Source organism: Streptomyces sp. NPDC001507 (genome assembly GCF_042894765.1).
GTDB lineage: Bacteria > Actinomycetota > Actinomycetes > Streptomycetales > Streptomycetaceae > Streptomyces.
On the sequence record NZ_JBIAVV010000007.1, the window covers coordinates 259,774 to 315,118 of the forward strand.

General features: G+C 71.6%; 51 protein-coding genes and 1 pseudogene (2 of these 52 running past the window's edge). 26 read left to right on the top strand and 26 right to left on the bottom strand.

The window, feature by feature from the left end:
* The 3 genes in view from ACFY0K_RS23750 to ACFY0K_RS23760 are tightly spaced (at most 11 nt apart) and all read left to right on the top strand, a layout consistent with a single transcriptional unit that may run on beyond the window.
* On the top strand, positions 1–1,019 hold the 3' portion of the coding sequence (locus tag ACFY0K_RS23750) for an ABC transporter substrate-binding protein (protein ID WP_390641543.1). 172 nt of this gene lie to the left of the window's left edge; only the last 1,019 of its 1,191 coding nucleotides appear in the window; its start codon lies beyond the left edge, outside the window; the stop codon is at positions 1,017–1,019.
* Positions 1,020–1,022: 3 nt separating this feature from the next.
* Complete coding sequence (locus ACFY0K_RS23755) at positions 1,023–1,886, top strand: ABC transporter permease (protein WP_390641544.1); 864 nt, start codon at positions 1,023–1,025, stop codon at positions 1,884–1,886.
* Between the two features lie 11 nt (positions 1,887–1,897).
* Entirely contained in the window at positions 1,898–2,713 is an 816-nt protein-coding gene (locus tag ACFY0K_RS23760; RefSeq protein WP_390641545.1) for an ABC transporter permease, read from the top strand.
* Positions 2,714–2,927: 214 nt separating this feature from the next.
* Here ACFY0K_RS23760 and ACFY0K_RS23765 read toward each other — a convergent pair whose 3' ends face one another.
* Positions 2,928–3,527: a TetR/AcrR family transcriptional regulator gene (locus tag ACFY0K_RS23765; protein WP_390641546.1), complete on the bottom strand. Its 600-nt coding sequence runs from the start codon at positions 3,525–3,527 to the stop codon at positions 2,928–2,930.
* A 102-nt stretch (positions 3,528–3,629) separates the two neighbouring features.
* Between ACFY0K_RS23765 and ACFY0K_RS23770 the strand changes: the two genes are divergently transcribed.
* Positions 3,630–4,793 carry an epoxide hydrolase family protein gene (locus ACFY0K_RS23770; RefSeq protein ID WP_390641547.1) on the top strand — a complete coding sequence of 388 codons (1,164 nt, stop codon included), beginning with the start codon at positions 3,630–3,632 and terminating at the stop codon, positions 4,791–4,793.
* Between the two features lie 158 nt (positions 4,794–4,951).
* On the opposite strand, the gene ACFY0K_RS23775 is transcribed toward ACFY0K_RS23770, so the two are convergent.
* Positions 4,952–5,695 (bottom strand): SDR family oxidoreductase, encoded by a 744-nt coding sequence (locus tag ACFY0K_RS23775; protein WP_390641548.1) that lies wholly within the window; start codon positions 5,693–5,695, stop codon positions 4,952–4,954.
* A 99-nt stretch (positions 5,696–5,794) separates the two neighbouring features.
* Here ACFY0K_RS23775 and ACFY0K_RS23780 point away from each other — a divergent pair, with 99 nt between their 5' ends.
* The 7 genes from ACFY0K_RS23780 to ACFY0K_RS23810 all read left to right on the top strand — a co-directional run bounded on the left by ACFY0K_RS23780 (position 5,795) and on the right by ACFY0K_RS23810 (position 15,004).
* Positions 5,795–6,691: a LysR family transcriptional regulator gene (locus tag ACFY0K_RS23780; RefSeq protein ID WP_390641549.1), complete on the top strand. Its 897-nt coding sequence runs from the start codon at positions 5,795–5,797 to the stop codon at positions 6,689–6,691.
* 111 nt (positions 6,692–6,802) lie between these two features.
* Complete coding sequence (locus ACFY0K_RS23785; RefSeq protein WP_351955825.1) at positions 6,803–7,798, top strand: LacI family DNA-binding transcriptional regulator; 996 nt, start codon at positions 6,803–6,805, stop codon at positions 7,796–7,798.
* 141 nt (positions 7,799–7,939) lie between these two features.
* Positions 7,940–9,292 carry an ABC transporter substrate-binding protein gene (locus ACFY0K_RS23790; protein WP_390641550.1) on the top strand — a complete coding sequence of 451 codons (1,353 nt, stop codon included), beginning with the start codon at positions 7,940–7,942 and terminating at the stop codon, positions 9,290–9,292.
* 5 nt (positions 9,293–9,297) lie between these two features.
* Entirely contained in the window at positions 9,298–10,254 is a 957-nt protein-coding gene (locus ACFY0K_RS23795) for a carbohydrate ABC transporter permease (RefSeq protein WP_390641551.1), read from the top strand.
* Positions 10,251–11,132, top strand: coding sequence for a carbohydrate ABC transporter permease (locus ACFY0K_RS23800; protein WP_351716674.1), 882 nt, complete (start codon positions 10,251–10,253; stop codon positions 11,130–11,132). The genes ACFY0K_RS23795 and ACFY0K_RS23800 overlap by 4 nt, the downstream gene beginning before the upstream one ends.
* A 31-nt stretch (positions 11,133–11,163) precedes the next feature.
* Positions 11,164–12,771: a glycoside hydrolase family 13 protein gene (locus ACFY0K_RS23805; protein ID WP_390641552.1), complete on the top strand. Its 1,608-nt coding sequence runs from the start codon at positions 11,164–11,166 to the stop codon at positions 12,769–12,771.
* An 88-nt stretch (positions 12,772–12,859) separates the two neighbouring features.
* Positions 12,860–15,004, top strand: coding sequence for a discoidin domain-containing protein (locus ACFY0K_RS23810; protein ID WP_390641553.1), 2,145 nt, complete (start codon positions 12,860–12,862; stop codon positions 15,002–15,004).
* Here the strand turns inward: ACFY0K_RS23810 and ACFY0K_RS23815 are convergent.
* Genes ACFY0K_RS23815 through ACFY0K_RS23830 form a run of 4 tightly spaced genes read right to left on the bottom strand, consistent with a single transcriptional unit; the run spans position 14,973 to position 18,324 of the window.
* Positions 14,973–15,791: an ABC transporter ATP-binding protein gene (locus ACFY0K_RS23815; protein WP_390641554.1), complete on the bottom strand. Its 819-nt coding sequence runs from the start codon at positions 15,789–15,791 to the stop codon at positions 14,973–14,975. The genes ACFY0K_RS23810 and ACFY0K_RS23815 overlap by 32 nt on opposite strands.
* Positions 15,792–15,815: 24 nt before the next feature.
* Entirely contained in the window at positions 15,816–16,592 is a 777-nt protein-coding gene (locus ACFY0K_RS23820; protein WP_390641555.1) for an ABC transporter permease, read from the bottom strand.
* Positions 16,589–17,362: an ABC transporter permease gene (locus ACFY0K_RS23825; RefSeq protein ID WP_390641556.1), complete on the bottom strand. Its 774-nt coding sequence runs from the start codon at positions 17,360–17,362 to the stop codon at positions 16,589–16,591. The genes ACFY0K_RS23820 and ACFY0K_RS23825 overlap by 4 nt, the downstream gene beginning before the upstream one ends.
* On the bottom strand, positions 17,359–18,324 hold the full coding sequence (locus ACFY0K_RS23830; protein ID WP_390641557.1) for an ABC transporter substrate-binding protein: 966 nt from the start codon (positions 18,322–18,324) through the stop codon (positions 17,359–17,361). Before ACFY0K_RS23830 ends, ACFY0K_RS23825 begins: the two co-directional genes overlap by 4 nt.
* Positions 18,325–18,526: 202 nt before the next feature.
* Here ACFY0K_RS23830 and ACFY0K_RS23835 point away from each other — a divergent pair, with 202 nt between their 5' ends.
* Positions 18,527–19,258 (top strand): helix-turn-helix domain-containing protein, encoded by a 732-nt coding sequence (locus ACFY0K_RS23835; protein ID WP_390641558.1) that lies wholly within the window; start codon positions 18,527–18,529, stop codon positions 19,256–19,258.
* Here ACFY0K_RS23835 and ACFY0K_RS23840 read toward each other — a convergent pair.
* The 3 genes from ACFY0K_RS23840 to ACFY0K_RS23850 are packed head-to-tail and all read right to left on the bottom strand — an operon-like array spanning position 19,209 to position 21,375.
* The gene (locus tag ACFY0K_RS23840; RefSeq protein ID WP_390641559.1) at positions 19,209–20,147 is read right to left on the bottom strand and encodes a PDR/VanB family oxidoreductase; all 939 of its coding nucleotides are present in this window, start codon (positions 20,145–20,147) and stop codon (positions 19,209–19,211) included. The two genes, ACFY0K_RS23835 and ACFY0K_RS23840, sit on opposite strands and share 50 nt — an antisense overlap.
* Complete coding sequence (locus tag ACFY0K_RS23845) at positions 20,144–20,314, bottom strand: hypothetical protein (RefSeq protein WP_390641560.1); 171 nt, start codon at positions 20,312–20,314, stop codon at positions 20,144–20,146. Before ACFY0K_RS23845 ends, ACFY0K_RS23840 begins: the two co-directional genes overlap by 4 nt.
* Positions 20,311–21,375, bottom strand: a complete 1,065-nt coding sequence (locus ACFY0K_RS23850; RefSeq protein WP_390641561.1) for a Rieske 2Fe-2S domain-containing protein — start codon at positions 21,373–21,375, stop codon at positions 20,311–20,313. The genes ACFY0K_RS23845 and ACFY0K_RS23850 overlap by 4 nt, the downstream gene beginning before the upstream one ends.
* A 250-nt stretch (positions 21,376–21,625) precedes the next feature.
* Between ACFY0K_RS23850 and ACFY0K_RS23855 the strand changes: the two genes are divergently transcribed.
* The gene (locus ACFY0K_RS23855; protein ID WP_390641562.1) at positions 21,626–22,858 is read left to right on the top strand and encodes an MFS transporter; all 1,233 of its coding nucleotides are present in this window, start codon (positions 21,626–21,628) and stop codon (positions 22,856–22,858) included.
* Here the strand turns inward: ACFY0K_RS23855 and ACFY0K_RS23860 are convergent.
* The 7 genes from ACFY0K_RS23860 to ACFY0K_RS23890 form a co-directional block, all read right to left on the bottom strand.
* Positions 22,818–23,672, bottom strand: coding sequence for a helix-turn-helix domain-containing protein (locus tag ACFY0K_RS23860; protein WP_352366841.1), 855 nt, complete (start codon positions 23,670–23,672; stop codon positions 22,818–22,820). The two genes, ACFY0K_RS23855 and ACFY0K_RS23860, sit on opposite strands and share 41 nt — an antisense overlap.
* Positions 23,673–23,708: 36 nt before the next feature.
* Positions 23,709–24,542, bottom strand: coding sequence for a class I SAM-dependent methyltransferase (locus ACFY0K_RS23865; RefSeq protein ID WP_390641563.1), 834 nt, complete (start codon positions 24,540–24,542; stop codon positions 23,709–23,711).
* Entirely contained in the window at positions 24,539–26,077 is a 1,539-nt protein-coding gene (locus tag ACFY0K_RS23870; RefSeq protein WP_390641564.1) for a 4-hydroxyphenylacetate 3-hydroxylase family protein, read from the bottom strand. Before ACFY0K_RS23870 ends, ACFY0K_RS23865 begins: the two co-directional genes overlap by 4 nt.
* A complete protein-coding gene (locus tag ACFY0K_RS23875) occupies positions 26,074–26,598 on the bottom strand; it encodes a flavin reductase family protein (RefSeq protein ID WP_351955852.1) in 525 nt (174 codons plus the stop codon). Before ACFY0K_RS23875 ends, ACFY0K_RS23870 begins: the two co-directional genes overlap by 4 nt.
* Positions 26,595–28,421, bottom strand: a complete 1,827-nt coding sequence (asnB, locus tag ACFY0K_RS23880; RefSeq protein WP_390641565.1) for an asparagine synthase (glutamine-hydrolyzing) — start codon at positions 28,419–28,421, stop codon at positions 26,595–26,597. The genes ACFY0K_RS23875 and asnB overlap by 4 nt, the downstream gene beginning before the upstream one ends.
* Positions 28,421–29,155: a hypothetical protein gene (locus ACFY0K_RS23885; protein ID WP_390641566.1), complete on the bottom strand. Its 735-nt coding sequence runs from the start codon at positions 29,153–29,155 to the stop codon at positions 28,421–28,423. Before ACFY0K_RS23885 ends, asnB begins: the two co-directional genes overlap by 1 nt.
* A gap of 233 nt (positions 29,156–29,388) precedes the next feature.
* Positions 29,389–30,309: a LuxR C-terminal-related transcriptional regulator gene (locus ACFY0K_RS23890; protein ID WP_390641567.1), complete on the bottom strand. Its 921-nt coding sequence runs from the start codon at positions 30,307–30,309 to the stop codon at positions 29,389–29,391.
* A gap of 395 nt (positions 30,310–30,704) precedes the next feature.
* Here ACFY0K_RS23890 and ACFY0K_RS23895 point away from each other — a divergent pair, with 395 nt between their 5' ends.
* From ACFY0K_RS23895 to ACFY0K_RS23925, 7 genes are read left to right on the top strand one after another with little or no spacing between them, the layout of a single operon-like run.
* On the top strand, positions 30,705–31,655 hold the full coding sequence (locus tag ACFY0K_RS23895) for an ABC transporter permease (protein WP_390641568.1): 951 nt from the start codon (positions 30,705–30,707) through the stop codon (positions 31,653–31,655).
* Positions 31,652–32,494, top strand: a complete 843-nt coding sequence (locus ACFY0K_RS23900) for an ABC transporter permease (RefSeq protein WP_390641569.1) — start codon at positions 31,652–31,654, stop codon at positions 32,492–32,494. Before ACFY0K_RS23895 ends, ACFY0K_RS23900 begins: the two co-directional genes overlap by 4 nt.
* Entirely contained in the window at positions 32,491–33,273 is a 783-nt protein-coding gene (locus ACFY0K_RS23905; RefSeq protein ID WP_390641570.1) for an ABC transporter ATP-binding protein, read from the top strand. The genes ACFY0K_RS23900 and ACFY0K_RS23905 overlap by 4 nt, the downstream gene beginning before the upstream one ends.
* Complete coding sequence (locus ACFY0K_RS23910; RefSeq protein WP_390641571.1) at positions 33,270–34,049, top strand: ABC transporter ATP-binding protein; 780 nt, start codon at positions 33,270–33,272, stop codon at positions 34,047–34,049. Before ACFY0K_RS23905 ends, ACFY0K_RS23910 begins: the two co-directional genes overlap by 4 nt.
* Positions 34,050–34,064: 15 nt before the next feature.
* Complete coding sequence (locus ACFY0K_RS23915) at positions 34,065–35,666, top strand: ABC transporter substrate-binding protein (RefSeq protein WP_390641572.1); 1,602 nt, start codon at positions 34,065–34,067, stop codon at positions 35,664–35,666.
* Between the two features lie 41 nt (positions 35,667–35,707).
* The gene (locus ACFY0K_RS23920; RefSeq protein ID WP_390641573.1) at positions 35,708–36,709 is read left to right on the top strand and encodes an LLM class F420-dependent oxidoreductase; all 1,002 of its coding nucleotides are present in this window, start codon (positions 35,708–35,710) and stop codon (positions 36,707–36,709) included.
* A 17-nt stretch (positions 36,710–36,726) separates the two neighbouring features.
* Complete coding sequence (locus ACFY0K_RS23925) at positions 36,727–37,815, top strand: LLM class flavin-dependent oxidoreductase (protein ID WP_390641574.1); 1,089 nt, start codon at positions 36,727–36,729, stop codon at positions 37,813–37,815.
* A 99-nt stretch (positions 37,816–37,914) separates the two neighbouring features.
* Here the strand turns inward: ACFY0K_RS23925 and ACFY0K_RS23930 are convergent, their stop codons facing one another.
* The 4 genes from ACFY0K_RS23930 to ppk2 form a co-directional block, all read right to left on the bottom strand.
* On the bottom strand, positions 37,915–39,669 hold the full coding sequence (locus ACFY0K_RS23930) for a xylosidase (protein ID WP_390641575.1): 1,755 nt from the start codon (positions 39,667–39,669) through the stop codon (positions 37,915–37,917).
* Between the two features lie 43 nt (positions 39,670–39,712).
* Positions 39,713–40,411 carry a response regulator gene (locus ACFY0K_RS23935; RefSeq protein ID WP_382719732.1) on the bottom strand — a complete coding sequence of 233 codons (699 nt, stop codon included), beginning with the start codon at positions 40,409–40,411 and terminating at the stop codon, positions 39,713–39,715.
* Between the two features lie 158 nt (positions 40,412–40,569).
* Positions 40,570–41,034 (bottom strand): cyclic nucleotide-binding domain-containing protein, encoded by a 465-nt coding sequence (locus ACFY0K_RS23940; RefSeq protein ID WP_351955865.1) that lies wholly within the window; start codon positions 41,032–41,034, stop codon positions 40,570–40,572.
* 305 nt (positions 41,035–41,339) lie between these two features.
* Entirely contained in the window at positions 41,340–42,143 is an 804-nt protein-coding gene (gene ppk2 / locus ACFY0K_RS23945; RefSeq protein WP_351955866.1) for a polyphosphate kinase 2, read from the bottom strand.
* A 42-nt stretch (positions 42,144–42,185) separates the two neighbouring features.
* Here ppk2 and ACFY0K_RS23950 point away from each other — a divergent pair, with 42 nt between their 5' ends.
* Entirely contained in the window at positions 42,186–44,570 is a 2,385-nt protein-coding gene (locus ACFY0K_RS23950; RefSeq protein ID WP_390641576.1) for a phosphoketolase, read from the top strand.
* Positions 44,571–44,592: 22 nt separating this feature from the next.
* Here the strand turns inward: ACFY0K_RS23950 and ACFY0K_RS23955 are convergent, their stop codons facing one another.
* The gene (locus tag ACFY0K_RS23955; RefSeq protein ID WP_390641577.1) at positions 44,593–44,973 is read right to left on the bottom strand and encodes an STAS domain-containing protein; all 381 of its coding nucleotides are present in this window, start codon (positions 44,971–44,973) and stop codon (positions 44,593–44,595) included.
* A gap of 266 nt (positions 44,974–45,239) precedes the next feature.
* Between ACFY0K_RS23955 and ACFY0K_RS23960 the strand changes: the two are divergent.
* Together ACFY0K_RS23960 and ACFY0K_RS23965 are read left to right on the top strand one after the other, a co-directional pair.
* Positions 45,240–45,518 (top strand): annotated as a pseudogene (locus tag ACFY0K_RS23960) (pyridoxamine 5'-phosphate oxidase family protein); the annotation flags it as partial.
* A gap of 323 nt (positions 45,519–45,841) precedes the next feature.
* Positions 45,842–47,581, top strand: a complete 1,740-nt coding sequence (locus ACFY0K_RS23965; RefSeq protein WP_390641578.1) for a GAF domain-containing protein — start codon at positions 45,842–45,844, stop codon at positions 47,579–47,581.
* A gap of 173 nt (positions 47,582–47,754) precedes the next feature.
* On the opposite strand, the gene ACFY0K_RS23970 is transcribed toward ACFY0K_RS23965, so the two are convergent.
* Entirely contained in the window at positions 47,755–48,150 is a 396-nt protein-coding gene (locus ACFY0K_RS23970; RefSeq protein ID WP_351956413.1) for a nuclear transport factor 2 family protein, read from the bottom strand.
* A 72-nt stretch (positions 48,151–48,222) separates the two neighbouring features.
* Between ACFY0K_RS23970 and ACFY0K_RS23975 the strand changes: the two genes are divergently transcribed.
* Together ACFY0K_RS23975 and ACFY0K_RS23980 are read left to right on the top strand one after the other, a co-directional pair.
* Positions 48,223–48,801, top strand: a complete 579-nt coding sequence (locus tag ACFY0K_RS23975) for a PadR family transcriptional regulator (RefSeq protein ID WP_390641579.1) — start codon at positions 48,223–48,225, stop codon at positions 48,799–48,801.
* Positions 48,802–49,089: 288 nt separating this feature from the next.
* Positions 49,090–51,138: a phosphocholine-specific phospholipase C gene (locus tag ACFY0K_RS23980; protein WP_390641580.1), complete on the top strand. Its 2,049-nt coding sequence runs from the start codon at positions 49,090–49,092 to the stop codon at positions 51,136–51,138.
* Positions 51,139–51,308: 170 nt separating this feature from the next.
* Here the strand turns inward: ACFY0K_RS23980 and ACFY0K_RS23985 are convergent, their stop codons facing one another.
* A complete protein-coding gene (locus tag ACFY0K_RS23985) occupies positions 51,309–52,241 on the bottom strand; it encodes a hypothetical protein (protein ID WP_390641581.1) in 933 nt (310 codons plus the stop codon).
* A complete protein-coding gene (locus ACFY0K_RS23990) occupies positions 52,238–53,071 on the bottom strand; it encodes a phosphatase PAP2 family protein (protein ID WP_390641582.1) in 834 nt (277 codons plus the stop codon). Before ACFY0K_RS23990 ends, ACFY0K_RS23985 begins: the two co-directional genes overlap by 4 nt.
* Before the next feature lie 225 nt (positions 53,072–53,296).
* Between ACFY0K_RS23990 and ACFY0K_RS23995 the strand changes: the two genes are divergently transcribed.
* Positions 53,297–53,911 carry a TetR/AcrR family transcriptional regulator C-terminal ligand-binding domain-containing protein gene (locus ACFY0K_RS23995; RefSeq protein WP_351955874.1) on the top strand — a complete coding sequence of 205 codons (615 nt, stop codon included), beginning with the start codon at positions 53,297–53,299 and terminating at the stop codon, positions 53,909–53,911.
* Positions 53,912–54,066: 155 nt separating this feature from the next.
* Here ACFY0K_RS23995 and ACFY0K_RS24000 read toward each other — a convergent pair whose 3' ends face one another.
* Complete coding sequence (locus ACFY0K_RS24000; protein WP_390641583.1) at positions 54,067–55,155, bottom strand: DUF2510 domain-containing protein; 1,089 nt, start codon at positions 55,153–55,155, stop codon at positions 54,067–54,069.
* 123 nt (positions 55,156–55,278) lie between these two features.
* A protein-coding gene (locus ACFY0K_RS24005) for an anhydro-N-acetylmuramic acid kinase (protein ID WP_390641584.1) crosses the window boundary here: on the bottom strand, positions 55,279–55,345 show its 3' portion. 1,076 nt of this gene lie beyond the right edge of the window; only the last 67 of its 1,143 coding nucleotides appear in the window; its start codon lies off the right edge, out of view; it ends in the stop codon at positions 55,279–55,281.

Sequence of the window (55,345 nt, forward strand, 5' to 3'; positions counted from 1 at the left end):
GCTACGTCGAGGACGGCTCCGACGACCCCAAGGTGGACTGGGTCACCGACTTCGAGAAGCAGACCGGCTGCAAGGTCAACTCCAAGGTCGCCGCCAGCTCCGACGAGATGGTCAAGCTGATGAAGACCGGCCAGTACGACGCCGTCTCCGCCTCCGGCGACGCCTCCCTGCGCCTGATCGCCTCCGGCGACGCGGCCCCCGTCAACACCAAGCTCGTACCGAACTACAAGGACGTCTTCAGCGGCCTGAAGAACGGCGCCTGGAACTCCGTCAAGGGCCAGATGTACGGCATCCCGCACGGCCGCGGCGCCAACCTGCTGATGTACAACACCCAGAAGGTCAGCCCCGCGCCCACCTCCTGGTCCGCCGTCTTCGACGACGCCGGCACGTACAAGGGCCACGTCACCGCCTACGACTCGCCGATCTACATCGCCGACGCGGCCCTGTACCTCAAGGCCACCAAGCCCGAGCTGAAGATCAAGGACCCCTACGCGCTCGACCAGAAGCAGTTCGACGCGGCCGTCGCCCTGCTCAAGCAGCAGAACGCGGACATCGGGGAGTACTGGAGCGACTACCTCAAGGAGATCTCCGCCTTCAAGAGCGGCGACTCCGTCATCGGCACCAGCTGGCAGGTCATCGCCAACCTGGCCGCCGGCGAGGGCGCCAAGGTCAAGGCCTTCGTGCCCAAGGAGGGCTCCACCGGCTGGTCCGACACCTGGATGGTCTCCGCCAAGGCCAAGCACCCCAACTGCGCCTACCAGTGGCTGAACTGGATCGTCTCCCCGAAGGTCAACGCCGAGGTCGCCGAGTACTTCGGCGAGGCGCCGGCCAACGCCAGGTCCTGCGACCTGACCGCCGACAAGAACTTCTGCACGACCTACCACGCGGCCGACGAGGGCTACTGGAAGAACATCGCCTTCTGGAACACGCCCATCGAGCAGTGCCTGGACGGCCGCACCGACGTCAAGTGCGTGCCGTACGCCAAGTGGGTGCAGGCCTGGACCGAGATCAAGGGCTGACCCATGGCCCTGCTCACCCGGACCGCGGGGGCGCTGCACCGGCGCCCCCGGCTCCGCCTCGCCCTGCTGCTGACCGCCCCGCTGCTGTGGCTGGCCGTGCTCTACCTCGGCTCACTGGCCGTGCTGTTCGTCTCCGCGTTCTGGACGACCGACTCCTTCACCTCCGAGGTGGTGAAGGTCTGGTCGACCGACAACTTCCACGAGCTGTTCACCACGCCGGTCTACCGGCAGGTGATCCTGCGCAGCGTCGGCGTCGCCCTCGCGGTGACCGCCCTGTGCGCGGTGCTCGCCTTCCCGGTCGCCTTCTACACCGCCCGGGTCGCCAGGCCCAGCCGGCGCCCGCTGCTCGTGGTCGCCATCCTCACACCGCTGTGGGCGAGTTACCTGGTCAAGGTGTACGCCTGGCGGCTGATCCTCTCCGAGGGAGGCCTCGCCGACTGGCTGCTCAAGCCCCTCGGACTGAGCGGGCCGGGCTTCGGACTGCCGGCCACCGTGCTGACCCTGACCTACCTGTGGCTGCCGTACATGATCCTGCCGATCCACACGGCGCTGGAGCACCTGCCCGACAACCTCCTCGACGCGTCGGCCGACCTGGGCGCCCGCGCCGGGCGGACCTTCCGGTCGGTGGTGCTGCCGATGGTGCTGCCGTCCGTCGCCGCCGGATCCGTCTTCACCTTCTCGCTCAGCCTCGGCGACTACATCACCGTGCAGATCGTCGGCGGCAAGACCCAGCTCATCGGCAACCTCGTCTACGCCAACATCGAACTCAACCTGCCCATGGCCGCCGCGCTCGCCACCGTACCCGTCGTCGTCATCGTGCTCTACCTGCTCGCGATGCGTCGTACGGGCGCGCTGAGCAGCCTGTAGAGGAGCCCGCCGTGCAACTCTCCCGTTCCGCGCGGATCGCGCTGCGCCTCGCCGCCGGGTTCGGCTTCGCCGTGATCTACGTCCCGCTGCTCCTCGTCCTCGTCAACTCCCTGAACCCCGACCGCAGCGCCAGCTGGCCCCCGCCCGGCCTGACCACGCGCTGGTGGTCGGCCGCCTGGCGCAGTTCGGGCGCCCGCGAGGCGTTGTGGACCTCGGTGAAGGCCGGGCTCGGCGCCACCGCGATCGCCCTGGTGCTCGGCACGCTGATCGCCTTCGCCGTCGCCCGGTACCGCTTCTTCGGCCGGGACGCGCTCTCCTTCGTGGTCGTGCTGCCGATCGCGCTGCCCGGCATCGTCACCGGCATCGCCCTCAACTCGGCGTTCAGCACGGTCCTGGAGCCGCTCGGCGTCGGACTCGGCCTGTTCACCGTGGTGGTCGGACACGCCACCTTCTGCGTGGTGATCGTCTTCAACAACGTCGTCGCCCGGCTGCGCCGTACCTCCGGCAGCTACGAGGAGGCGGCGGCCGACCTGGGCGCCGACACCTTCCGGGCCTTCGTGGACGTCACCTTCCCGCTGGTGCGTTCGGCGCTGCTCGCGGGCGGGCTGCTCGCCTTCGCGCTCTCCTTCGACGAGATCGTGGTCACCACCTTCACCGCCGGACCGGGCGTCCAGACCCTGCCCCTGTGGATCTTCGACAACATGACCCGCCCGCAGCAGGCTCCGGTGGTGAACGTGGTGGCGGCGGTCCTCGTCCTCCTGTCCGTCGTCCCGATCTACGTCGCGCAACGCCTTTCGGCGGACACGGCGACCGGCAGCCGCGTGTGAGGGGGCGACGAGCGACTCTCCTACCGTTCCGTCCCAGCCGGTCTCGGTGCGCGGATGAACGTCGTGCAACTGTCTGACCTCAGCGAGCGCGACCCTGGCCGAGCTGCAGACACCCTCGACCCACCCCAGCCATTGGAGATCTCCACAGGCCCGTTGACATCGTCGTGATCCGTCCGGAGCAGAGTGATCCGCGGCCCCGCTCGAGTGCTGCGGGTCAGGGCTGGGCGCCCACGAGAGCGATGGCGCGTGTCTCGGGAACTCCCAGCATCAGCAGACTCGTGATCGTCGCTGCTCGGGCGCCGAGGGTCCCGTTCGACAGGTCGCTGTCCGCGATGGCGAAGACGACGCCGTAGGCGACCTGGCTCAGAATGTCCGCCGGCAGGTGTTGTGCGAACACGTCGCCCTCCTGGCCCCGTTTCACCAGGTCGGCGAGGAGGTCGTCGACCGGCCCCAGCAGGCCGTGGATCGTCTCGCCGTACTCGCCACGGCGCAGCGCCAGCAGCACCCGGTACCGGTGCGCCACCGGCCAGAGACGGGCGATGAATTCGACCCACGTCGCGTCCGCTTCCGCGCCGGAGGCGTTGACTTCGGTGAGCACGGCTGTCATCTCGGTGACGGCCCGTTCCGTGAGCGTCCGGACCAGGTCGAGGCGCGAGGGGAAGTGGTCGTAGACCGTGCGACGCACGACGCCGGCAGCGGAGGCGATGTCGCCCATTCCGGCGTCGGGGTTCTCTCCCAGCACGTTGAGGGCGACGTCGAGGATGCGATCGCGTGTCTCCATCATCGAGCGCACGCGGGAGGACTCGGTGGGCACGGCTCCAGTATTGCACACCGGTGTACAGTGAGATTGACTGTACAGCAGTGTGCAGCGAAGAGTTGTGCTGCGCTTCGAAGCTCAGGAGAAGAGAAGAACGCGATGACCGCACCGACGCCACCGACCTCGGCCCTCGTTCGCCCGTTCACCGTCTCCATCCCGGAATCGGAGATCGACGACGTCAAGCAGCGCCTGGCCAGAACTCGGTGGCCGGATCCGGAAACGGTGGGCGACTGGTCGCAGGGGGTCCGCGTGGAGAACGCCAGGTCTCTGGTCGAATACTGGGAGCGCGGCTACGACTGGCGGCGCTTCGAGTCCGAGCTCAATCGCTTCCCGCAGTTCCTGACCGAGATCGATGGGCTGGACATCCACTTCATCCACGTCAGGTCCAGGAATCCCCACGCGATGCCGCTGATACTCACGCACGGATGGCCGGGCTCGATCGTCGAGTTCCTGAAGCTGATCGGCCCGCTGACCGATCCGGTCGCGTTCGGAGGGGATGCCGCCGATTCTTTCGACGTCGTCGTCCCGTCGCTCCCCGGGTTCGGGTTCTCGCAGAAGCCCACGGAGACCGGGTGGGCCGTCTCGCGCATCGCGAGCGCGTGGGCGGAGCTGATGCAGCGTCTCGGCTACACGAAATGGGCCGCACAGGGCGGCGACTGGGGTGCCGTCGTCACCACCGCCCTCGGCGCCATGCAGCCCGAGGGGCTTGTCGGAATTCATCTGAACACGCAGTACGCCTTTCCCGCACGGATACCCGACACCTTGTCGCCCGAGCAGCGCTACGCCGTGGAGACCCTCGCCCTCTACACCGGCGATCTCGGCGGGTCGAACCACCTTCAGGGCACGAAACCGGAGACCGTCGGATTCGCCCTGGCGGACTCTCCCGCCGGCCAGGCGGCCTGGATCTACGAGAAGTTCCAGTCCAAGACCGACAACCACGGGCTCGCAGAGGACGCGCTGAGCATGGACGACATGCTCGACGCCATCTCCCTCTACTGGTTCACCAACAGCGCAGCGTCGTCCGGCCGCATCTACTGGGAGAACAAATCGCTCACTTTCGCCGGCCCGAAGGTGACACTTCCGGTCGCGGTGACGGTCTTCCCGAGGGACATCCCGCGCGTGCCACGCAGCTGGATCGAAGACACCTACAGCAATCTGATCCACTACGGCGAGGCCGACAAGGGCGGGCACTTCGCGGCCCTGGAACAGCCCGAGATCCTGGTCAGCGAAATCCGCACCGGCCTGCGCACCCTTCGTTCCTGACACCGACGTGCGGGCTCAGCGGGTACCGGACGAGTCTTCCCGCGTGTCGCCCGTCGGGCTGGATCAGGGTTGCTGGTCGGCGGGGGCTGTCGGGGCCCGGGAACTGGGCTGTTGCCGCCGCGGCCCGAACGACCGGTGAACCTCTGCGGTCAGGGCACCTAGAGCTGCGAGGCCCCTCCGTCGACGGGGAACTCCGTTCCCGTCGAGAAGGTCGCACCGAACGCCAAGTAGGCCACCGCGGCGGCCACTTCCTCGGACATCCCGAGCCGCTGCATCGGGTTGGTGCTCCGGTAGGTGTCCTTCATCGTCTCGACGACGTCGGCGGGCAGGGAGCGGTCCAGGACGCCGGTGTCGATCGGGCCGGGGCTCACGGCGTTGACGCGCACCTTGCGCGGCAGCAGCTCGCGGGCCAGGGTGCGCGTCATCGACCGCAGGGCCGCCTTGCTCGCCGAGTAGACACTGAGCGCGTCGAGGCCCAGGACGTTCACCACCGACGTGGTGAGGACCACGCCGCTTCCCTCGTGCAAAAGCGGCGCCAACGCCTGCACCGTGAAGTACGGGCCCTTGGTGTTGATGGCGAACACCGTGTCGTACATCTCCTCCGTCGTCGAGTCGAACGGCGCGGACGCGGTGACACCGGCGTTGACGAACAGCGCGTCCACCTCGCCGAAGTGCTCTGCGACCGTGTCCGCCAGCGCCTCGATGTCCTTCAGGTTCGCGGCGTCGCTGCGGACGGCGACCGCCTTGTCCCCCAACTGCTCCAGCGCGGCGTCCAGGGCGGACGGGGTGCGGCCGGTGATCAGTACGCGCGCCCCACCGTCCGCGAACAACCGGGCAGTGGTCAGGCCGATACCGCTGCTTCCACCCGTGATCACGATCTTCTTGCCGTCATAAGTGCTCATGCCCTCAACCCAAATATCCACCCGCACTCCCTGTCCAAGACCTGTTCCGTATGCCGTCATGTCCCGGGCGTATGACGACGTGCGACGTACCCTGGGCGAATGGACCTCGATCTGCGGCTCGTGCGCTATTTCACGGTCGTGGCGGAGTACGGGAACTTCGGCCGGGCCGCCACGAAGCTGCACTTGGCGCAACCGTCGCTGAGCCGTCAGATCCAGCGACTTGAGGCTCAGCTCGGCGTCCGGCTTTTCGACCGTTCGCCGCAGGGCAGCAGCCTCTCCGACGCCGGCCGGGCATTCCTGCCCAGGGCACGGACACTGCTCCAGGAGGCCGAGCAGGCCGCTCGCACGGCCAGAGCGGCCGCCCAGCCCCGCACCGTCACCATCGGCTACGCCGAAGGGCTGGTCATCACCGCCTGTGTGCAGGAACTGCGCCGCCGGCACCCCGACGGCCAGGTCCGCACCCGGCATCTCGACTGGCGGGACACGCGTGCCCTCGCCGAGGGGCGGGTCGACGCACTCGTCGCCTACAGGCCGCTGTCCTTCCCCACGGACGGCTTCCGGGTGGCCAAGCTCCATGAGGAGTCGCGTGTTCTCGTCACGTCGGCCGGCCATCGTCTGGCGAACGAGGAAACGGTCAGCCTGCGGACTCTGTCGGGCGAGGGACTGGTGCCCTGCGTCAGCACGCCCGTCGTCTGGGGCACGCCCAAGCCGGTCGGCGACCGGCCGGCACCACCCCCGCCCGCGATCGACGACAGCTACGAGGACAAGCTGGAACTCATCGCCACCGGCCACTGTGTCGCGATCTTCCCTGCCGGCGACCGACGCGCCGCTGCGCGCGAGGACGTCGCCCTGGTGCCGGTCGTCGGCATCGATCCCTGCGAGGTCGTACTCGTCACGCGCGCCGGCGACCCCAACCCGCTGCTCGGACCCCTCGAAGACGTTGCACGTGCACTGCTCGGCACCACCTCCCGACGGGAGGACGGGGTGCGCGGGTGAAGCGCCGTCGTCACGGCGTGCCGCGCCTGCTCCCACGGCGCTTCGCCGACGGCGAGACGCATCCGCCACCTTACGCAAATAGCTTGCGTAACTTGCGCTACCCTTGCGTGCATGACGCGACGACTTGCGGAAGTAGCCAAGAAGGTCGGGGTCAGCGAGGCCACGGTCAGCCGGGTGCTCAACGGCAAGCCGGGGGTCTCCGAGGCGACCCGGCAGGCGGTGCTCTCGGCCCTCGACGTGCTCGGGTACGAGCGCCCCACCCAACTGCGCGGTGAACGCGCCCGGCTCGTCGGTCTGGTCCTGCCCGAGCTGCAGAACCCCATCTTCCCGGCGTTCGCCGAAGTGATCGGCGGCGCCCTGGCCCAGCTCGGCCTCACGCCCGTGCTGTGCACCCAGACCAAGGGCGGGGTCTCCGAGGCGGACTACGTGGAGCTGCTGCTGCAACAGCAGGTCTCCGGCGTGGTGTTCGCCGGCGGGTTGTACGCCCAGGCCGAGGCGCCGCACGACCACTACCGGCTGCTCGCCGACCGCAACATCCCGGTGGTGCTGGTCAACGCGGCCATCGAGCACCTCGGCTTCCCGAGCGTGTCCTGCGACGACGCGGTGGCGGTGGAGCAGGCCTGGCGGCACCTCGCCTCCCTCGGGCACGAGCGCATCGGCCTGGTCCTCGGGCCCGGCGACCACGTCCCCTCGGCCCGCAAACTGACCGCCGCGCGGGCGATCGGCGACGTGCCGGACGAGTTCGTGGCCCGCGCGATCTTCTCCATCGAGGGCGGTCACGCGGCCGCGTCCCGGCTCATCGACCGGGGCGTCACCGGCATCATCTGCGCCAGCGATCCCCTCGCCCTGGGCGCGGTGCGCGCGGCCCGCCGCAAGGGGCACGAGGTGCCCTCCCGGGTCTCGGTGGTCGGCTACGACGACTCGGCGTTCATGAACTGCACCGAGCCCCCGCTCACCACCGTCCGGCAGCCCATCGAGGCCATGGGCAGGGCCGCCGTCGAACTCCTGAACGCACAGATCGGCGGGACGGTGGTGCCGGCGGAGGAGTTGCTGTTCGAGCCCGAGCTGGTCGTCAGGGGTTCGACCGCGCAAGCGCCGAAAGCCTGAGGCTCAACAGATCCCATCCTCTGTCGAATAATTACAGATTCTGCGTGACATCTTGCGCGGCGGTGCTGCCGGTGCTTGAGTGTGCGGCGCCCACCGATCCCGGTGCGGCGCCCAACTGCTCCTGTTCTGGGGGGTCCACCGATGTCCAGCACCGGGTTCCGCCGTGCTCTCGTCGCGTTCGGCGTCTGTTCCTCACTCGCGCTCTCCGCCACGGCCTGCGGGTCGAGCGGCGACGACGCGAGCAGCGGCAAGACGCGCATCACCGTCAACTGCGAGCCGCCGAAGAGCGCCAAGGTCGACAGGTCGTTCTTCGATCAGGACACGGCCGACTTCGAGAAGAAGAACCCGGACATCGACGTCGTCATGCACGACGCGTTCCCCTGCCAGGACCCGAAGACCTTCGACGCCAAGCTCGCCGGCGGCCAGATGGAGGACGTCTTCTACACGTACTTCACCGACGCCAAGCACGTCGTCGACATCAACCAGGCGGCCGACCTCACGCCGTACCTCAAGGACCTGAAGAGCTACGACACCATCCAGAAGCAGCTGCGGGACATCTACACCGTCGACGGCAAGGTCTACGGCATCCCGCGCACCGGCTACTCGATGGGCCTGATCTACAACCGCAAGCTCTTCCAGCAGGCCGGCCTCGACCCCGACAAGCCGCCGACGACCTGGGAAGAGGTCCGCGCGGACGCCAAGAAGATCGCCGCGCTCGGCAACGGCGTGGTCGGGTACGCCGACTACAGCGCGCAGAACCAGGGCGGCTGGCACTTCACGGCGGAGATGTACTCGCAGGGCGGTGACGTGGTCTCGGCCGACGGCAAGTCGGCGACCGTCGACACCCCCCAGGGGCACGCGGTCCTGCAGAACCTGCACGACATGCGCTGGACCGACAACTCGATGGGCAGCAAGCAGCTCCTCATCATCAACGACGTCCAGCAGATGATGGGTTCGGGCAAGCTCGGCATGTACCTCTCGGCGCCGGACAACATCCCGATCCTGGTGAAGGAGAAGGGCGGCAACTACAAGGACCTCGCCCTCGGCCCGATGCCCGGCGGCCAGGGCACCCTCATCGGCGGCGACGGCTACATGTTCAACAAGAAGGACACCCCCGCCCAGATCCGCGCCGGCCTCAAGTGGCTCGACTCCATGTTCCTCACCCCCGGTGACGGGTTCCTCGGCGACTACGCCCGCGCCAAGAAGAACAACGCACCCGTCGGCCTGCCCGAGCCGCGCCTGTTCACCGGCGCCGCCGACGCCAAGGACCAGGCGGTCAAGAAGGCCAACGCCAACGTGCCGGTGGAGAACTACCAGGCGTTCCTGGACGGCAACCAGTCCCTGCAGATGAAGATCGAGCCGCCGGACGCCCAGCAGATCTACTCCGTCCTCGACGGCACCGTCTCCGCCGTCCTCACCAAGAAGGACGCCGACATCGACCAGCTGCTCAAGGACGCCAACGACAAGATCAACGGCATCCTGGCCCGAGGCTGACCGCGATGACCAAGACGGCCGAGCACCGACCCGCCCCGGCGGCGGTCGGCGCCCGACAGGCTCCGGCGCCGCCCCCGGCAGGGGACCTGAGGCGGCGCCGGATCACCGACCAGGTCCGCGCCTACGGCTTCCTGCTCGGCGGACTGATCTGCTTCGCGCTGTTCTCCTGGTACCCGGCGATCCGCGCCGTGGTGATCTCCTTCCAGAAGTACACGCCGGGCTCGTCCGCCGAGTGGGTCGGCACCGCCAACTTCACCCGGGTCCTGCACGACCCCGAGTTCTCGGCGGCCTGGCGCAACACCCTCACCTTCACGCTGCTGGCCCTGCTGATCGGCTTCGCGATCCCGTTCGTCCTCGCCCTGGTCCTCAACGAACTGCGGCACGCGAAGGCGTTCTTCCGGGTCGTGGTCTACCTCCCGGTGATGATCCCGCCGGTGGTCAGCGCCCTGCTGTGGAAGTGGTTCTACGACCCCGGGGCCGGCCTCGCCAACGAGACGCTGCGCTTCCTGCACCTGCCCACCTCGAACTGGACCAACGGCACCGGCACCGCGCTCGTCTCCCTGGTGATCGTGGCCACCTGGGCCAACATGGGCGGCACCGTCCTGATCTACCTGGCCGCCCTCCAGTCCATCCCCGGCGAGCTGTACGAGGCCGCGGAACTGGACGGCGCGAACCTCCTGCAGCGCGTACGGCACGTGACGATCCCGCAGACCCGGTTCGTCATCCTCATGCTGATGCTGCTCCAGATCATCGCCACCATGCAGGTGTTCACCGAGCCGTTCGTCATCACGGGCGGCGGTCCGGAGAACGCCACGGTCACCGTGCTCTACCTGATCTACAAGTACGCCTTCCTCTACAACGACTTCGGCGGCGCCTGCGCGCTCAGCGTGATGCTCCTGGTGCTGCTCGGCATCTTCTCGGCCGTGTACCTGCGGCTGACCCGGTCCGGGGAGGACGGATGAGCAGCGCCACCCGCACCCTGATCTCCCCGGCGACCCTGGCCCGCCCGCGCGGGAGAGCGGCCTACTGGACGGTCTTCACGGGGGTCGTCGTCCTCTTCGCGCTCGCCTTCCTGTTCCCCGTGTACTGGATGGTGACCGGCGCGATGAAGTCGCCGGACGAGATCGCCCAGACCCCGCCCACCGTCATCCCCAAGCACTGGCACCTGTCCGGTTACACCGACGCCTGGGACCTGATGCAGCTCCCGGAGCACCTGTGGAACACGGTGGTGCAGGCCGCCGGTGCCTGGGCCTTCCAGCTGGTGTTCTGCACGGCCGCCGCCTACGCCCTGTCGAAGCTGAAGCCGGCCTTCGGCAAGGTGATCCTCGGCGGCATCCTGGCCACCCTGATGGTGCCGGCCCAGGCCCTGGTCGTACCCAAGTACCTGACCGTCGCCGACCTGCCGTTCATCCACACCAGCCTGCTGAACGACCCGCTCGGCATCTGGCTGCCGGCCGTCGCCAACGCCTTCAACCTCTACCTCCTCAAGCGGTTCTTCGACCAGCTGCCCCGCGACGTGCTGGAGGCCGCCGAGATCGACGGCGCCGGAAAGCTGCGCATCCTCTGGTCCGTGGTCCTGCCCATGTCCCGTCCGGTCCTCGGGGTCGTGTCGATCTTCGCCCTGGTGGCGGTCTGGCAGGACTTCCTGTGGCCGCTGATGGTCTTCTCCGACACGGACAAGCAGCCCATCAGCGTGGCCCTGGTCCAGCTGTCGCAGAACATCCAGCTCACCGTGCTCATCGCCGCGATGGTGATCGCCAGCATCCCGATGGTCGCGCTGTTCCTCGTCTTCCAGCGGCACATCATCGCCGGGATCAGCGCGGGCAGCACCAAGGGCTGACGGCCCTTCCTCCGACAGAAAGGTTCGCCCAGTGGGACAGCCCAGCCATGCCCCGAAGGACCAGGACTGGTGGCGTTCGGCCGTCATCTACCAGGTGTACGTGCGCAGCTTCGCCGACAGCGACGGCGACGGCACCGGCGACCTCGCGGGCGTCCGCGCGAAGCTGCCGTACCTCGCCGAACTCGGCGTGGACGCGCTGTGGTTCAGCCCCTGGTACCCGTCGCCCATGAAGGACGGCGGCTACGACGTCGCCGACTACCGGGCCATCGACCCGGCGTTCGGCACCCTCGCCGAGGCCGAGAAGCTCATTTCGGAAGCGCGGGAGCTGGGCATCCGGACGATCGTCGACATCGTCCCCAACCACGTCTCCGACCGGCACCCGTGGTTCCAGGCGGCGCTGGCCGCCGGTCCGGGCAGCCCGGAGCGCGAGCTGTTCCACTTCCGTCCCGGCCGCGGCCCGAACGGCGACCTGCCGCCCAACGACTGGCCGTCGCAGTTCGTCGGCTCCACCGAACCGGTATGGACCCGGCTGCCCGACGGCGAGTGGTACCTGCACCTCTTCACCCCGGAGCAGCCCGACCTCAACTGGGCGCACCCGGCGGTCCACCAGGAGCACGAGGACATCCTGCGCTTCTGGTTCGAGCGGGGCGTCGCAGGCGTCCGCATCGACTCGGCCGCGCTGCTCGCCAAGGACCCGGACCTGCCGGACCTGGCCTCGCACCCGCACCCGCACCCCTTCGTCGACCGCGACGAGCTCCACGACATCTACCGTGCCTGGCGCGCGGTCGCCGACACCTACGACGGGGTCTTCGTCGGCGAGGTCTGGCTCCCCGACGCCGAACGCTTCGCCCGCTACCTGCGTCCCGACGAACTCCACACCGCCTTCAACTTCTCCTTCCTGTCCTGCCCCTGGGACGCGGCCCGGCTGCGGACGTCGATCGACACCACCCTCGCCGAGCACGCCCCGGTCGGCGCCCCCGCCACCTGGGTGCTGTGCAACCACGACGTGACCCGTACGGCCACCCGGTACGGCCGCGAGGACACCGCCTTCGACTTCGCGGCGAAGGCCTTCGGCGTCCCGACCGACCTGGAACTGGGGACGCGCAGGGCCCGTGCGGCCGCGCTGCTCTCCCTGGCCCTGCCCGGCGCGGTCTACATCTACCAGGGCGAGGAGCTGGGGCTGCCGGAGGCCGACATCCCGCTCGACCGCATCCAGGACCCGATGTACTTCCGGTCCGGCGGCACCGATCCGGGCCGGGACGGCTGCCGGGTGCCGCTGCCCTGGGCGGCCGGGGCGCCGCACGCGGGCTTCGGCCCGGGTCAGGAGCCGTGGCTGCCGCAGCCGGCCGGCTGGGCGTCGTACGCGGTCGACCGGCAGCAGGACGACCCCGGCTCCATGCTCGCCCTGTACCGGCGCGCCGTCGCCCTGCGCCCGCGCTTCGGTGCGGGCCCGCTGACCTGGCTGCCGGCCCCCGAGGGCGTCCTCGCCTTCAGCCGCGCCGACGGTGCGACGTGCGTGGTCAACCTGGGCGCCACTCCCGCCGAACTCCCCGCCCACTCCGAACTCCTGCTCAGCAGCGGCCCGTTGGACGACGCCGGCCGACTGCCGCAGGACACGGCGGCCTGGCTGACGAACTGAGCCGCCGGCACCGCTCGCGCTATCCCCGTCCCCCCACCCCCGAAGGGATCAGCACATGCAGCGCAGCACAGCCCTCTCTGTCAGGAGCATGCCAGCCATGGCGGCCGCCGTGGCGCTCGCCGCGGGCATGCTCGTCGCCCTCGCGCCCGCCGCCCACGCGGCCGCCGGCGCGAGCCTCCCCTTCACCTCGGTGGAGGCGGAGTCGGCGACCACCACGGGTACGAAGATCGGCCCCGACTACACCCAGGGCACCCTCGCCTCCGAAGCCTCGGGGCGTCAGGCCGTGCGTCTCACCTCCGGACAGCGGGTCGAGTTCACCGCCCCCCAGGCGTCCAACGCCGTGAACCTCTCCTACAGCGTCCCCGACGGCCAGACCGGCACCCTGAACGTGTACGTCAACGGGGTCAAGATCGCCAAGACCCTGGCCGTCACCTCCAAGTACTCCTACGTCGACACCAGCTGGATCGCAGGAGCCAAGCAGCACCACTTCTTCGACAACGCCCGGCTGTTGCTCGGCCAGAACATCCAGGCCGGCGACAAGGTCGCCTTCGAGTCCACCGGCACCCAGGTCACCGTCGACGTGGCCGACTTCGAGCAGGTCGCGGCGGCCGCCTCGCAGCCGGCCGGGTCGGTCTCCGTCGTCTCCAAGGGCGCCGACCCGAGCGGCAACGGCGACTCCACCCAGGCCTTCCGGGACGCCATCTCCGCCGCCCAGGGCGGCACGGTGTGGATCCCGCCGGGCGACTACAGGCTGACCTCGTCGCTGAGCGGCGTGCAGAACGTGACCCTCCTCGGCGCCGGCAGCTGGTACTCGGTCGTGCACACCTCCCGGTTCATCGACCAGTCCAGCTCCTCCGGGAACGTCCACATCAGCAACTTCGCGGTCATCGGCGAGGTCACCGAACGCGTCGACTCCAACCCGGACAACTTCGTCAACGGCTCCCTCGGGCCCAACAGTTCGGTCTCCGGGATGTGGATCCAGCACCTCAAGTGCGGGTTCTGGCTGACCGGCAACAACGACAACCTCGTCGTCGAGAACAACCGCATCCTCGACACCACCGCCGACGGCCTCAACCTCAACGGCAACGCCCACGGCGTCCAGGTCCGCAACAACTTCCTGCGCAACCAGGGCGACGACTCCCTCGCCATGTGGTCCCTGAACTCGCCCGACACCAACTCCAGCTTCACCAACAACACCATCTCCCAGCCGAACCTGGCCAACGGCATCGCCGTCTACGGCGGCACCGACCTCTCGGTGAAGAACAACCTGATCTCGGACACCAACGCCCTGGGCAGCGGTATCGCCATCTCTAACCAGAAGTTCCTCGACCCGTTCTCACCGCTGTCCGGCACCATCACGGTCGACGGCAACACGCTGGTGCGCACCGGCGCGATCAACCCCAACTGGAACCACCCGATGGGCGCGCTGCGCGTCGACTCCTACGACAGCACCATCAACGCCACCGTGAACATCACCAACACCACGATCACCAACAGCCCGTACAGCGCCTTCGAGTTCGTCTCCGGCGGCGGGCAGGGGTACCCGGTCCGCAACGTCAACGTGACCGGCGCGACCGTGCAGAACACCGGCACGGTCGTGGTCCAGGCCGAGGCGCAGGGCGCCGCCACCTTCCGCAACGTCACCGCCACCGGCGTCGGCGCGGCCGGCATCTACAACTGCCCCTACCCGGCCGGCTCCGGCTCCTTCACGCTCACCGACGGCGGCGGCAACTCCGGCTGGTCCAGCACCTGGTCGGACTGCTCCACCTGGCCTGCGCCCGGGCAGGGCAACCCCGACCCGGACCCGAACCGCAACCTCGCCAAGGGCCGCCCGGCGACCGCCACCGGCTCGCAGGACGTCTACACCCCGGGCAAGGCGGTCGACGGCGACGCGAACAGCTACTGGGAGTCCACCAACAACGCCTTCCCGCAGTCGCTGACCGTCGACCTCGGCTCCTCCTACGCCGCCCGCCGACTGGTGCTGAAGCTGCCCCCGTCCTCGGCCTGGAGCGCCCGGACCGAGACCGTCACCGTCCTCGGCAGCACCGACGGGTCGAACTTCTCGACCGTGGTGGGCTCCACGGGCTACCGCTTCGACCCGGCGACGGGCAACTCCGTCACCGTGCCGCTGCCCAGTTCCACCAACCTGCGCTACCTGCGGCTCACCGTCACCGCCAACAACGGCTGGCCGGCGGGCCAGTTCAGTGAGGTGGAGGCGTATCTGACCTCCTGACCGGGTCCTCCCCCCGGGGAACCCCGCGCTTCGCCGTCTGGATCTGCTCGTAGACGTGGGTCCGCAGCTCGGCGAAGCGCGGGGCGATCCGCGTGTGCAACTGGTCCCGCTCGTCCGGGAGATCCACCTTCAGCTGCTCCTGGACGACGGTCGGGGAGGCGGACAGGACGATCACCCGCTGCCCCAGGTAGACCGCCTCGTCGATGTCGTGCGTGACGAACAGGATCGTGATCCCGCGTTCCCGCCACAGCCCCCGGACCAGATCCTCCAGATCGGCCCGGGTCTGCGCGTCGACAGCCGCGAACGGCTCGTCCATGAGCAGCACCCGGGGCTCGTAGGCGAGGGCCCGCGCGATCGCCACCCGCTGCTGCATGCCGCCGGAGAGCTGCCACGGGTAGGCGCCGGCGGCGTCCGCGAGACCGACCGAGCCGAGCGCGTCGGCGACCAGTTCCCTGCGCCGCTCGCGCGGCAACCGCTTCTGCTTCAGCGGGAGTTCGACGTTCTCCGCGACCCGCATCCAGGGGAACAGGCTGCGGCCGTACTCCTGGAACACGAACGCCGTCCCGGGTGGCGGCCCGGTCACCCGCCGCTCCTCCAGGAGGACTTCGCCGCCGGTCGGGGTGAGCAGGCCGCCCATGCACTTCAGCAGGGTGGTCTTGCCGCAGCCCGACGGGCCGACCAGGCAGACGAGTTCGCCCGCCGCCACGGTGAAGGTGAGGTCCCGCACCGCCTCGACACGGCGGCCGGATCCGTCGTAGACCTTCTGCAGGCCGCGTACGTCGAGCATGGACCGCCCCTTCGCGAGGTTCATTCAGGACCGCCGGGTTGTCGCGCGCAGCCCGTGGTACCAGCCGAGCACTCGCCGCTCGACCACCTGGAATACCACCGACAGCGCGAAGCCGAGCAGGCCCAGCAGCAGGATCCCGGTCCACATGTCGGGGATCGCGAACTCGCGCTGGAACTGCACGATGGTGAAGCCGAGCCCGTTGCCGGCCGCGAACATCTCGCTGATGACCATCAGGATGATCCCGATCGACAGCGCCTGCCGCAGGCCCGCGAAGATCTGCGGGCTCGCCGAGCGCAGTACCAGCGTACGCAGCCGCGCCGGGCCCGTGATGCCGTAGGCACGGGCCGTCTCCGCCATCACCGGGTCGACCGCCCGTACGCCCTCGACCGTGTTGAGCAGGATCGGCCAGACGCAGCCGCTGGCGATCACCATGATCTTCATCGAGTCGCCGATGCCCGCGAACAGCATGATGACCGGCACCAGGACGGGCGGCGGCACCGCCCGCAGGAACTCCAGGACCGGTTCGCACACGGCCCGCACCCGCCGGTACGAGCCGATGACCGTACCCAGCGCCACGCCCACGACGGCCGCCGACGCGTACCCGGCGAGCAGCCGCAGCACACTGCGCAGCAGGTCGTCGCGGAGCCGCCGACCGGTCCACACGTCCGGGAACGTCTTCAGGATCGTGCGCAGCGGCGGCCAGTAGACGTTCGTGCTGCCGGCGGAGGCCGCCCACCACAGCGCGACCAGCAGCGCGGGCAGGGCCAGGAGGTACACCACTGCGAGCAGCAGCCGCCTCACACCGCCACCTCCCCGCGCACCGACTGGTGCCAGGCCAGCGCCCGCCGCTCCACCGACCGGGCACCCACGTTGATGACCAGCCCGAGCAGCCCGGTCACCACGATCAGGGCGTACATGTCCGGCACCGCCTGCGAGGCCTGGGCCACCGCGATCTGCTGCCCCAGCCCCGGGGCGCCGATGACCAGTTCGGCGGTGATGGTGAGGATCAGTGCGACCGCGGCGGCCAGGCGGACTCCGGTCATCACGTACGGCAGCGCGGTCGGCCACAGCACGTGGCGGACCCGGGCCCAGGTGCCGAGACCGTACGACCGTGCCGTCTCCTCGGCGACCGGGTCGACGTCCTGGACGCCGTACATCACCTGGATCAGCACCTGCCAGAACGAGGCGTAGACGACGAGCAGGAGGACCGAGCGGAGTTCGGAGCCGTAGAGGAGGACCGCGAGCGGGATCAGGGCGACCGAGGGGATCGGGCGGAGGAACTCGACCGTGGAGGCGGTGGCCTCGCGCAGGTGCGGGACGACCGAGAGGACGACCCCGGCCGCGATGCCGGCCCCGACCGCGACGGCCAGGCCCACCGCCCAGCCGGTGAGGGTGTCGCCGAGCGCCGACCAGAAGGCACCGTCGGCGAGTTCGGTGCCCAGCGCGCGGGCGATCCTGCTGGTCGGCGGGAAGTACTCCGCCTTGACCAGGCCGAGCCGCGGCACCGCCTCGCCGAGGGAGAGGAAGACCGCGAGCCCGGCCGCACCCAACGCCGTGTCCAGACCTTTCACGGCAGCAGCTTGTCCAGGTCGGGGGCCGTCTTGAAGAGTCCGTCCTGCTCGCTGAGCTTCTCCAGCGTCTCGATCGACGAACGGTTCGCCTCGGCCGGCCACTTGGGCAGCGTCACCTTGGCCAGCACGTCGGCCGGGGTCTTGGTGTAGGTGGTGACGATCTGCCGGACCTCGTCCGGGTGCGCGTCCGCGTAGGACAGCGACTGCGCGACGGCCTCCTGGAACTTCGTCACGACGGCCGGGTTCTTCTGCGCGTACGACGTCGACGTGAAGTACATGGCCACGGTGAGGTTCTGCGCCACGTCGACCAGCGGTGAGGCGATCTCGGTGGCGCCCTGGAGCTTCATGGTGGCAAGGGCGGGTTCGACGGCCATCGCCGCGTCGATCTGGCCCTTGTCGAGGGCGGCCGGCATCTGGTCGAAGGCGAGCTCGACGAAGTCCACCTTGTCCGGGTCGCCGCCCGCCTTGCGCACGGACTCGCGCACGGCGGTCTCGTTGATGTTCTTCAGCGTGTTGACGGCGACCTTCTTGCCCTCCAGCTGCTTCGGCGAGGTGATGCCGCTGCCCTTCTTCACGACGAGCCCGCCGAAGTCCTTGCCGGCGACGCCCGTCGAGGCCACGCCGTTGGCGATCGCCTGCACCGGCACGCCGTTGGACTGCGCGATCATCAGCGAGGTCATGTTGGAGAAGCCGAACTGGAACTGACCGCTCGTCACCCCGGGCACGATGGCCGCACCGCCCTGCGCCAGGGTGGTCGACAGCTTCAGGCCGCGCTTGCCGAAGAAGCCCTCCTTCTGGCCGAGGTAGAGGGGGGCCACGTCGACGATGGGGATGATCCCCACCTTGACCGTGGTGGTCCCGCCCGACGAGCCGGTGGTGGACGACGACCCCCCGGAGGAGCCGCAGGCCGCCGTGGCGAGCAGGAAGGTGCCGGTCGCGAGACCGGCGAGCAGACGACGCATGGCTCCTCCTGTGCAGACAACGGTGTTCCGACAGGCTGTGCGCACTGCGCACAGGGGTGCTCGATCGGGGGGTGCTGAGCGGGACGGTAGAACCGGCCGGAGGAGCGGGTCAATGGGCTTGGCTGACAAAATTGTTGACAGTTATGGAACCGCGCTCTCACCGTGTTCCGGGTGTCGGCCATGTCGGACCGGGGAGGCGACGATGCCCGTGAACGCCCGCGCACCGCACTTCGTGAGGTCCTTCGAGCGCGGCCTCGCCGTCATCCGCGCCTTCGACGCCGAGCACCCGGCGCGCACGCTCAGCGAGGTGGCCCGCGCCTGCGACCTGACCCGCGCCGCCGCCCGCCGCCTGCTGCTCACCCTCGCCGACCTCGGATACGTCCACTCGGAAGGCCGCCTGTTCCGCCTCACCCCGCGCGTCCTGGAACTCGGCTACGCCTACCTCTCCGGCCTGGACCTGCCGCGCCTCGCCGCCCCGCACCTGAAGCAACTCAGCGCGCTGGTGGGGGAGTCGGCGGCACCGTGCGTCCTGGACGGGGACGCGGCCGTCTGCGTCGCCCAGGTTCCGGCCCGGCGGGTGATGGCGGCGGCCGTCGCGGTGGGGGCGCGCCACCCGGCGCGCGGGACGGCGGTGGGCCGCGCGATGCCGGCCTGCGCGCCGGAAGCCGAACGCGCCGCACCTGCCGGGGAGTACGTGCTGCTCGACGGCGACCCCGAGGACGGCGTGACGACACTGGCCGCCCCGGTCCGGGACCGGAGCGGCCGGGCGGTGGCCGGGGTGAGCCTCGCGGTGCACTCCGGGCGGGTGTCCGCCGCGGCGGTCCGCCGCGACCTGCTGCCGCGGCTTCGGGCGGCCGTGGCGGCGATCGAGGCGGACCTGCGGATCACAGATCCAGCACCAGGCGCGCCCCTCGGCACCGCGACACACAGATGAGCATGGTCTCCCCGGCCGCCCGCTCCTCCTCGGTGAGCACCGAGTCCCGGTGGTCCGGGTCGCCTTCGAGGACATCCGTCTCACACGTCCCACAGGTGCCCTCGGTGCACGAGTACAGCACCTCGACCCCGGCGGCCCGGACCGTGTCGAGCACCGAGACACCGGGCGCGACGGTGAGGGTGCGGCCGCTCTGCGCGAGGACGACCTCGAACTCCCGTTCCTCGCCCGCCTCCTGGACCTTCGGCTGGAACCGCTCGACCCGCAGTGCGCCGGCCGGGCAGCGTTCCTCCACCGCGTCCAGCAGGGGCCCCGGACCGCAGCAGTACACGAGGGTGCCGGCCGGGACGTCGTCGAGTACCGCGGCCAGGTCCAGCAGCCCGGCCTCGTCCTGCGGTACGACGGTGACGCGCTCGCCCCCGTACCGCGCCAACTCGCCGGTGAACGCCATGGACCGCCGGGTCCGGCCGCCGTACAGCAGCGTCCACTCGGCGCCCGCGGCCTCGGCGGTGGCGAGCATGGGCAGGATCGGGGTGATGCCGATGCCGCCCGCGACGAACCGGTAGCGAGGCGCGGGTTCGAGCCGGAAGTGGTTCCGCGGCCCGCGCACCCGCACCTTGTCACCGACGCCCAACTGCTCGTGGACGTAGGCGGATCCGCCCCGCCCGGCCGGCTCCCTGAGCACCGCGATCCGCCAGCCGGACCGGTCCGCGGGATCCCCGCAGAGCGAGAACTGCCGCTCGAGGCCGGCCCCGAGCACGACATCGACGTGCGCCCCCGGCTCCCAGCCCGGGAGTTCCTCGCCGAGGGGATGCCGAAGGGTGAGGACGACCACGCCGTCGGCCGCCGACTGCCTGTCCTGCACGACCAGTTCGGCTTCGTAGAGGCTCATGCGGTGCGCTCCGGGGGCTGGTGGCCTTCGGGGTGGCGGAGCATCCACTCCCACATCTCGACCGGGTCCTGGGCGGTGTGCTCGGCGCCGCAGTGACAGGTGCCGTGCAGGACGTCGGTGCCCGGCAGCCAGTCGATGCGGTAGACCTCACCGGTCGGTGTGCTCACAGGACCTTCTCCACGGGCTTGTCGCCCTCCTCGACCAGCCGGGCGAGGATACGGCGGGCGGCCAGGCCGCCGGTGTCGATGTTGATGCTCAGCTCCTGGTAGCCGGCCCGTTCCGAACCCAGCGTCCGTTGCAGGAGGTTGAGGGCGTCCACGTCCTGCATGACCACCGTGTGGTTGTTGCTCCGCAGGAACTCGGTGACCTCGGCGTCGTCGGTCGCCCAGTCCCGGGAGACCATCCAGAAGTCGTACACCTTGCCGTCCGAGGACGGGGTGATCGCATAGGTGATCTCGGTGTGGAAGCCGTTCGGGTCGCTGCCGTCCGCCTCCGGCACCACCCCGGCCGGTGCGATCCGGCTGTGCAGCAGGTACAGGCACGGCGCGTGGTACTCGATGTCCTGCCAGCGAGTGATCCGGCCCTCGATGCCGGTGGAACGGGCGTAGAACGGGGGGCACTCGGCGTCGTCCATGCGCCGGCTGACCCGCACGATCCCGGCGCCCTCGTCGACCTCGGTGGTGATGGGTGTCTCGGCGACCTCGGGGGTGCCTATGTAACCGCCGTGCAGATACGTCTCGTGGGAGAGGTCGAGGAGGTTGTCGACGAGGAGGCCGTAGTCGGCGTCGATGGGCTCCATGCCGCGCACGGTCAGCCAGCCGCGGGAGTCGAGGTGCCGGGCGCGCGGGACGGCGTCCGCGTCGGCGAGCGCGGGGTCGCCGATCCACACCCACACCAGCGAGTCCTGCTCGACCACCGGGTAGGAGGCGACCCGTGCGGTGCGCGGGACGCGTTTCTGCCCCGGCACGTACACGCACGCGCCGGTCCGGTCGTAGGTGAACCCGTGGTACCCGCACACGATCCGGTCGCCGTCGAGCCCGCTCTCCGACAGCGGGTAACGGCGGTGCACACAGCGGTCGGCGAGAGCGACGGGCGTGCCGTCCTCCTCGGCCCGGTAGAACACGAGGGGCTCCCCGAGAATGGTACGCCCGAGCAGCTCACGCCCGACCTCGTGACTGTAGGCGGCGACGTACCACTGGTTCCTGGCGAAGGCGGTGATGTGCGGCATGGCGGTTCCCGTCCCTGTCGGCGGGGCTTCGTCGCCCCGCGTGCCGTGGTTGGAATCAGGGTCGTGACGGCCGCGGTGGCTCGGCAAGGCGGCTTCTGCCAGGCGGAAGGACTCATCAGTCGGCCGCGCGGACCCTGCGCTCAGCCTGTGACCCGTGGTCACAGCATCATCCCCTGTCTGGCTGACCGCAGGGCGTGGGCCGACGATGACCCGGTCATCCCGCCTCGCCGACCGAACGGTTGTGGTCCGCTTGAGTAGTCTCCCCGACACGTCGTCCGACGCGGTGCACACCGCCGACCCCGACCGGCTCGACCGGCTGCGCTACGCGGGCGTGTTCGTGCTGCTGTTCCTCTTCGGCACCGAGACGTTCCTGGTCTCCCCGCTGCTGCCGACGATCTCCAAGGACATCGACGTCAGCGAGGCGGCCGCGGCGTCCAGCGTCACCGCCTACGTGCTGGTGTACGCGGTCTGCGCGCCCTTCCTCGGCGTGCTGAGCGACCGGGTCGGGCGCCGCCGGGCGCTGCTCGCCGGGTCCGTGCTGTTCGTGGTCTCCAACGCGGGGGCCGCGCTGTCCACCGGCATCGTGCTGCTCGTGCTGTCCCGCGCGGTCGCCGGGCTGGCGGCCGCCGCGGCCGGTCCGGCGATCTGGGCGCACATCGCCGAGACCGCGCCCGACCGGGTGCGAGGCCGGGCCATGGGGCTCGGCATGGCCCTGTTCTCGTGCGGGCAGGTCGTCGGCGTGCCACTGGGCGGACTGCTCGCGGGGGTCGCGGGCTGGCGATCGGCGTTCCTGGCGCTGGCGATCGGCACCGCGGCGGCGGTACCGCTGCTGCTGCGCCAGATCCGGCCCGCCGCACCGCAGCCCGCCACCGTCGGCGCCGTCAAGGCCGTGCTCTCCGGCTGGGCGGATCCGTCCCTGCGCAACGCCCTGCTGGTCAACACGGTGTTCAACGCGGCCAACCTGGGTGCCTACACCTTCCTCGGGGCCGTGCTCGTCGACCGGTTCGACCTCACCGTCTCCGAACTCGGTCTGATCGGCGTCGTCGTGGGGGCGGGCAGCGTGGTGGGATCGACGCTCGGCGGGCGGCTCGGTGACCGGGCGCGCGCGGCCGGCGCCGCCGGCGTGCCCCTGCTGCCGGTGTGGGGTGTGCTGCTCGCAGCCGGGATCGGCCTCGCCGTCGCGGGCCCGGGGCTGGTGGTGGCGGTGATCGGCGTGGCGCTGTGGTTCGTGGCCAGCGGAGCCTTCGTCACCGATCAGCAGACCCTGGCCGGCACCGTGGCGCCCGCCCTGCGCGCCACGTCCAGTGCCTGGCTCACCTCGACGATGTACGCCGGTACGGGCCTGGGCGCCTGGGCCGTCGGCGCCTTCGCGGACGTCACGGTCGGCGCGCTCACCATCGGCACCGGCCTGGCCCTGCTGTCGGCCCTCGGCGCCCTGCTGGTCAGCGCGAGGCCGCGACGGAGCGCAGCGGACGCCGGCTGAGCCCGGTCATCAGGGACCGGTCCGTCTCCGTGGCCGGGGTGAACAGCAGGACCAGCGCGGACGGGTCGTCCACCGGGTGGAACGACGACAGCGTGAGCTCGATCCGGCCGGTTCCCGCGGGCTCCACGGTCACCTTGCGCGCGGTGAGCTCCGCCACCGAGTGGCACCCCCACCAGTGGCGGAGCTCCGGCGCGTCCTCCTCCAGCCGGCGGTAGACCTCACTGGTGCGGGAGTGGGCCAGCGCCGTTCCGGCCTGGGCCCTGAAGTGCTGGAAGACGTTCATGGCCAGGGGTTCCCAGTCGGTGAGGACGGACCGCAGCCGGGCGTCCGCCACCATCAGCCACATCAGGTTGCGCCGGTCCGCCGGCACGGTCTCCGGCGAGCCCCACAGCGCGCTCCAGGCGGCGTTCCAGCCGAGCAGATCGAAGTACCGGTCCAGCAGCACGGCCGGACTCGCCGGCCAGGAGTCGAGGACCGGCTGCACTGCCGTGGCCAGCCGGTCCCGTCCCTCGTCGGCCACCGCCACCGGCTCGTGGTACCCGGCGAGCCGCATCGCGTGCCGCAACCCGGCCGCGTCCAGCCTGAGCGCCCGCGCGACCGCGCCGAGGACCTGGCGCGAGGCGGTCACCCGACCCTGCTCCAGCCAGGTGTACCAGGCCAGGCCCACCCCCGACAGCGACGCCACCTCCTCGCGGCGCAGCCCGGGGGTCCGCCGGCGGGCGGTCGAGCCCAGTCCGACGTCGGCGGGCTTGAGCAGTTCGCGGTGGGCCCGGAGGAAGGCGCCGAGTTCCGCGCTGGGCACGGGAGTTGACATGGTGGGTGGCTCCTCGGTCGTGCGGGTCGTCTCAGGTTACGCGGGCGCGAGCCGCCACAGCCGTACCGTCATGTGACTGACATGTCCGGTCTCCGCCTGCCGCCGCCACGCCATCTCGCCGACCGCCCGGAAGAACCCGGAGCGTTCCGCGGGCTCCACGAGCCGGCTGTAGTAGTCGCCGAACGTCGCCGCGTGGAAGTGCTCGTACTGTGCTGCGCTCCCCACGGTCACCACCGCGTCCCGGTCGAGGACCGTCTCGATCCGGAAGCAGCGCTCCAGCAGTGGCTCCAGCTCGTCGAAGGTCCGGGTGCGGGTCGCGATCGGCAGGATCCCGGCGGCCGTGAACAGGCCCGGGACATCCGTGTGCCGGGCTTGCAGGACGGTGCGCACGATGTCGTCCTCACCGCCCAGACCGTGCGCGTCGCGTGCCGGATGGTAGGTCGTCAGCAGGAAGACCCCGTCCGGCGCGAGGTGGTCGCGGGTCCACTTCAGGACGCGTTGCTCGTGCGGGTACAGCCAGTGCAGGACCGACGTCATGGTGACGACGTCCGGGCGGTGGGGGAGCGGTTCGGGTGTGGTGAGGTCGGACTCGTGGAGGACGACCCGCGGCCCGTACGCGCGCAGCCGCCCGGCGGCCTCGGCCAGCCGGTGCGGGGAGCGTTCGAGACCCACGGCCTTTTCCAGTGCGGGAAAGCGGCCGAGGGCGGCCTCGAGCAACTGGCCGATACCGCTGCCCAGGTCGAGCAGCACGCGGGGTTCGCCCGTGACCTGGTCGAGGACCCAGTCGCGGTCGTGCACCTGGCGCAACCTGCTGGCATCGGCGTAGCCGGCCAGTGTGCGGGCCTGGATCTCGGCGGCGGACGCGGTCATGGACGGGCCTCCCGAGCGGAGTCGGAGTCGGAGTCGGAATCGGAGTCAGAGTCGGAGCCGGGTCCGGATGCGGTGGCGGTGGCCGGTTCGAGCAGGCGCAGCAACCGCTCCCGGGTCTCGCTCTGGTCGTAGCGCTTGAAGAGGTTGATCCGGTTGCGGGCGAGGTCGCCACGGTGGACGTACTCGTACAGGTGCTGGCGCTGGCCGAAGCCGTCCCCGGTGAGTTCCCAGGCGAGCCTGAACAGCCGGGACTTGTGCTCGGCGTCGATGCCCCGGCCGCGCATGTACCGGTCGAGGTGCGGGCGCAGCCGGGGGTTGGCGAGGTCGTTCGCGGTGGGCTGCATCAGCAGGCCCGAGGCGCCGATCGCGCGCAGGATGTCGATCGCGCTGCCCGCCACCTCGGCCGACCAGACGCGGCTGGCGGCGGTGTCGCCGGGGGCGAGCAGCCCGCTGTCGGTGACCTGGGCGCGGGCCTCGGCGGCGTCGAGGAACAGCTCGGTCAGCTCCGCGTACCCGGCCAGGCGGCCCAGGTCCTCCTGGATGTTGCGGAACTGGTCGACGCCGATGCTCTCGGCCACCAGGGTGGCGGTGGCCAGCAGCGTGCGCAGCCGCTCCCGGTAGCGCACATGCCCGATGTACGCGCTCCAGGCGTTGATCCGGGCCAGGCCGGTGCGCGCCAACGCGCCGTCGCGCAGCAGGAACACGCGGTCCCACGGCACGGTCACGTCGTCGAAGAACAGCATGGCGTCCTGCTCGTCGAAGCGGGCGCCGAGCGGATGCGCGTGCCCCCACGGAGCGTCGCCGAGCGGCTCGCGGCACAGGGTGATCAGACCCGGCGTGTCGAGCGGCAGCGCGAACCACACCACGAACTGCTCGCCCCGCCGCTGCGTGAAGGACGCCGACAGGTACACCAGTACCTCGTGCGCGAGCGGTGCGAGGGTCGTCAGCTGTTTGGCGCCGCGTACGACTATGCCCTCGTCGTTCTCGGCCAGGACCCGCAGTGCCAGGTCGGGATCGTCGACCGGGTCGGCCGAGCGGTCGATCTGCGGATCGCCCAGGGCGTGCGAGAGGACCAGGTCGTTGTCCGCGCAGTGCCGGTACCAGGCTTCCGCGTTGGCGCCGAACCCAACGTGTGCGCGCTCCAGTCGGTGACGGAAGTCGTACACGCCCAGCGCGATGGAGGCCATGAAGGCCGGGGAACGCCCGTGCTGACCCAGCGACTCGGCGTGCCAGAACTCGGCGCTGCGCCGCTGCAGGCGCAACTCCTCGATGGTGCGCGGTGGTTGGTAGCCGCGGGCGATCCGGCGGCCGCTGTCGGGGTCCTTGTAGGTGAGCAGTTCGTGGTGGGCGGGGTCGTGCTGGAGGTCCAGCAGCCGGGCGAGTTCGTCCACGGCGGGCCGGAAGGCGGGATGCGTGACGGGATCGGTGACGCGCTTGCCGTCGAGATAGAGCTCGCGGCCGTCGGCCAGCTCCTCGCGGTACCGGTCGCCGGTGAGCAGACCCCGGGGGGTGGCGGTGGCGTCGGGCAGGGTCATGCGCTGACTCCTGTGGGGGTGGGTACGGGCAGAGGGGCGAGGGAACGGAATGCGCGGTCGTGGTACAGGAGGGGCTCACCCGGCCCGCTGTCGCCGGTGGCGACGACCCGCCCGACCAGCAGGGCGTGGTCGCCGCCCGGCAGGACGGCGTGCAGTCGGCAGTCGAACCACGCGAGGCACTCCTCCAGCACGGGAGTCCCGGTCGCCGCGGTCCGCATGGGCGCCCCGGTGAACAGGCCCAGTGCGCGTCCCGCGCCGGGCGCCGCGAACCGCCGGGCCAGGGCCTCCTGGCGGGCGCCGAGCACCCCGACGGCGAACCGTGCGTCGGCGCGCACCGCGTCCACGAGCGGACTGCGCCGGTCCACGGCGACGCTCAGCAGCAGCGGGTCCAGGGAGAGCGGGCACAGCGAGGACACCGTCTTCGCGAACACCTCGTCGCCGTGCCGCGCGGTCAGCACCGCCACCCCGGTCGTCCAGAGCCGGGCGGCCTCGCGGAAGGCGCCGACGGCCGGGGCGGTCATCGCAGGCTCACGCGGTAGGCCCGCAGCCATTCGTCCACCTGGACCAGGTGATCCAGCCCGCCGACGGGGTTGGGCGCGGTGCGCGGGCTGGGCAGCGGCCGGCCCTCGGCGAGGGCGGCGCGGACGACGGCCCGGTCCACGAGGTCGAAGACGGGGGCGTTCGGGTCGGCGAGCAGTTCGTGCGCACGGGCCGTGAGCACCTCGGTGTAGCGCACGGCGGGCGTGGAGGGGTAACCGCTCTTGGGACGGTCGGTGACCTGCGGCGGCAGCAGATCCCGTACCGCGTCGCGCAGCAGCCCCTTGGGGCGTCCGCCCGGCGCCTTGAGCGCCCAGGGGACGTTCCACAGGTACTCCACGAGCCGGTGGTCGCAGAACGGCACCCGCAACTCCAGGCCCACGGACATGCTGACCCGGTCGGCGCGGTCCAGGAGCGGGGGCAGCCAGCGCGTCAGGGCCAGGTGGAAGATCTCCCGGATCCGCCGGTCGGCGGCCGCCTCCCCGGGCAGCGACGGCACTTCGGCCAGCGAGCGCCGGTACTGCTCGGCCGTGTACTCGTGCGGGCGCACCTGAGCGCGTACGTCGGGCCGCAGCAGTTCGGCAGGCGTGGCGCGCCCGTGCAGCCAGGGGAAGGTGTCGGCGGCCAGCGCCGCGGGATCGTGGAAGTAGGGGTAACCGCCGAAGATCTCGTCGGCCGCCTCCCCGGAGAGGGCGACCGTGGAGCGCCGCCGCACCTCGCGGAACAGCAGGTGCAACGAGGCGTCCATCTCGCCCCAGCCGGGCCGGTCGCGGGCGCGCAGTACGGCGTCCCGGGCGTCCAGCAGGTCCTCGTCGGGGACCACGACCGAGGTGTGCAGGGTGCCGATGTGCTCCACGGCCGCCCGGACGAACGGCGCGTCGGCGCCGGTGCGCCAGGCGTCCGGGGCGCGGTCGGCGCTGCCGGGGAAGTCCACCGAGAAGCTGGTCACCTTGGAGTGCCCGGTGCGCTCGCGGGCCGCGGCCGCGAGCGCGGTGATGGCGCTGGAGTCGACGCCGCCGGACAGCAGCGTGCACAGCGGGACGTCGCTGAGCATCTGGCGTTCGACGGTGTCGGCGAGCAGGTCGCGGACCCGTGCCTGGGTGGTGGCCGCGTCGTCGGTGTGGGGTGCCGAGGTCAGCCGCCAGTAGGGCAGTTCCCGCGTCGCGCCGCGGCTGACGGTCAGCAGGTGCCCGGGGCGCAGCTCGCGCAGTCCGCGGAAGATGCCGTGCCCGGCGGTCGGGGCGGCCGGCAGGGCGAAGAGCTCCGCGATGCCCTCGGCGTCCAGCTCGGCCCGGAACAGAGGGTTGGCGAGCACGGCCTTGGGTTCCGAGCCGAACAGCACTCCGGAGCGGTGGGCATGCCAGTACAGCGGCTTGACGCCCAAGTGGTCGCGGACCAGGAGGAGTTCCTGACGCCGGCCGTCCCACAACGCGTAGGCGAAGATGCCGTTGAAGCGCCGGGGCGCGGCATCCCCCCACTGGAGGTGGGCCCGCAGGACGACCTCGGTGTCGGAGCGCGTGCGGAAGGTGTGGCCCAGGGACTGCAACTCCCGCCGCAGCTCACGGTAGTTGTACAGCTCGCCGTTGTAGCTGAGCGCGGTGTCGGTGTCCTGGTCGGACAGCGGCTGGCCGCCGCCTTCGAGGTCGATGACCGAGAGCCTGCGGTGGCCCAGGGCGGCGTGCCGGGACAGCCGGACGCCACCGGCGTCGGGTCCGCGGCAGGCCAGGGTCTCGGCCATGGCCCGTACCGTCCGCTCCCGGGTGCGCAGATCGGTCTCCCAGTCGATCCAGCCGGAGACGCCGCACATCAGGGCTCCTGTCGTTCGTCGGTGGCCTCCCAGCGGCAGCCGTGGCCGGTGGGACCGCTGCGCAGCTGGTGCGAGGGCCGGAAGCCCTTCGCGCGGATGTTGGCGGAGAGGGCTTCGGTGCAGTACGTGCAGGGCGAGGCGAGGGTGAGGCGGACGCCGTTACGCCGCGCCTGCTCGCGGTAGTCCCAGATCGAGCAGTGCGTGATGGTGAGCGCCGCCCGCGCGGCGGTGGGCGGTGCCTCGTCGTCGAACTCGTAGGAGGATCCGTACAGTTCGGCCTGCCGGGCGATCCGGTGGATCGGGTCGGCGGCGCCGCGGCCGTGGTCGGGTTCCACCTGCCGGTATATCTCGGCGTTGGCGCGGGCCCAGTCGGCGAGCACCTCCTCGCCGTAACGGGCCACCAGGAACCGCTCCATCAGGGCCTGGCCACGGAAGAACACCCGCTGCCAGGCGGACGGCAGGGCGGTGCGCGGGTCGGGGAGGTCGGCGAAGATCTCGGCCTGGAGCGCGAACCAGTCGGTGAGGTGGACCTCGTCGCCGCGGGCCGCGAGCAGCCTGGTCAGTCCCGCCTCGGCCTCGTGGAGACGCTGCTGCCAGAGCGCGGACCGGTCGACGTCGGACATGCCCCGGTACGGGGGACGGGGCGGGTCGGGTTCGGGGCGTGTGCCGGCGTACGGATCGTGCAGTACGTCGGCGACCGCGGGGGCGATGCCTGCGTCGGGCGCATCGCTCATCGGGATCTCCTTCGGCAGAGGGGAAGCTGACCTCAGAGGGGGGCTGACCTCGGGGTCCAGGTCGTCGGCAACGCTATGCGTCGGCATGATCACCCAGAAGCCCCGAAGGGATGCGGCAGGGGCGACCATCGGCCCGCCCGCACTGCTCCGAACGTCGCCCCCGCCGGGCGCACGGCACACCGCGGACGGGCACCCCGTGGAGTGCCCGCCCGCGGTGTGCCGCTCTGCGGAGTTCAGCCCGCCAGGCCGTGCCGATGCGCGTACAACGCCGCCCGCAGCCGGTCCGGTTGGCCGGTCTTGCGCATGGCCTGGGTGAGGTGCTTCTTCACCGTGGCCTCGGCCAGGGCCAGTTCACGGCCGATCTCCGCGTTGCTCAGCCCCTGGGCGAGCTGCGCGAGGACATCGCGTTCGCGGTCGGTGAGCCCGCAGTGCTGGGGCAGCGGCTCGGTGGCGTGCCCGGCCGCGCGCGCCACCGGCAGCCGGGCGGCGGGCGGTGCCGGCAGGAACACCGAGCCGCCCGCCGCGGCCAGTGTCACCGCGCCGATGATCCGGTCCTCCGCCAGCTCCAGCGGGAAACAGCCGCTCGCACCGGCCAGGAGCATCCGGTTGGCCTCGGCCGTGGTCTCGGCGCGGCGCAGCAGCAGGACCCGCGCGTCCGGAGCGCCGTCCGGGCCGCGCAGTCGCACCACCGCGGCCAGATCGTCCCCGAGGGAGTCACCCTGCCCGAGCAGGATCACGTCCGGCCGCACCCGCCGCACGCTGCCCAGGGCGTGTTCCTGGTCGCCCGTGCTGCCCACGACCGTCAGACCGGGCACCGTGGACAGCACGCTGCGCAGCCCCGCGCGGGCCACCGGATGCCGTTCGACCAGGAACACCCTCGTGCCCGCGGCGGGCCCGGCCGACGGTGCCCCGCACGCGGGATGGCCGCACTCACAGGCGGTCCTGCCACGCGTCGGGGCCTCACGCCGGTGGTCGGTCTCGGCCAGCAGCTGGTGACCGGCGATCAGGTCCAGTGGGTTGTCTATCTCGGCGTGCAGCGCGGCGGTGCCGGACGGTCTGCGCAGGGCGCCGGTGCCCCTGCGGACGGCCGGTGGAGGGCCCGGCGCCGTGATCGGCTCCAGCGGCTCGATCGGTGCTTCGGCGGTGCGTGGCATCGTGTCGCGGTCCCCTCGGGTACGGCGGCGCCGTGCCCTGGACCGGGCCCGGCGGGGATGACGGAGGAGGACGCTGCCGGGACGGCGAAAAGGCCGGGCGGTCAGCGTGCTGCGCGCGGACAGGTCTCGTCGAAGCACCTGCGGTGCCACGAGCCGCCGATACCGACCAGGGTGAAGTCGGTTCGCCAAGGGGCCATGCAGGAAGGGTAATTGGCCATTTTGTGGCGGGTCAAGGTCGGTCTGCCGGGTCCCGGTGGTCCTATGACCTCCGGTATCAGCACGAACGCCTGGCTGGTTGCCGCCCCGGCCCGCCCCGCACCCTTCCTCACGCACCGATTCGCCGCCGAGGAAGGAAGCACCCTCATGTCAGGACCCCCGCCCCACCCTGCCCCGGGATGACCCGGTTCCTGCTGCGCCGGCTGCTGCTCGCCGTACCGACGCTGCTCGGCGTGAGCGCCGTCGTCTACGCCACCGTCGCCCTGATCCCCGGCGACCCGGTCGCCGCCCTGCTGGGCCCCGGCGCGCCGGCCGAGGCCCGCCGGGAACTCGCCGCACGCCTCGGCACCGGGCGGCCGCTGCCCGCGCGCTACGCCGGCTGGCTCTGGCACGCCGCACACGGCGACCTGGGCACCTCGATCTCCGCCCAGCGCCCGGTCGGGGAGCTGTTGCTGCCCGCCCTCGGCCAGACCCTGATCCTGGCGGGCGCCGCGTTCCTGCTGGTCGTCACCGGCGGTGTGCTGCTGGGCGCGCTCGGCGCCGTACGCCCCGGCGGCGCGGGCGGCAGGCTGTCGGGAGCGCTGAGCACCCTGGCCGTGTCCGCCCCGCAGTACTCGGTGGCCCTGCTGCTCCTGGCGGTCTTCGCGGTGCGGCTGCGGTGGCTCCCGGCCGGCGGCACGCACGACGTGTTCGGCGCCGGCGGCACACCCGACCTGCTGCGCCATCTGCTGCTGCCCGCCACCGCGGCCGCTCTCGTGCCGCTCGGCCTCACGGCCCGCGTGTTCCGGACCGCGCTCGGCGCCGCGCTCGCCTCCGATCTCGCCGACGGGCTGCGGGCCCGCGGCCTGAGCCGGACGGCCGTCCTGCGCCACTGCGCGCACAACGCCTCACCCGCGCTGCTCACCATCGGCGGCCTGCAACTCGCCTACCTGCTGGAGGGGGTGGTCTTCGTGGAGACCCTGTTCGCCTGGCCCGGAATCGGGCGGCTCCTGTACGACGCGCTGACCGCACGCGACCTGCCGCTGGTCCAAGGGGGAGTACTGGTCGTCGCCGTGGCCTTCGTCGGCGTCAACATCCTCGTCGACGCGGCCCACGCGCTCATCGATCCCCGGGTGCGGAGCACGGCATGAGCCGCGCCCCGTACCGCGACCCGGGCCTGCTCGTCCCGGCCGGCTGTGCCGTGCTGCTGCTCCTGCTCGCCCTGGCCGGACCGCTGCTCGCCCCGTACACGGCGACCGCCGGATCGCTCCAGGACCGGCTGCTGGACCCCGGCAGCCCGGGGCATCCGCTCGGCACCGACTCCCAGGGCCGCGACCTGCTCAGCCGACTGATCCTCGGCACCCGGCCCTCGCTCATCGGCGGCCTGCTGCCGGTCGCGGTCGCCACGACGGCCGGCACCGTGGTCGGCATCACCGCCGGACTCGGCGGCCGGATCACCGAACAGGTCCTGCTGCGCGCCCTCGACGTGCTGTACGCCTTCCCCGGCGTACTGCTGGCCATCGCCGTGGCCACGCTCCTGCAGCCCGGCCTGACCGCGACCGTCCTCGCCCTGTCCGTCGTCCTCACCCCGGCCGTGGCCCGAGTGGTCTTCACCGAGGTGCAGCGCATCCGCACCGCCGAGTACCTGGAGGCCGCGCGGGTCAGCGGCGCCGGGCGTACGGCGATCGCGCTGCGCCAAGTGGCCCCGGTCGTCGCCCCGGTCGTCCTCGTCTACGCGTCCTCGCTCGTCGGCCTCTGCGTCGTGTACGCCGCCGGCCTCTCCTTCCTCGGCCTCGGCGTCGCCCCGCCGGCCGCCGAATGGGGCGCCATGCTCGACGAGTTGCGGCCCAGCCTGTTCATGCATCCCCTCGTCGCGATCCTGCCCGCGCTCACCATCGTCGTCGTGTCGGTCGTCTTCAACACCCTCGGCGACGCCCTGCGCCACCGCGTCGGCGACCGCGCGGCCCGGCTTCCGCAGGGGGCACGATGACCCTCTCGGTGGAGAACCTGTCGGTGCGCTACGACGGACCCGACGGACCGGTCCAGGCGGTGGACGACGTCTCGTTCACCCTGGAGGCAGGCGCCGCCCTGGTGCTCCTGGGGCAGTCCGGCAGCGGCAAGACCACGGTCGCCCGCACGGTCCTGGGCCTGCCCGGCCGCGAGGCGCAGGTCACCGGCCGGATCCGGCTCGGCGGCACCGACCTGCGGACGCTGGGCGAGACCGCCCTGTCCCGCATCCGCGGACGCCGCATCGGCCACGTCCCGCAGGACCCGGCCGGCGCCCTCGACCCGCTGCGCCGGATCGGCCCGCAGATCACGGAAGTCCTGCTGCGCCACCGCGTCGCCGGCAGCCGGCGCACGGCCCGCTCCGCCGTCCCCGGACTGCTCGCCACCGCGGGCGTCGCGGACCCGGAGCGGGTGGCCCGCGCGTATCCCCACGAACTGTCCGGCGGCCTGAAGCAGCGTGCGGCGATCGCCCTGGCCGTCTCCTGCGGCCCCGAGTTGCTGATCGCCGACGAACCCACGACCGCCCTGGACGCCCTCGTCCGGGGCCGGATCCTCGACCTGTTCGACGACCTCCGCACCCAGCAGGGCATCGCCCTGCTGCTCGTCACCCACGACCTGGGCGCGGCCCGCCGGATCGGCGGCCGGGTCGCCGTCATGCGCGAGGGACGGGTCGTCGAGACGGGCTCGGCCGACAAGGTGCTCACCCGCACCGTCCTCCCCGCCGGTGAACCGCTCGCCGCCCCGCTCGGAGACCGCCCATGACCGACTCCCAGGACGCCCTGCTCACCGCCGTCCACGTCACCAAGCGCTACCCGCGCGGCCCGGTCGCCGTGGACGACGTCACCCTGAGCGTCGCGGCCGGCGAGACCCTGGGCCTGGTGGGCGAGTCCGGCTCCGGCAAGTCCACCCTCGCCCGGCTCGCCCTCGGCCTGATCGCGCCCACCGCCGGCACGGTCCGCTTCGCCGGGCACGACCCGGCACGGCTGCACGGCCGGGCCGGCCGGGCGATCCGGGCCCACCTCCAGTTCGTGCCCCAGCACCCCCGGGGCTCGCTCAACCCGAGCCTGCGGACCGGGGAAGCCGTGCACTTCGCCCTGCGCACTCAGGGCACGCCGCGCCGCGAACGCTCCGCCCTGGTGGCGGAGTTGTTCCGGCAGGTCGGCCTCGACCCCCGGCTCGCCCGCCGCCACCCCGGCGAACTGTCCGGAGGCCAGCTGCAACGCGTCGCCATCGCCCGCGCGCTCGCCACCCGGCCCCGGCTGGTCGTCTGCGACGAGCCGACCTCCGCCCTCGACCCCGAGACGCAGGCCCAGGTCCTCGACCTGCTCACCGAACTCCAGGACCGCCTGGGCCTGGCCTACCTCTTCATCTCGCACGACCTGGCCGTCGTACGCCGCCTCGCCCACCGGGTGACCGTGCTGCGGCACGGCCGGATCGTCGAGGAAGGCCGCGCCGACAGCGTCTGGACGGCACCCCGGCACCCCTACACCAGGGCCCTGTTGGCGGCGGCCACCGGCGAACCCTCACTGCTCCACTGAACCGACGGGAACCCCATGAAGCACCGCCCCCGCATCAGAACCGTTCTCCCGGCCGCCCTGCTCCTGCTCGCCGTCGCGGGCTGCAGCTCGTCCTCCGCCGGACAGGCCGCCGGCCGCTCCGCCGGACGCGGCGGCACCCTCGTCATCGGCGCGACCGGCAAGCTCCCCAACCCCGACACCGTCATCGGCGGCGCCGGCTTCGAAGGCAAGCGGCTGGTCTCCTTCCAGCTGTACGAGGGCCTCACCCGCTACGACCTGTCCAGGACCGACGCCCCGTCCGAGATCACCGGCGCCCTCGCCACCTCCTGGAAGGTCGCCGCCGACCACCGAACCTGGACCTTCACCCTGCGCAAGGGCGTCACCTTCCAGGACGGCACCCGCTTCGACGCCGACTCGGTGATCTTCAACCTCGACCGCTACCTCGACAAGAAGAGCGCCTCCTACACCCCCGCCCTCGGAGCCGCCGCGAGCGAGTACGCCGGAGACATCACCCGCTACCGCAAACTCGACGCCGACCACGTCGAGTTGGTGACGAAGTCCCCCAACGGCCACTTCCCCGAGGACCTCGCCCACGTCCTGATCGCCAGCCCCACCGCCGTACGCGCGACGGGCTCGGCGAACTTCTCGAAACACCCCGTCGGGACCGGGCCGTTCAGCTTCAAGTCCCAGACCCCGGGCGAACAGATCGAACTCGTCGCCAACAAGCACTACTGGCGCGGCGCGCCCAAGCTCGACCGACTGATCGTCAAGGCGCTCCCCGACCCGGCCGCCCGCACCGCGGCCCTGCGCTCGGGCTCCGTCAACTGGATCGAATACCCCAACCCGGACGACCTCGCGAGCCTCAAGGCCGACGGCGCGCAGATCCTCACCAACAGCTACGACCACCTCTGGTACTGGATCCTCGACACCACCGACGGCCCCTGGAAGAACGCCGGGGTACGCCGGGCCGCCAACTACGCCATCAACCGCAAGGCCATCGCCGACGACCTCCTGCACGGCACCGCCGACCCCGCCTACCAGGCCGCCCCGCGCGCCACCTTCGCCTACGACCCCAAGGGGAACACCTACTCCTACGACCCCGCCAAGGCCAGAAGGCTGCTGGCCGCGGCCGGCTATCCGAACGGCTTCAGCACCTCCGTCACCGTGCCGACCGGCGGCTCGGGCAACCTGCTGCCCGTGCCCATCACCGAGGCGCTGCAACGCGATCTGGCCGCCGTCGGCATCAAGGTGGCCATCCGCACCACCGACTGGACCACGCTGATCGGCGCCGAGGCCAAGGGCAAGGTCGCCCTCGGGTCGGACGCCATCGCCCAGTCCACCACCCTCTTCCAGTCCGAGGCACTGCTGCCGCTGTTCATCGGCAGCAACAGCCCCTTCTGGACCGGCCACTACAGCAACCCGGGCGTCGACAAGCTCCTCGCGGCGGCCGCGGCCTCGCCCGACAAGGCCACCCGGCAGAGCGACTACCGGCAGGCACTCACCCGGGTCACCCAGGACGCGCCCTGGCTGTTCGTGGTCAACGACCGCAACCCGCGCGCCCTCGCCCCCACGGTCCACGGCCTCGTCCAACCGCAGTCCTGGTTCCTGGACCTCACCGCCGTATGGGTCGGCAAGTGACCGACCTGCCCCCGACGACGTACGAAAGGACGGCCGTCCGTATGAGCGACGACCGGCAACCGCCCAGGTGGGGGATCACCCTGCCGCTGCCGGGCCTGACCATCGACCGGCACCGCTTCCTCGTGGAGCGGTTGCCCGGCCTCGGTTACACCGACGTGTGGAGCGCGGAGGGTGGCGGCACCGACGCCTTCACCCCGCTCGCCGTCACCGCCGCCTGGTCGGACACCCTGCGGATCGCCACCGGTATCGTCCCCGTGCACACCCGCGGACCGGCCGTCCTCGCCCAGACCGCCGCCACACTGGCTCAACTCGCCCCCGGGCGGCTGCTCCTGGGCCTCGGTGCGTCGGTGCCCGCGCATGTCACGGACATCAACGGCATCCCCTTCGACGAACCCTTCAAGCGGACCCGTGACGTGCTGCGCTTCGTGACGCGGGCGCTGCGCGGCGAGCACATCGCGGGCGACTTCGACACCTTCTCGATCACCGGGTACCGGCTGCCGCATCCGCCGGCCGCCCCCGTCAAGGTCATCCTCGGCGCACTGCGGCCCGGCATGCTGCGGCTCGGCTTCACCGAAGGGGACGGAGCCATCACCAACCTGCTCTTCCCCGAGGACGTGCCGAAGATCCTCCACGCGGTGGGCCCGCAACCGCCCGGCAAGGAACTCGTCGTCAAGGTTTTCGTCTGTCCCACCGAGGACACCGACTACGCCCACCGCGCCACCCGGCCCTTCCTCGCCTGGATCCTCAACCGGGAGCCGTACCGCAAGTTCCACGAGTGGCTCGGCCACGGCGAACTGCTGCGCGAATCGCACGAGCGCTGGGCCGCGGGCGACATCGAGGCCGCCCAGAAGGCGCTGCCGGACGAGGTCGTGGACGGGCTGTTCATCAGCGGTTCGCCGGAGGAGTGCCGCGAACGCATCCTGCGCTACCACCGCCCCGGCGTGACCACGCTCCAGCTCTACGTCTCCCTGCCCCCCGAGGTGTTCGTCAGCCGGGCCCGGCTGCTCGACACCCTGGCCCGCCTGGGACCCACCGGCGGCTGACCTGTGGAGGTTCCGGCATGGAACTCGACCTGCGCGGCGGCGTCCGCGCCGCCCCGGTGCCCGGCGACACGCCCCGGGAACGGCAGGCGCTGCGGTTCGCCCCCGACCCCCGCGCGCGGGACGCGGACCCCCACCACGTCGCCCGCAGCGCCCGGGAGAACGAGGAGGACGGACTCGACAGCGCACTGGTGACGCAGTCGAGTTCCTGGCCGGACCCGTGGATCGTCGCGACCTGGGCGCTCGCGGCCACCAGCCGGCTGCGGATCGCCGTGGCCCACCGGATCGGCGTCACCGCGCCCACCGCGGCGGCCCGGTCCCTCGCCACCCTTGACCGGCTGTCCGGCGGCCGGGCGGCCGCGCACGTGATCGTCGGCTCCAGCGACGTCGATGTCGCACGGGACGGCGACACCCTGCCGAAGGCGCACCGCTACCGGCGCGCGGCGGAGTACCTGGACGTCTTCCACCGGGCACTGGCCGAGGAGAAGGACTTCACCTTCGAGGGCGAGTTCTACACGCTGCGCGGCGCTCGCTCGGGCCTGCGCCCCGAGCCGCGCGGCGAGTTGGTGTCCTTCGGCGGCTCGTCCCCGGAAGGCCTCGAACTGGCCGCCCGGTACGCCGAGGTGTACGCCATCGCGCCCATGCCCCTCACCGCGACCCGGCTGCGTGTCGCCGAGATCAGAGCCGCCGCGGCCCGGCACGGACGGTCGCTGCGCATCTGGCGGCCCGTCGGCCTGGTCCTCGCTCCCACCGACGAACAGGCCCGGGCCAAGGCCCGCCGGATCGCCGACGACGCGGTCCGGCTGAGCACCGCGGCCCGCAGCTCCCGTTGGACGGAGGCCGTCCAACTCGACCGGGACCGCGAACGCGGCCGCTCGGTGCCCGGGACGGGTCCGGCCGAGATCACCGCGTACATCCGCCGCTCCCTGGCCGCCGCGTTCGTCGGCTCGCCCCGCACGGTGGCGGACCGCATCGACTGGCTGCGCACGGCCGGCATCGACATCGTGCAGCTGGACGCATCGGTGGAGACGGAGGAAGACCGTTCCCTGCGACGTGAGCTGGTGACCCTGCTGCGGACCGGCCGGACTCACGGGCGCCGCGGCTGGTAGGCCGGAGCCCCGCGGGGCTGGCGGTACGGCCGAAAAGTCGCGGGAGGCCCGCAGCGGGTGGTGCCCGCTGCGAACCTCGGCCATGGCCGGCCGTGGCACCTAGACCGTGGTCAGGTCGAACTGTTCCCAGGTGCCGATCGCGGTGCGGTTGGCGACGAGGGGGTCGGCGCCGGCGTTCTCGGCCGTGACGTACTTGCCGTCGGCGGCGGCGAGGAGGCTGACGGTGCCGTTCGAGTTGGTGACGAGCTGGAAGGTCTCGTAGCTGCCGATGGCGGTGCGGTTGGCGATGAGGGCGGAGGCACCCGCGTTGTCGGCGCAGACGATCTGCCCGTTGGCACGGGCGCGCAGGGCGATCGTGCCGTTGCCGAGGTCGATCCGGTCGAACTTCTCCCAGGTGCCGGCGGAGTCGCGGTTGGCGATCAGGGCCGAGGCGCCGGCGTTCTCCGCGGTGACGTACTTGCCGTTGGCGCGGGCCTTGAGGGCGATGGTGGCGGTGGCGGGGCTGCCAGCGGAGGTGCCGTTGACGTAGGGGGCGGTGGGGCGGGTGGCGGTCAGGGCCAGGGCGCCCTTGAGCATGCGGCCGCCGTCGCCGGTGAGGCGCAGGTAGTAGTCGGCGGAGCAGGCGGTGCCGTCCTCGTCGAGGGCGAGCAGGCCGGAGTCGGTGGGGACCCAGGCCTGAGATTCGGCGGTCTTGGCGATCTGGTTGCCCTCGTTGTACTCGTCGTACATGGAGATGTAGATGCCCTGCACGCCGGCGCGGACCATGTTGTAGAACTGGCGCCACATGAAGTCGCCGTGGGCGCGCTGGTGTTCGGCGACATCGCCGGGCAGGACGCACGGCTGGTAGTCGATGCCGTGGGAGGCGCAGTCGGCGACGTCGGGGACGGTGGCGTTGGTGTAGAAGTTGTCGGCGTCCGAGGCGTTGCCGATCCGGCCGACCATCCAGGGCGAGATCATGTTCAGGGCGTGGTAGACGTCGGAGAACCCCGAGCGGGAGTCGCCGGTACCGGTGCGCCACCAGGTGGGGACGCCGCCGATGACGTAACAGCCCTGGTTCTTGAACCAGTTGATGACGTCGAGGCAGGCGTCGGCGGTGAAGGCGTGTTTGTCGTCGTTGAAGCCGAAGCCCCAGATGCAGACGACGGGTTTGCCGTTCTGGGTCGCGTACGCCGAACTCGCCGTGTGCGCCGACATCTTGTTCGTCCAGTCGGTCTTGATCTCGGACTGCATGTTCGTCCAGCCGCTGACGTCGTACATGATGTAGAACTTCCGGCCGTACGCCTCGGCGGCGCTGCGCACCTTGGTCGCCATGGCGTCGCGGGTGGGGCCCTCGCCGCCGGTGGGGTTGAAGCGCTGGAGGGCGGCGGTGTCGATGCCGTACTGCTGCATCCACAGGAAGTGCGTGTCGACGGTCTGCTGGTCGTAGGAGGAGAAGAGGGCGGGGGTGTGGCCGTTGCCGAAGTTCGCGAACGCGGTGGTGTAGGTCCTGGTGTAGTCGCGGATGTCGGGCCAGGCCTTGATGCCGTTGTTGCTGGGGGAGGGGGTGGAGGCGCTGTTGGGGGCCCAGTGCCACCAGGCGTTGATGGGGGCGCCGTCGCCCTTGCAGGCGAACCAGCCCTGGTAGCCGACGGTGACCTTGCCGACCACGTCGCCGGCCGCGCTCGCGGTGGTGCTCGTGTCGGCCGCCGACGCGAAGCGGGTGACGCCGAACGTGCCGAGTGCCGCGACCGCGGTGCCGCCCGCCGTGGCGCCGAGGAGCCTGCGGCGGGACCACGTGGGAGCGCGGTGGGAGAGGGGGGTCCGGGGCTCCGGGGTGTTCGAGGAGGTGTCCATGTGAAGGGGAGGGACCGCCACGGGCACCTCGGTAACAGAAACCGGGCGAGATCTTTTCCGGGCCCTACTTCGCAGGGCCCCCGGCCCCCGGCTGCTCCAGGTGGGTGGCGAGGACGGCGGCCTGGACGCGGCGCTGGACGCCGAGTTTGGCGAGGAGGCGGGAGATGTGGTTCTTGACGGTCTTCTCGGAGAGGTAGAGCTTCTTGCCGATCTCGCGGTTGGTGAGGCCGTCGCCGATGAGGGCGAGGATGTCGCGTTCGCGGGGGGACAGGCTCGCGAGTTCGGGTGGCACGGACGGGGTCTGGGCGGGGTCGGCGCGCAGGGAGCGCATGAGGCGGGCCGTGGTGGCGGGGTCCAGCATGGACTGGCCGGAGGCGACCGTGCGGACCGCGGAGACCAGGTCGGAGCCCTTGATCTGCTTGAGGACATAGCCGGCGGCTCCGGCCATGATCGCGTCGAGGAGGGCTTCCTCGTCGTCGAAGGAGGTGAGCATGAGGCAGGCCAGGCCGGGCATCTGGTCGCGCAGTTCGCGGCAGACGGTGATGCCGTCGCCGTCGGGCAGGCGGACGTCGAGGACGGCGACGTGCGGGCGCAGGGCGGGGCCGCGGGCGAGGGCGTGCTGGACGGTGCCGGCGTCGCCGACGACCGTGATGTCGGGTTCCGCTTCGAGGAGGTCGGTGATGCCGCGCCGGACGACCTCGTGGTCGTCCAGCAGGAACACGCGGATCGGGTGCTGTTCCGAGAAGGTGCGTGGCTCCGACATCGTGACGTCCCCTTGTCCCCGGCATCCCGGTCTGTCCCGGACGGCGGGCAGACCACGGGCCGCCCATCAGGATCATCGTCCGCCGGGGGCCGGTCGCACCAGGGCCGACCGGCCCCACTTGTCGCCTCACCGGCGGTGTGCGCCGGCCGCGGACGGTGTCAGACGCTCGCGCCGGCGCCGTACGGGGCGTACAGGTCCAGCAGCCGTTTCCGGGCCGCGCGCAGACGGTGCGCGAGCACCTGGCCCACCCACTGGCTGACCGCGTTGCCCAGCGCCGGATCCTCCCGGCACAGGGCCAGGACGGTCGCGGCGTCGAACTCGTAGGCGCGCACCGGCGTGGTGGCCTCGGCACCCAGGTGCCACACCGGGGGCGCGAACAGCCAGGACCAGCCGATGAGCTCGTTGTGCCCGAGGCTCTCTATGACGGCCGCACGGCGGCCCGGGACGTGCATGTCGAGTTCGACGCGGCCGGTGCGGATGATCCAGAACCGGTCGGCGTGACCGCCCTCCTCGAAGAGCCGCGTGCCCTGCGGGAAGGCGACCTCCCGGGCGTGGCGCATCAGCTGCCGCTGCCGGTCGGCGGGCAGGACGCGCAGCATGCTGAGGGTCGACGGGGTGCTCATGGCCTGCCTCCCGGGCGGGACGTGGGTACGGGCTGCCACTGTCAGCGTGCGGTGCCGGGGCCGGGCCCGCCATGGGCCGAGCGGTCCCTCAGGTCCGGGACCAGTGGCCCCTGCCCGCCGGACCTCCCGGATCCGACGCTTGAACCGGATCCGCCGAAGGAGCCCCGCGCGATCCCTCGGCCCAGGAGACCAGAAGCCCAGGAGACCAGAGACCAGGAGGTGACGATCATGCTTCGCACCGTCACCGCGGCACTCGTCGGCCCGGCCGGGGGCCGCCCGGCGGCGCCGTCCGGGGACCCGCTCGCTCAGAGGCTCGCCGCGTGATCGGGGACGTAGGTCTGCAGATCCCTGGGCGGCCGCTCGTAGCCGGTCGACGGCGGCCGCTTCGGGAGTTCCAGCACCGGCGGCGGCACGTCGTGGTACGGCACGGTCGACAGCAGGTGGGCCATCATGTTGAGCCGGGCCCGGCGCTTGTCGTCGCTCTCCACGACGTACCAGGGCGCGTCCGAGACGTCCGTGTGGACCAGCATCTCGTCCTTCGCCCGGGAGTACGCCTCCCAGTGGGTGATCGACTCCAGGTCCATCGGCGAGAGCTTCCAGCGCCGCAGCGGATCCTCGAGGCGCTTGCGGAACCGGTCCTGCTGCTCGGTGTCGCTCACCGAGAACCAGTACTTGCGCAGCAGGATCCCGGACTCCACCAGCATCCGCTCGAAGATCGGGCAGTGCCGCAGGAAGAGCTGGTACTCCTCCTTCGTACAGAAACCCATCACGCGTTCGACGCCGGCCCGGTTGTACCAGGACCGGTCGAACAGCACGATCTCCCCGGCCGCCGGGAGATGCTCCACGTACCGCTGGAAGTACCACTGGGTGCGCTCGCGCTCGGTGGGTTTCGGCAGCGCCGCGATCCGCGCGATCCGCGGATTGAGGTGCTCGGTCACCCGTTTGATCGTCCCGCCTTTACCGGCCGCGTCCCGTCCCTCGAAGATCACAACAAGACGTGCGCCCGTGGCCCGCACCCACTCCTGCAGTTTCACCAACTCGGTCTGCAACCGGAGCAGTTCCGCTTCGTACACCTTGCGCGGCAGCTCCGCCGCCTGCTTGCCGGCCATGCCGCCTCCACCGCCCGATGACCTACCCATGGAGCCATCCCGATGCCCAAGGTCGAACACCAGGACGCCACCGTACTGTCCGACGACGAAGTGCGCACCCTGGACGCGCACTGGCGTGCCGCCAACTACCTGGCGGCGGGCCAGATCTACCTGATGTCCAACCCGCTGCTCACCGAGCCGCTGCGCCCCGAGCACATCAAGCCCCGGCTGCTCGGCCACTGGGGCACCTCGCCCGGCCTGAACCTCGTGTACACCCACCTCAACCGGGTGATCCGGGCCCGCGGTCTGGACGCGCTGTGCGTGTGGGGGCCGGGGCACGGGGGGCCGTCCGTGCTGGCCAACTCCTGGCTGGAGGGCAGCTACAGCGAGACCTACCCCGACGTCCCGCGGGACGCGGCGGGGATGGGCCGGCTGTTCCGGCAGTTCTCCTTCCCCGGCGGGGTGCCCAGTCACGTGGCTCCCGAGACGCCCGGCTCCATCCACGAGGGCGGTGAGCTCGGCTACTCCCTCTCCCACGCCTACGGCGCCGCCTTCGACAACCCGGACCTGCTGGTCGCCTGTGTGATCGGGGACGGCGAGGCGGAGACCGGGCCGCTGGCCGCCTCCTGGCACTCCAACAAGTTCCTCGACCCGGTCCACGACGGCGCCGTCCTGCCGATCCTGCACCTGAACGGCTACAAGATCGCCAACCCGACGGTCCTGGCCCGCCTGCCCGAGTCCGAGCTGGACGAACTGCTGCGCGGCTACGGCCACGAGCCGATCCACGTCACGGGCGACGACCCGCACGAGGTCCACCGGGCCATGGCGGCGGCGATGGACGACGCGCTGGACCGCATCGCCGTGATGCAGCGCTCGGCGCGCGAGGAGGGGATCACCGAGCGCGTGCACTGGCCGGTGATCGTGCTGCGGACGCCGAAGGGCTGGACCGGTCCGGCGGAGGTGGACGGTGTCCCCGTCGAGGGCACCTGGCGGGCCCACCAGGTCCCGCTGGCCGGCGTCCGCGAGAACCCCGAGCACCTGCGGCAGCTGGAGGCATGGCTGCGTTCGTACCGGCCCGAGGAGCTCTTCGCCCCCGACGGACGGCCGGTCGCCGACGTGCTTGCCTGCGTCCCCGAGGGGGCGCGGCGTCTGGGCGCGTCGCCGTACGCCAACGGCGGGCTGCTCGTCCGCGACCTGCCCATCGCCGACCTCGACGAGTTCGCCGTCCCCGTCGACAAGCCCGGTACGGCCCTGCACGAACCCACGCGGGTGCTCGGTGACCTCCTGGCCCAGGTCATGAAGGACACCGGGGCGCGCCGGGACTTCCGCCTGGTCGGCCCGGACGAGACCGCCTCCAACCGGCTGCAGGCCGTCTACGGCGCCAGCGGCAAGGCCTGGCAGGCCGCGCTGCTGCAGGTGGACGAGCACCTGGACCGGCACGGCCGGGTGATGGAGATCCTCTCCGAGCACACCTGCCAGGGCTGGCTGGAGGGCTATCTCCTCACCGGCAGGCACGGGATGTTCTCCTGCTACGAGGCGTTCGTGCACATCGTCGACTCGATGGTCAACCAGCACATCAAGTGGCTCAAGACAGCACGGGAGCTGGCGTGGCGGGCGCCGATCGCCTCGCTCAACTACCTGCTCACGTCCCACGTCTGGCGCCAGGACCACAACGGTTTCTCGCACCAGGACCCCGGCTTCGTCGACCACGTCCTCAACAAGAGCCCCGAGGTCGTCCGCGTCTACCTGCCGCCGGACGCCAACACCCTGCTCTCGGTCGCGGACCACGCGCTGCGCAGCCGGGACTACGTCAACGTCATCGTGGCCGGCAAGCAGCCCTGCTTCGACTGGCTCTCCATGGACGAGGCCCGCGTGCACTGCGCGCGCGGCGCCGGGATCTGGGAGTGGGCGGGCACCGAGGACGGCACCCGCGAGCCCGACGTGGTGCTGGCCTGCGCCGGCGACGTGCCCACCCAGGAGGTGCTCGCCGCCGCCCAGCTGCTGCGCCGGCAGCTGCCGCAGCTGGCCGTCCGCGTGGTCAACGTCGTCGACATGACCCGGCTGCTCCCGAAGGACGAGCACCCGCACGGGATGACCGACTTCGAGTACGACGGCCTGTTCACCGCCGACAAGCCGGTGATCTTCGCGTACCACGGGTATCCCTGGCTGATCCACCGCCTCGCCTACCGCCGCACCGGCCACCCGCACCTGCACGTGCGCGGCTACAAGGAGTCGGGGACCACGACCACGCCGTTCGACATGGTCGTCCGCAACGACCTGGACCGCTACCGGCTGGTCATGGACGTCATCGACCGGGTGCCCGGCCTCGCGGTCCGGGCCGCCGCCGTACGCCAGCAGATGGCCGACGCCCGCACCCGCCACCAGGCCTGGATCCGCGAGCACGGCACCGACCTGCCCGAGGTCGCCGACTGGACCTGGAACGGCTGAACGTGCGCGTTCCCCGTCCCGGTCAGGCGACCGGGACGGGGGCGTCCCCGTCGGCGAGGGCCTCCGGGAGGCCGGGGTACAGCTCGAACGCGTCGCCCAGCCCCGTGCGGCGCAGCAGCCGGTGGAAGTCGTCGTCCGGCGTGACCAGGCGCAGTCTGCCGCCGCGGTACCGGACCCGGTTGCGCGCCCGGCACAGGAGACCGAGGCCGGAGCAGTCGGCGAACGGGACGGGACTCAGGTCGAGCACCAGATCGGGCGCCGCACCGGACGTCAGGTCGTCCAGGGCCACGGAGAGGACCGGAACCGCCAGGAGGTCGAGGTCGCCGTGCAGGGTCACGACGGTGGTGCCCCCGTCGGTACGGGTCGTGCGGTACGTCGCGGACCTCGTGTGGTTGTCGGCCATAAGAAGAGCGAAGTCCAGCCGGCGACTCGCGCGGAAGGGCCGTTCGGCCCCTTCGGTGCTCCGGCCGGTCCGTCCTTCGGTGCTCCGGGCGGTCGGTCCTGCGGTGCTCCGGGTGGTCCGTGTCCTGCGGTGCCCCGGACGGCCCCGTCCTGCGGCGCCTCGGACGGCCCGTGTCCTGCGGCGCCCCGGGCGGTCCGTGTCCTGCGGCGCCCCGGACGGCCCCGTCCTGCGGTGCTTCGGGCGGTCCTTCCTGTCGTCTCCGGCGCGAAAGGGCGCGTGCGGCGGCCGGTGGGGGCCGACCGGCCCAGGCGGAGCCCGCCGAGCCGGTACAGCGGAGCCCGCCGAGCCGGTACAGGAGCGTCGTCGTGACCGGCCGTGCGGCCGTGGTCAGGGTCCCCGGCGAACACGCGAGGCTCGTCCTGGACGGCCCGGGGTCCTGGGTTCCGTCACCGCGGGAGGTCTTCGTCCGCATCGAGCCGGAACTCGTCACCGGACGGGAACCGACCGGCGGCCGCACCCGGTACGGCCTGGACCCCATCCCGTGATCCCCGCCGCGCTCCCGCGGTACTCCCCGTGAGCCCGGGCGGCGCGGAGCGACACCGCGGGGGACCGGTGCCGCTCCTGAGCCCAGTCTCCCCCCAGGCCGTGCCCAGTGGCGGGTGCCGGTGGTCACCGGTTCGGGACCGGTCGGCCCTTACGACCTGGGCGGCGCACCCGGTACGGGGGTTCCGTTCCGGTGCTGTCCGCCGCGCCGCGCTGACGCCCGCCCGACTTGCCCGATCCAGGTGCCCGGCGAGGTCGGCCCGCACTACGGTGGGCCTTGACCGGACCTGCCGGTGTACGAGTCGACGGGGTCGGGAGGAGCGCGGTGGAGAGCCATGAGGCGGCCCAGGTGCGGCTGCCGCAGCTCAGGCTGGACGAGCTGCTGGGGGAGCTGCAGGCGCGGCTGGACGCGGCGCGTGGCACCCGGGACCGGGTGCACAGCCTGCTGGAGGCGGTGCTCTCGGTCGGCCGGGAACTGGACCTGGAGCAGGCTCTGCGCAGCATCGTGGAGGCGGCGGCGGTGCTGGTGGACGCCGAGTACGCGGCCCTGGGGGTGATCGGGCCCGACGGCAGGCGGCTGTCGGCGTTCCACACGGTCGGGGTGACCGAGGAGGAGATCGCCCGGATCGGCCCGTTCCCGGAGGGCCACGGGATCCTCGGCGAGCTGATCCGCGAACCCGAGCCGCTGCGCCTGGCCAAGCTCTCCGAGCATCCGGCCTCGTACGGCTTCCCGCCGAACCACCCGCCGATGAACTCCTTCCTCGGGGTCCCGATCCGGGTCCGCGACCAGGTCTTCGGCAACCTCTACCTGACCGAGAAGCGGGGTGGCGGCCAGTTCGACGAGGAGGACGTGTCGGTGACGTCGACGCTGGCCGTGGCGGCCGGGGTGGCGATCGACAATGCCCGGCTGTACGAGGAGTCGCGGCTGCGCGAGCGCTGGCTGCGGGCGAGCGCGGAGATCACGAACAGTCTGATGTCGGGCAGCCCGAGCGCCGAGGCCCTCGGGCTGATCGCCGAGCAGGCCAGGGAGATCACCGGTTCGGCGCTGGCCGCGGTCGCGACCCCGATGGCGGACACCGACTCGCTCACGGTGGAGATCGCCGTCGGTATGGACGCGGACGCTCATCAGGGGCTGGTGCTTTCGCTGGACAGGACGCTCATGGGTCTGGCGTTCGCCCGGGATGCCCTGGTGACCAGTACGGACGTGGTCCATGACGAGCGGGTCTCGCCGGAGCCGCCGCGGTTCACCGGGCTGGGGCCGGCGGTGGCCAGTCCGATCGGGACGGGTGAGGCGGGGGTGCGGGGTGTGGTGCTGCTGGCACGCGAGGCGGGCCGGCCGCCGTTCACGGCGAAGGAGACCGAGCCCTTGCAGGTTTTCGCGGCGCAGGCGGCTCTCGCGATGGAGCTGGCGGAGCGGCGGCGGGACGCGGAGGAGATCGCGGTGCTCAAGGACCGCGACCGGATCGCGCGGGATCTGCACGACCTGGCGATCCAGCGGCTGTTCGCGACCGGGATGACCCTGCAGAGCGCGGGGCGTTTCATCGAGCACTCGGAGGCCGCGGAGCGGGTGCTGCGGGCGGTGGACGACCTGGACGAGACCATCAAGATCATCAGGTCGACGATCTTCGGGTTGCGGGCCCGGGAGGGCGGTGCGGGCAGCGGGCTGCGGGCACGTGCGGTGCGGGTGGCCGGTGAGGCGGCCGCGGCGCTCGGGTTCGCGCCGAGCGTGCGGATGGAGGGGCTGCTCGACACCGACGTGCCCAAGGAGATCGCCGATCACGCGGTCGCGGTCCTGTCCGAGGCCCTGACCAACATCGCCCGGCACGCGCACGCCGACCGCACGGAGGCCGTCCTGGCGACCGACGGGCGGGAGCTGGTCCTCACCGTCCGGGACAACGGAGTGGGCATCCGGCCCGAGGGCCGTCGCAGCGGGCTGCGGAACATGGCGGAACGGGCGGCGGAACTCGGCGGCCGGCTGGAGTGGGACTGTCCCCAGGGGCCGGCGGGCGGGGGAACGACGCTGGTATGGCGGGTGCCGGTCGTGAGGGAGCCGGGGCAGCCGTAGCAGCGGGCGGAACCCGCCGCCGTACCCCGCGGCCGCCCGTCGGCCGCGCGGTGGCCGCCCACTTGCGCAGTGCCTTCCCGAAGCTCGGCGTCTCCTCCCGCGCGGGCCTGCGCGACGCCCTCACCGGCCGGACCCCGGGCGGGCGGCGCTGAGCGGCGCGTGCTCCGGGAGGGTCACCGCGCGGCGGCCGCCTCCTGGGCGATCTGCTCGAACCGGGCGCCCATCGCCTCGGACAGCGCCTGCGCGGCCGACAGCGGACGCACCATCACCGTGAACTCGTCGATCTTCCCGTCCTCGTCGAAGTGCAGGAAGTCGCAGCCCTGGAGCTGCTTGCCGGCGACCGTGGCCGTGAACACGAAGGCGTGGTCGCGGCCGTCCGGGTTCGCGATCTCCCGTACGTAGGCGAAGTCCTCGAACACCTGCGACACCGCGCGCAGGATCGCGGCCGTGACCGGCTTGCCCGGGTACGGCTTGAAGGCGACCGGGCTGGTGAAGACGACGTCGTCGGCGAGCAGGGCGGCCACGGCGGCCATGTCGCCGCTCTCGACGGCCTTGCGGAACGGGTGCACGGGGTGCGCGGAATGCATGGGTCCCACCTCACCTAGTCAAAAAGTTGAGTAGGTGCATGCTAGCGTGCTGCCATGGCTCTGCGGAATGCGCTGATGGCCGCCCTCCTGGAGGGAGAGGCCTCCGGGTACGACCTCGCGAAGGGATTCGACGCGACGGTCGCCAACTTCTGGACGGCGACGCCCCAGCAGCTCTACCGCGAGCTGGAGCGCATGGAGGCGGACGGACTGGTCGCCGCCCGCGTCGTCGAGCAGGAACGCAGGCCCAACAAGCGGCTGTTCTCGCTGACGGAGGCCGGCCGCCAGGCGGTACGCGCCTACACGTCCGAGCCCCCCGGCCGGCCCGCGGTGGTCCGCGACGAGCTGCTGGTCAAGGTGCAGTGCGCGGACGTCGGTGACATCGAGGCGGTCCGGACCGCCGTCGCCGAACGCATGGAGTGGGCCACTGCCAAACTCACCCGCTACGAGCGGATCCGGCAGCGTCTCCTCGCCGGCCGGTCCGAGGAGGCGTACTTCGCCGAGACGGACCGCATCGGCCCGTACCTCACCCTGCTGCGCGGGATGTCCTTCGAGCGGGAGAACCTCCAGTGGGGGGACCTGGCCCTGCGGAGGCTTGCGCAGCGGGCCGAACGGCATGCGCAACAAAGTGAATAGGTTGACCAACAGGGCGCCCGACCCGGGGGCGCCGCCCCGTAGCCGGGCCCGGATCAGCAGGTGGCGGCCCCCGGCGGTCAAGCCGGGCCCCTGATGCAGACGTTGGTCATCCAGGACCCGTCGGCCGGCTCCGTCTCCTTACCGACTACCTACCTCACGTACCGCCGAGTTTCACATCCGCGCCACCAGACCCTTCCCTGACGTTCGATGCCCTTGGAACACTCGCACCCGCGCACAATCCGCCCTGTTCCGGCCAACCCGTGCGTCAGGATGAGAGGTCGCTCACCCATGTCCGAAGTCAACCGGCGCCGATTCCTCCAACTGGCGGGCGCCACCACGGCGTTCACCGCGCTGTCCAGCAGCATCCAGCGCGCCGCCGCACTGCCCGCGAACCACCGCACCGGGTCGATCGAAGACGTCGAGCACATCGTCGTCCTGATGCAGGAGAACCGGTCGTTCGACCACTACTTCGGTACCCTGAGCGGCGTCCGCGGCTTCGGCGACCCCCGCCCGGTCACCCAGAACAACAAGTCCGTGTGGAAGCAGTCGAACGGCACGAAGGACGTCCTGCCCTTCCACCCGGACGCCGACGACCTGGGCCTCGCCTTCATCCAGGACCTCCCGCACGGCTGGAACGACACGCACACCGCCGTCGACGCCGGCAAGTACGACAAGTGGGTGCCGGCCAAGGGCACCACGACGATGGCGTACCTGAACCGCGACGACATACCGTTCCACTACGCGCTCGCCGACGCCTTCACCATCTGCGACGCCTACCACTGCTCGTTCATGGGCTCCACCGACCCGAACCGCTACTACATGTGGACGGGTTACACCGGCAACGACGGCCAGGGCGGCGGCCCGGTCCTCGGCAACGACGAGGCCGGCTACAGCTGGACCACGTACCCGGAGCGCCTGGAGAAGGCCGGCGTATCCTGGAAGATCTACCAGGACGTCGGCGACGGCCTGGACGCGGCCGGCGGCTGGGGCTGGATCCAGGACGCCTACCGCGGCAACTACGGCGACAACTCGCTGCTCTACTTCAAGCAGTACCAGAACGCCCAGCCCGGCGACCCGCTGTACGACAAGGCCCGCACCGGCACCGACGCCACCAAGGGCGAGGGCTTCTTCGACCGGCTCAAGGCCGACGTCAAGGCCGGCAAGCTGCCGCAGATCTCCTGGGTGGTCGCCCCCGAGGCCTTCACCGAGCACCCCAACTGGCCCGCGAACTACGGCGCCTGGTACGTCTCGCAGGTCCTCGACGCGCTCACCGCCGACCCCGCGGTGTGGGCGAAGACGGCCGTCTTCATCACGTACGACGAGAACGACGGCTTCTTCGACCACCTGATCCCGCCGTTCCCGCCGGCCTCCGCCGCGCAGGGCAAGTCCACGGTCGACCCGAGCCTGGACCTCTTCAAGGGCGACGCGAGCCACTCGGCCGGTGCCTACGGCCTCGGCCAGCGCGTCCCGATGCTGGTCGTCTCCCCGTGGAGCAAGGGCGGCTTCGTCTGCTCCGAGACGCTCGACCACACCTCGATCATCCGGTTCATGGAGGCCCGCTTCGGCGTCCACGAGCCCAACATCTCGCCCTGGCGGCGTGCCGTCACCGGCGACCTGACCTCGGCGTTCGACTTCTCCCGCAAGGACACCAAGCCGGTCGCGCTGCCCGCCACGGACGGCTACCGGCCGCCGGACGGCAACCGCCACCCCGACTACGTGCCCACCCCGCCGGCCAACCCTGCGCTGCCGAAGCAGGAGCGCGGCTCCCGGCCCACCCGGCCGCTGAAGTACGCCCCGCTGGTGGACGGCGCGCTGGACGCGGCGGCCGGGAAGTTCACGCTCACCTTCGCGTCGGGCGCGCAGGCCGGTGCCGCCTTCCTGGTGACCTCCAACAACCGCTCCGACGGCCCCTGGAGCTACACCACCGAGGCGGGCAAGACCGTCTCCGACACCTGGAACTCGGTGTACTCGGGCGGCTCCTACGACCTGACCGTGCACGGCCCGAACGGCTTCCTGCGCGGCTTCCAGGGCCCCGGCAAGGTGGCGGGCCCCGAGGTCACCGCCCGGCCGCACGGCGACGACATCGAGCTGACCTTCACCAACAAGGGCAGCGGCACGGTGAAGCTGGCGGTGGCCGACGGGTACGGCGGCCGGGGGCGGACGTTCACGGTGCGGGCCGGGGCCGTTGTGACGCACATCGTGCACCTCAACCACAGCGAGCGGTGGTACGACCTGACGGTGACGTCGGAGGCGGACGCGAGCTTTGTGCGGCGGTTCGCCGGGCATGTGGAGAACGGGGAGGCCGGGGTCAGCGACCCGGCGATCATCACGGTGTGAGCGTGCACCCAAGGGGTGTGGGGGACTGCTGTCAGGCGGCTGCGGGTGGTTCGTGGCCGGTCGCGCAGTTCCCCGCGCCCCTTCGGGGGCGCGTCGCCCCTTTAGGGACTCAGGGAACTGCGCGACCGGCCCCCACGCAGCCGTGCCGACCGACGCGGCCTGCCGCGGCACTAGAGAGCGGTCAGCTTCTTCGGTTCGGGTGATTGCCGGGGAAGAAGGGTCGGGTCCAGGGCCAGGACCGCTGCCACCGGGTGTTCGTCGTCCGGTTCGACGACCGGCGCCTGCGGTGTCACCCGGGTCAGCAGGACCACGCCCCAGGAGGCAAGGCCCGCGCCCGTCAGGGCGAGCAGGATGCCCCAGACTCCGTCCTGGAGGCCCTGGCCCAGCAGGGTCAGGCCGATGACCGCCGCGGCCACCGGGTTGGACAGGGTGACGACCGCGAGCGGGGCGCCGAGGCCGCCGCGGTAGGCCGTCTGGGAGAGCAGCAGGCCGCCCACCGCGAACGCGGCGACCAGCAGGGCGACCACGATCACCTCGACGCTCAGGGCCGGACCCGAGCGGTCCGTCGCCGCCACCGTCACCGTCTGGGTGAGGGCCGAGGCGACGCCCGAGGCGAAGCCGGACGCGGTCGCGTGCCGCAGGCCGGGGCGGGTGCCGGGGCGGGACAGGACGCCGATCAGGGCAGCCGTCGTACCGGCCACCGCGAGGGCCTCGGTGAGGCTCAGCACCTGGTGGGGTGCGGGTCCTGAGGCTGTGACCAGGAGGGCGCCGAGGCCCAGCAGGGTCAGGGCGGTGCCCCGCCACTCGGTGGCGGTGACCCGGCGACCGGCCGCCCGGGCGCCCATCGGCACGGCCGCCACGAGGGTGAGTGCACCCAGCGGCTGGACGAGGGTCAGCGGGCCGTACTTCAGGGCGACGACGTGCAGCAGGGCGGCGCCGGCGTTCAGTCCCACCGCCGCCCACCAGGCGCCGGAGCCGAGCAGCCGCAGCAGGCCCGCGCCGGCGGTCTTCGCGGCGAGGCGTTCCTGGGCCACGGCGGCGGCCGCGTAGGCGACGGCCGAGACCAGGGAGAGGACGACGGCGACCAGGGCCGCGGCGCTCATCGGCCGGCCCCCACCAGTGCGGGCTCCTCGGAGACCAGGCGCCGGGTGCCGCGCCCGGCTGTCGTGGCCGTGCGGTGCGGCGAGCGAAGCGAGGTGGGGGTCCCCCCGGACGAAGTCTGGGGGCGGATCAGGGCGAGGGCGGAGCCGAGCATCGCGGTGGCGATGATCGCGTCCAGCCAGTAGTGGTTCGCGGTGCCGACGATCACGAGGAGGGTGATCGCGGGGTGCAGCAGCCACAGCCAGCGCCAGCGGGAGCGGGTGGCGACGATCAGGCCGATCGCGACCATCAGGGCCCAGCCGAAGTGCAGCGAGGGCATCGCCGCGAACTGGTTGGAGAGGTGGTCGCTGCTCGGCGGGCCGTAGACCGAGGGGCCGTAGACCCGGGCGGTGTCGATCAGGCCGCTCGCGGCCAGCATCCGGGGCGGGGCCAGCGGGAAGGTGAAGGGCAGCACCAAGGCCGCGGCGGTCACCAGGGCCAGGACCCGGCGGGCCCAGACATAGTGCGCGGGGCGCTTCAGGTAGAGCCAGACCAGGAAGGCCAGCGTGGCCGGGAAATGAACGATGGCGTAGTAGGTGTTGGCCAGGTGTACGAGGGTGTCGCCGTGCAGCAGTGCGGACTGCACGTCGACCTCCGAGGGCAGGTGCAGCGTCCGTTCCAGGTCCCAGATCCGGTGGGCGTTGTGCAGGGCCTCGGCGGTGTGGCCGGTGGCCAGCTGCCGCCCGAACTTGTAGACGAGGAAGAGCCCTGCGACGAGCAGGAACTCACGGACGAGCGGCGGCCGGGCTATCGCGCCCGGCTCCGCTGAAGCAGGCTCGGACTGGGATCTCATCCCAGGCCCCCCTCACTGACGGTGGTGCTGTGCGAGTCCCGGACGGTGGCCCGAACTCTTCGATACGGAAGCGTACCGATACGCCACTGTACCGATACGGTCGAGTACCGGTACAGTGGCGTATCGATAGACGTAGGCCACACTGGTTGTAGGTTTCCGCGCCGGCCGAACGGCGGGCGGGGCGGAAGTGATCCGCACGTGAGGAACGAGTGAGGAGCAGGGCACATGACGTCGCAGGCCGCGGACGGACCGGACATGGTCGCCGCCTCGCGCCGCTCCAAGATCACGCCGGAGCGTGAGCGGGAGTTCTTCGACGCCGTGCTCGAACAGATCCGCGAGTGCGGCTACGACTCCGTCTCCATGGAGGGGGTCGCCGCGAGCACCCGCTGCAGCAAGTCGACGCTCTACCGGCAGTGGAAGACCAAGCCGCAGTTCGTCGCGGCCGCGCTGCGGGCCAACCGTGAGGTGCGCTTCGCCGGCGTCGACACCGGGTCACTCGCCCAGGACCTGCGCGAGGTCGCGCGGGCCGCGGGCGACTGGTCGCGCAAGGACACCAAGCTGCTCTCCGCGCTGGGGCACGCCGTGCACTCGGACGAGGCACTGGCGCAGGCGCTGCGCGAGGCGCTCGTGGAACCCGAGATCGCGGCGCTCCAGCAGATCCTGCGCCGCGGGGTCGAGCGGGGCGAGGTGCCCGAGGGGCATCCCGCGCTGGACTACGTGCCCGCCATGATGTTCGGCGTGCTGCGGGTGCGGCCCGTGCTCACCGGCGAGTACGCCGACGCCGACTATCTCGTCCGCTTCGTGGAGGCCGTCGCGCTGCCCGCACTCGGACTGACCTAGGACCCAGGCCGCCGTCCACGGGATGACTGGACGGCGACCTGCTCGCGCCGCACCGTGGGGACGGGGGCGGCGCGCACCCCCCCGGCCGGGTGGGGTGCCCCTTTGAGCGGAGGGGCGCTCCACCCGGCCGACTGCTGTTCCGGGACCGGTGCGGGTCAGACGTTCGAGCCGCTGCCGCTGCCCGAGGACACCTTGATGCCGCTGGTGATGGTGTCGATGATCGACTCCTTCTGGCCGACGTCGACACCGAACCGGACCACCACGATCTGCTGGGCGTTCGCGGGCGACGGGAAGGCCAGCGACTCGACGTAGCCGTCGGCGCCCTTGCTGGTGATCGCCTTCCAGCGGACCAGGTACCCCTTCTGCCCGGCCACGGTGACCGCCTTGGAGGCCAGCACCTCGTGCGAGGTGATCGCGCCGTAGGTCTTGCCGCCGTATGAGTCCTTGGCGTTGGCCGCGATGTCCGCCTTGGCGACCTCCTCGGCGGTGTCCCCCTTGGTGCCCAGCACCACCGCGGGCGCCGAGTAGGCGCCGCCTGCGGTGCAGCTCTTCGAGGTGTCGCCCGGGCACTTGTAGGAGTCGTCGGAGCTGACATTGGCGCCGTATTCGATCGCCTGCCCGGTCCAGCCGTCCGGTACCGGGATGCTGATGGCGTTGATCGAGTCCGACACCGTGCCGCCGCCCTTGACCTTCGGCGCCTCGGACTGGCCCGGCGACGGCGACGCGCCCCCGTCGGTGCCGCCGGACCCCGAGCCGCCGCCCGACCCGCCGAACGGGAAGCCCTGGCCGCCGTTCTGACCGCCGCTCTGCCCGCCGTTCTGCCCCTCGGGGCCGCCCTGGCCGAACCCGCCCTGACCGCCCGGGCCCTGCTGCGAGGCCTGCTGGCCGTCGCCGCCGCCGTTGGCGGTCAGCGCCCACGCGCCGACCCCGATCGCGGCGAGGACCGCCACGGCGACGCCGACGGCGATGCCGGTACGCAGCCCGCGCCGGGCGGGGGCCGGCGGCTGCGCCGGGTACCCCGGATAACCCGGGTACGCGGGGTAGGCCTCGCCGGCCGGATACGCCGGGTAGGCCGGCTGTGCCCCGTCGGCCGGCGGCTGCGGCGGGGGACCCCAGTCGGCGGCCGACCCGGCGGGCCGGGTCTGCTCCGTCCAGGCCTTGCCGTCCCACCAGCGTTCGGTGGCCGGACCGTCACTTGTCTGCCCGGGATCGGGATACCACCCGGGGGGAGTCACCTGCGTCATGCTCCTACCGTATGAGGCATCGGTGAAAGTCGGATGAGAGGATCCGGCGATGTTCGGCCGAGGCGGAACGGCACACCTCGGTCGAGCGGATCCGCACCCCCCGTTCGAGCGGACCGGCACAGCTCATTCGAGCCGCAGCCGGACCGGTGGCGCCGGTGCCGGCGGCGGCAGACGCAGGCCGTTCCGTCCC

Excerpts from the sequence above, each read along its gene's own strand:
- ACFY0K_RS23755 (WP_390641544.1), top strand. The coding sequence starts at position 1,023 with ATGGCCCTGCTCACCCGGACCGCGGGGGCGCTGCACCGGCGCCCCCGG.
- ACFY0K_RS23770 (WP_390641547.1), top strand. The coding sequence starts at position 3,630 with ATGACCGCACCGACGCCACCGACCTCGGCCCTCGTTCGCCCGTTCACC.
- ACFY0K_RS23775 (WP_390641548.1), bottom strand. The coding sequence starts at position 5,695 with ATGAGCACTTATGACGGCAAGAAGATCGTGATCACGGGTGGAAGCAGC.
- ACFY0K_RS23780 (WP_390641549.1), top strand. The coding sequence starts at position 5,795 with ATGGACCTCGATCTGCGGCTCGTGCGCTATTTCACGGTCGTGGCGGAG.
- ACFY0K_RS23785 (WP_351955825.1), top strand. The coding sequence starts at position 6,803 with ATGACGCGACGACTTGCGGAAGTAGCCAAGAAGGTCGGGGTCAGCGAG.
- ACFY0K_RS23790 (WP_390641550.1), top strand. The coding sequence starts at position 7,940 with ATGTCCAGCACCGGGTTCCGCCGTGCTCTCGTCGCGTTCGGCGTCTGT.
- ACFY0K_RS23795 (WP_390641551.1), top strand. The coding sequence starts at position 9,298 with ATGACCAAGACGGCCGAGCACCGACCCGCCCCGGCGGCGGTCGGCGCC.
- ACFY0K_RS23800 (WP_351716674.1), top strand. The coding sequence starts at position 10,251 with ATGAGCAGCGCCACCCGCACCCTGATCTCCCCGGCGACCCTGGCCCGC.
- ACFY0K_RS23810 (WP_390641553.1), top strand. The coding sequence starts at position 12,860 with ATGCCAGCCATGGCGGCCGCCGTGGCGCTCGCCGCGGGCATGCTCGTC.
- ACFY0K_RS23815 (WP_390641554.1), bottom strand. The coding sequence starts at position 15,791 with ATGCTCGACGTACGCGGCCTGCAGAAGGTCTACGACGGATCCGGCCGC.
- ACFY0K_RS23830 (WP_390641557.1), bottom strand. The coding sequence starts at position 18,324 with ATGCGTCGTCTGCTCGCCGGTCTCGCGACCGGCACCTTCCTGCTCGCC.
- ACFY0K_RS23835 (WP_390641558.1), top strand. The coding sequence starts at position 18,527 with ATGCCCGTGAACGCCCGCGCACCGCACTTCGTGAGGTCCTTCGAGCGC.
- ACFY0K_RS23840 (WP_390641559.1), bottom strand. The coding sequence starts at position 20,147 with ATGAGCCTCTACGAAGCCGAACTGGTCGTGCAGGACAGGCAGTCGGCG.
- ACFY0K_RS23850 (WP_390641561.1), bottom strand. The coding sequence starts at position 21,375 with ATGCCGCACATCACCGCCTTCGCCAGGAACCAGTGGTACGTCGCCGCC.
- ACFY0K_RS23860 (WP_352366841.1), bottom strand. The coding sequence starts at position 23,672 with ATGTCAACTCCCGTGCCCAGCGCGGAACTCGGCGCCTTCCTCCGGGCC.
- ACFY0K_RS23865 (WP_390641563.1), bottom strand. The coding sequence starts at position 24,542 with ATGACCGCGTCCGCCGCCGAGATCCAGGCCCGCACACTGGCCGGCTAC.
- ACFY0K_RS23870 (WP_390641564.1), bottom strand. The coding sequence starts at position 26,077 with ATGACCCTGCCCGACGCCACCGCCACCCCCCGGGGTCTGCTCACCGGC.
- ACFY0K_RS23875 (WP_351955852.1), bottom strand. The coding sequence starts at position 26,598 with ATGACCGCCCCGGCCGTCGGCGCCTTCCGCGAGGCCGCCCGGCTCTGG.
- asnB (WP_390641565.1), bottom strand. The coding sequence starts at position 28,421 with ATGTGCGGCGTCTCCGGCTGGATCGACTGGGAGACCGATCTGCGCACC.
- ACFY0K_RS23885 (WP_390641566.1), bottom strand. The coding sequence starts at position 29,155 with ATGAGCGATGCGCCCGACGCAGGCATCGCCCCCGCGGTCGCCGACGTA.
- ACFY0K_RS23890 (WP_390641567.1), bottom strand. The coding sequence starts at position 30,309 with ATGCCACGCACCGCCGAAGCACCGATCGAGCCGCTGGAGCCGATCACG.
- ACFY0K_RS23895 (WP_390641568.1), top strand. The coding sequence starts at position 30,705 with ATGACCCGGTTCCTGCTGCGCCGGCTGCTGCTCGCCGTACCGACGCTG.
- ACFY0K_RS23900 (WP_390641569.1), top strand. The coding sequence starts at position 31,652 with ATGAGCCGCGCCCCGTACCGCGACCCGGGCCTGCTCGTCCCGGCCGGC.
- ACFY0K_RS23905 (WP_390641570.1), top strand. The coding sequence starts at position 32,491 with ATGACCCTCTCGGTGGAGAACCTGTCGGTGCGCTACGACGGACCCGAC.
- ACFY0K_RS23910 (WP_390641571.1), top strand. The coding sequence starts at position 33,270 with ATGACCGACTCCCAGGACGCCCTGCTCACCGCCGTCCACGTCACCAAG.
- ACFY0K_RS23915 (WP_390641572.1), top strand. The coding sequence starts at position 34,065 with ATGAAGCACCGCCCCCGCATCAGAACCGTTCTCCCGGCCGCCCTGCTC.
- ACFY0K_RS23920 (WP_390641573.1), top strand. The coding sequence starts at position 35,708 with ATGAGCGACGACCGGCAACCGCCCAGGTGGGGGATCACCCTGCCGCTG.
- ACFY0K_RS23925 (WP_390641574.1), top strand. The coding sequence starts at position 36,727 with ATGGAACTCGACCTGCGCGGCGGCGTCCGCGCCGCCCCGGTGCCCGGC.
- ACFY0K_RS23935 (WP_382719732.1), bottom strand. The coding sequence starts at position 40,411 with ATGTCGGAGCCACGCACCTTCTCGGAACAGCACCCGATCCGCGTGTTC.
- ACFY0K_RS23940 (WP_351955865.1), bottom strand. The coding sequence starts at position 41,034 with ATGAGCACCCCGTCGACCCTCAGCATGCTGCGCGTCCTGCCCGCCGAC.
- ppk2 (WP_351955866.1), bottom strand. The coding sequence starts at position 42,143 with ATGGCCGGCAAGCAGGCGGCGGAGCTGCCGCGCAAGGTGTACGAAGCG.
- ACFY0K_RS23950 (WP_390641576.1), top strand. The coding sequence starts at position 42,186 with ATGCCCAAGGTCGAACACCAGGACGCCACCGTACTGTCCGACGACGAA.
- ACFY0K_RS23955 (WP_390641577.1), bottom strand. The coding sequence starts at position 44,973 with ATGGCCGACAACCACACGAGGTCCGCGACGTACCGCACGACCCGTACC.
- ACFY0K_RS23975 (WP_390641579.1), top strand. The coding sequence starts at position 48,223 with ATGGCTCTGCGGAATGCGCTGATGGCCGCCCTCCTGGAGGGAGAGGCC.
- ACFY0K_RS23980 (WP_390641580.1), top strand. The coding sequence starts at position 49,090 with ATGTCCGAAGTCAACCGGCGCCGATTCCTCCAACTGGCGGGCGCCACC.
- ACFY0K_RS23985 (WP_390641581.1), bottom strand. The coding sequence starts at position 52,241 with ATGAGCGCCGCGGCCCTGGTCGCCGTCGTCCTCTCCCTGGTCTCGGCC.
- ACFY0K_RS23990 (WP_390641582.1), bottom strand. The coding sequence starts at position 53,071 with ATGAGATCCCAGTCCGAGCCTGCTTCAGCGGAGCCGGGCGCGATAGCC.
- ACFY0K_RS23995 (WP_351955874.1), top strand. The coding sequence starts at position 53,297 with ATGACGTCGCAGGCCGCGGACGGACCGGACATGGTCGCCGCCTCGCGC.
- ACFY0K_RS24000 (WP_390641583.1), bottom strand. The coding sequence starts at position 55,155 with ATGACGCAGGTGACTCCCCCCGGGTGGTATCCCGATCCCGGGCAGACA.